The sequence below is a fragment of the Streptomyces sp. NPDC007907 genome (assembly GCF_042959365.1).
Classification (GTDB): Bacteria; Actinomycetota; Actinomycetes; order Streptomycetales; family Streptomycetaceae; genus Streptomyces; species Streptomyces indiaensis.
The window spans coordinates 1-57,671 of the sequence record NZ_JBIBKR010000001.1; the positions used below are offsets into that span (position 1 = coordinate 1).

Here is a 57,671-nt window from a genome sequence, read left to right on the forward strand (position 1 = left end):
CCGTCGTCGCCTTGGTGAGCCACTACCTCACCAACAAGCTGATAGGCCGCGGGCTCATCCTGCACCGCCGGAGCTTTCGACCACCGAGGATGCCCCCAGTGGTCAGTATCCGGTATTAGACCCCGTTTCCAGGGCTTGTCCCAGAGTGCAGGGCAGATTGCCCACGTGTTACTCACCCGTTCGCCACTAATCCACCCCGAAGGGCTTCATCGTTCGACTTGCATGTGTTAAGCACGCCGCCAGCGTTCGTCCTGAGCCAGGATCAAACTCTCCGTGAATGTTTTCCCGTAATCGGGATGAACACCACGAGAGCGGAACAGTCAGGCGGAATAGGCCCGACCGTTCACAGCGTCCTCGCTGTGTTATTTCAAAGGAACCTCGTCCCAGCGAATGCTGGAGACGGGGTATCAACATATCTGGCGTTGACTTTTGGCACGCTGTTGAGTTCTCAAGGAACGGTCGCTTCCTTTGTACTCACCCTCTCGGGCTTTCCTCCGGGCGCTTCCCTTCGGTCTTGCGTTTCCGACTCTATCAGATCCTTTTCGATCCGATTTCCTCGGTGCTTTCCAGGTTCCCGCTTCCGCGTTTCCCTTTCCGGCGCTCCCGACTTTATCAGAAGTTCTGAGTCGGAATTTCCTTCCCGGCCGGGCGTGGTCACCGTGCCTGAGTTGGCCCGGGTGCCCCGTCGGGAGGAGTTGTAAACCTACTGGAGCGGGGCGCCTCGATGCAAATCGAGGCGCCCCGCTCCCAGTTGGCGCGAGCTCAGGCCCGACGGGCCGTCAGACCTCCACCACCACGGGCAGGATCATCGGCCGGCGCCGGTAGGTGTCCGAGACCCACTTGCCCAGCGTGCGGCGCACGAGCTGCTGGAGCTGGTGGGGTTCGACCACTCCGTCCTGGGCGGAGCGTTCGAGCACCTCCGTGATCCGCGGGGCCACGTCCCCGAAGGCGGAGTCCTCGATGCCGGAGCCGCGGGCCTGGATGTGCGGGCCACCGGTGATCTTGCCGGTGGACGAGTCGATGACCACGAAGACCGAGATGATGCCCTCGTCGCCGAGGATCTTGCGGTCCTTGAGGGCCGGCTCGCCCACGTCACCGACCGAGAGGCCGTCTACGTAGACGTATCCCGCCTGGACCTTGCCGGAGATCTTCGCCTTGCCCTCGATGAGGTCGACGGCGACGCCGTCCTCGGCGATGACGATGCGGTCGTGCGGGACGCCGGTCAGGGCGCCCAGCTCGGCGTTGGCCCGCAGGTGGCGCCATTCGCCGTGCACCGGCATCAGGTTCTTCGGGCGGCAGATGTTGTAGAAGTACAGCAGCTCGCCCGCCGAGGCGTGCCCGGAGACGTGGACCTTGGCGTTGCCCTTGTGGACCACGTTGGCGCCCCAGCGGGTGAGGCCGTTGATCACGCGGTAGACCGCGTTCTCGTTGCCGGGGATCAGGGACGACGCCAGGATCACTGTGTCGCCCTGGACGATGCGGATCTGGTGGTCGCGGTTGGCCATGCGGGACAGGGCCGCCATCGGCTCGCCCTGGGAACCCGTGCAGACCAGGACCACCTCGCTGTCCGGAAGATCGTCGAGCGTCTTGACGTCCACGACGAGGCCCGGCGGGACCCGCAGATAGCCCAGGTCCCGTGCGATGCCCATGTTGCGGACCATGGATCGGCCGACGAAGGCGACGCGGCGGCCGTACTCGTGTGCCGCGTCCAGGATCTGCTGGATGCGGTGCACGTGGCTGGCGAAGCTCGCGACGATGATGCGCTTGCGGGCGCCGGCGAAGACCTGCCGCAGGACGTTGGAGATCTCCCGCTCGGGCGGGACGAAGCCCGGCACCTCGGCGTTGGTCGAGTCCGAGAGGAGGAGGTCGATGCCCTCTTCGCTCAGGCGTGCGAACGCGTGGAGGTCCGTGAGGCGGCTGTCCAGCGGGAGCTGGTCCATCTTGAAGTCGCCGGTGTGGACGGCCATGCCCGCAGGGGTGCGGATGGCCACGGCCAGCGCGTCCGGGATGGAGTGGTTGACCGCGATGAACTCGCAGTCGAAGGGGCCGATGCGCTCGCGCTGCCCCTCCGCCACCTCGAGGGTGTAGGGGCGGATGCGGTGCTCCTGGAGCTTGGCCTCGATGAGGGCGAGGGTCAGCTTGGAGCCGATCAGCGGGATGTCCGGCTTCTCGCGCAGGAGGAAGGGGACACCGCCGATGTGGTCCTCGTGCCCGTGCGTGAGCACGATGCCCTCGATGTCGTCGAGGCGGTCCCTGATGGACGAGAAGTCCGGCAGGATCAGGTCGATTCCGGGCTGCTCCTCCTCGGGGAAGAGCACTCCGCAGTCGACGATCAGCAGGCGGCCGCCGAATTCGAAGACCGTCATGTTCCGGCCGATCTCGCCGAGGCCGCCGAGCGGGGTGACACGCAGGCCGCCTTCGGGGAGCGGCGGGGGCGTGCGGAGTTCGGGATGCGGATGACTCAAAAGACTCTCCTCACCACGCACGCCACGTACCGGTGGGGCACGTGGCGCGCGTGACGTTCGTGCAGAAGCAGTTGTCTGTGTGGGGTGCGCGGGCACCGGTGGCCCGCTTATTCAGTTGTGAAGCAGGTGCGCGGGGGTCCGCGCGAAGTCTGATGTCAGAGCTGTACCCCGCCGGCAGCAAGATCGATCTTGAGTTGCTCGATCTCCTCGGGCGCGCACTCGACCATGGGCGCGCGCAGGGGGCCGGCGGGCAGTCCCTTGAGGGCGAGCGCCGCCTTGGTCGTCATCACGCCCTGGGTGCGGAACATGCCCGTGTAGACGGCGAGCAGCTTCTGGTGGATCTCGGTGGCCTTCTGGACGTCGCCCGAGGTGTACGCCTCGACCAGGGCGCGCAGCTCGGGGGTGACGACGTGGCCGACGACCGAGACGAAGCCGACCGCGCCGACCGAGAGCAAGGGCAGGTTCAGCATGTCGTCGCCGGAGTACCAGGCGAGGCCGGAGCGGGCGATGGCCCAGCTGGCGCGGCCGAGGTCGCCCTTGGCGTCCTTGTTGGCGACGATCCGGGGGTGCTCGGCGAGGCGGACGAGCGTCTCGGTGCTGATCGGGACGCCGCTGCGGCCGGGGATGTCGTAGAGCATCACCGGGAGGCCGGTGGTGTCGGCGACGGCCGTGAAGTGCCGGTAGAGGCCTTCCTGCGGCGGCTTGTTGTAGTACGGGGTCACGACGAGCAGGCCGTGCGCGCCGGTGCGCTCCGCCGCCCGGGCGAGTTCCATGCTGTGGTGGGTGTCGTTGGTGCCGACTCCGGCCACCACGTGGGCGCGGTCGCCGACCGCCTCCAGGACCGCCCGTACGAGATCCGCTTTCTCCGCGTCGCTGGTGGTCGGGGACTCGCCGGTGGTGCCGTTGATGACCAGGCCGTCGTTGCCTGCGTCCACCAGGTGGGCGGCGAGCCGCTGCGCGCCGTCGAGGTCGAGTGCGCCGTCCGCCGTGAAGGGCGTGACCATGGCGGTGAGGACCCGCCCGAAGGGGGTCTGCGGAGTCGAGGTCGGAGCCATGGGTTACACGCTACTCGTTGCTCAGGACCGGGTCTGCCGCCGGGGCAGGCGACAAGTGGCGACAGAGGTGGAGCCCGGCACTGCCTGCTCGGGGGTTCAAGCAGTGCCGGACCCGTTTGATCAGGCTAGATGAACTTCTCCAAATGCCGCAATACGGACACTTCGCGCGGCTGAACCGTACATCTGTACCTGATCAGGGAACCGGGGCGCGTTACGGCGCCACGCGTCCGTTCGCGTTGAAGGCGGCGTAGGTGAGCGGCATGAGCCGGGCCCACTCGGCCTCCATCTTCTCGCCGACCATCTCGATCTCGCGCTGCGGGAAGGACGGCACCTTCGCCAGCTCGTGCTGGGTGCGCAGGCCGAGGAAGTGCATCAGCGAGCGGGCGTTGCAGGTGGCGTACATCGACGAGTACAGGCCGACGGGGAGGACGGCCCGGGCCACCTCGCGGGCGACGCCGGCGGCGAGCATTTCCTGGTACGCCTCGTACGCCTGCCGGTACGAGTCCTCCATGACGCGGCCGACCAGCTCCTGCTGGGCCTGGGTGCCCTCGACGAAGACGTACTTGCCCGGGCGGCCCTCCTGGACGAGCTTGCGGGACTCGTCGGGGACGTAGAAGACGGGCTCGAGCTCGCGGTAGCGGCCGCTCTCCTCGTTGTACGACCAGCCGACGCGGTGCCGCATGAACTCGCGGAAGACGAAGATCGGGGCGCTGATGAGGAAGGTCATCGAGTTGTGCTCGAAGGGGCTGCCGTGCCGGTCCCGCATCAGGTAGTTGATCAGGCCCTTGGAACGCTCGGGGTCCTTCTTCAGCTCGTCCAGGGACTGCTCGCCCAGGGTCGAGACCCGGGCCGCGAAGAGGACGTCCGCGTCGGACGCGGTGTGCTTGACCAGCTCGACGGTGACGTCGCTGCGGTAGCTGGGTTTGAGGTCGTCGGCGGGGGTGTCGGTCACGGTTGGCAGGGCCTTCCCATCTCGTCGTGTGGCGACGCCACTCTACGGCCCGGCCGATTCGGCGCGATCGGTGCCGTGCCGCAATGAAGTCGGTGAAACAGGGCACCTCTGAGGGAGTTCTTTCGTCTCTACAGACGAAAGTGATCCGTTCCACCTTTGAAGGAGACGTACCCCTGATGTTCGGTCGGCGTGAACCCGTACCGTTTGCCTTCGTCGCCGAGGCCGACAGGTTCCGCAGCAATGTCACTCCGCCGCCGCGCGAGCGGTCGTCGCTCGGTCAGATGGCCGGGCGTTGGCTGCTGGGGCTCACCATCGTGGCGGGGCTCGCGGGGTCCCTGGTCATCGGGACACCCGCGCTGACGCCCGACAAGGCGGCTGATCAGCCTCAGCAGTCCCAGGCGTCCGAGAGGCGCTGAATCGCACCGCACCGGCGGTGACTCCATCCGGCCCCCCACCGGTGGTGACCGGGGACACAGATCGGTAGCCTCACCGGGCACAGCCCACGCATGGATCGAGTGAGGACCAGCCGTGCCCCTGCCCTTCCTGACGGCCGACCGCGTTTTCGAGGCGGCGGACGACGCTCCGTTGCCCTACGAGGACCGTGACCGCTGGCGGCGTCCGTACCGGCCCGGGCCGTGGCGCATCATGGTGGCCGCGCTCGCGCTGCTGCTCGCCTCGTTCGTGCTGTTCGCGGCGGTCATCATCGCCGCGACGGCTCAACTGGCGTCGGCGGCCGTGGTGTTCGGCCTCGCACTGCTCGTCATCGTCGCGGCGCTCCGGCTGCTGCGCATGGGCGTGTGGGTCAGCGCGCGGGGGCTGCGCCACGTCGGTTTCCTCACCACGCGTACGGCGTCCTGGGAGCAGGTCGGCTCCGTGCGGACGGTGCAGCAGCCGGTGCGCTGGCTGAACCTGCCCCGGACGGTGCAGGGACAGGCGCTGCTGTTCGGACGCCGGGGCCGGGACGACACGGGGCCGGTGTCGCTCATGACGACGCACAACGCGGACTTCCTGGGCCGCGCGGAGGCCTTCGACCGGGCGGCTGACTCGGTGGAGGCGTGGGCCGAGGAGTACGGCCCGCGCTGACGCCGTCCTGGTTCCTCATGCCGGTGGGGCCGGACCGTTCACCACGGTCCGGCCCCACCGGCATGAAGGGGTGCGGCTCAGGCCGCTTCGGACTGCTTCCCGTCGTGCAGGGCGATCGCGCGCTGCATCGCCTTGCGGGCGCGGGGGGTGTCACGAGCGTCGTGGTAGGCGACGGCGAGACGGAACCAGGCGCGCCAGTCGTCGGGGGCGTCCTCGGTCTCGGCCTTGCGGCGGGCGAAGACCTCGTCGGCCGAGTCGCGGTCGATGCGCCCGCTGGGGGTGCGCCGCAGTTCGTCGACGGGCAGACCGCCCTCGGCGTCGAGTTCGGCGGCCAGTTGACCGGCTTTGCGGGCGAACTGCGTGTTCTTCCACAGGAACCACAGGCCGATGACCGGCAGGATCAGCACGGCCACACCGAAGGTGACGGTGAGGGGCGTGCCGATCTCGATGAGCAGGACGCCGCGGCTGCCGACCAGGACGAAGTAGACGACCAGGACGGCGGCGGTGAGGGCGTAGGTGAGCTTCGCGCGCATGACGGTCAGGGGCTCAGTTCAGATCCAGGAAGTGTTCGAGGCCGAACGTCAGGCCCGGGGTGCTCACCACGCGGCGGGCGCCGAGCAGGATGCCCGGCATGAAGCTGCTGTGGTGGAGCGAGTCGTGCCGGATGGTCAGCGTCTCGCCCTCGCCGCCCAGCAGGACCTCCTGGTGGGCCAGCAGGCCGCGCAGGCGGACGGAGTGCACGGGAACACCGTCGACGTCCGCGCCTCGCGCGCCGTCCAGGGCCGTCTCCGTGGCGTCCGGTGCCGGGGCAGCACCGGCCTCGGCGCGAGCCGACGCGATGAGCTGGGCGGTGCGCGTGGCGGTGCCCGAGGGCGCGTCGACCTTCTTCGGGTGGTGGAGCTCGACGACCTCCACCGACTCGAAGTACGGTGCCGCGATCTGCGCGAACTTCATGTTCAGTACGGCCCCGATGGAGAAGTTCGGCGCGATGAGCACGCCCGTCTCCGGGGAGGCGGAGAGCCAGCCGTTCAGCTGCGCGAGGCGCTCGTCGGTCCAGCCGGTGGTACCGACGACCGCGTGGATGCCGTGGCCGACGCAGAACTCGAGGTTGGCCATGACCGAGTCGGGCGTGGTCAGTTCGACCGCGACCTGGGCGCCGGTCTCGGTCAGCGTCTTCAGCTCGTCGCCCCGGCCGAGGGCGGCGACGAGTTCCATGTCGTCGGCGGCTTCGACGGCTCGTACGGCTTCCGAGCCGATCCGGCCCTTGGCGCCGAGGACCGCCACGCGCAGCTTGCTCATCTCTTGTGCTTCCTTCAACCAGGGGATCGTCAGGCGACGGCGTCGTTGAGGCGGGTCGCCTGTTTGTCCTTCAGCGGGCCGATGACCGACAGGGAGGGCCGCCGTCCCAGGATCTCGCGGGCGACCTCGCGGACGTCGTCCGGGGTGACCGACGCGATCCGCGACAGCATGTCGTCGACGGACATCTGCTCGCCCCAGCACAGCTCGCTCTTGCCGATGCGGTTCATCAGCGCGCCGGTGTCCTCCAGGCCGAGGACCGTGGACCCCTGGAGCTGGCCGATCGCACGCCCGATCTCGTCGTCCGAGAGACCGTGCTGCGCGACCTGGTCGAGCTCGTCGCGGCAGATCTTCAGCACGTCGTGCACCTGCGAGGGCCGGCAGCCGGCGTAGACGCCGAACAGGCCGCAGTCGGCGAAGCCCGAGGTGTACGAGTACACGCTGTAGGCCAGGCCGCGCTTCTCGCGGACCTCCTGGAAGAGGCGCGAGGACATGCCTCCGCCGAGGGCCGTGTTCAGCACGCCGAGGGCCCAGCGGCGCTCGTCGGTGCGGGACAGGCCGGGCATGCCGAGCACGACGTGCGCCTGCTCGGTCTTGCGGTCGATCAGCTCGACGCGGCCGGCGGTGCGCAGGGCGCGCGTGCCGCTGCGCGGGGCGACCGGGTCCGCGGCCGGGTCCTTGAAGGCGCCCGCCTTCTCGAAGGCGGCGCGGACCTGCCGTACGACCTTGGCGTGGTCGATGTTGCCGGCGCAGGCGACGACCAGGTGGGTCGGGTCGTAGTGCTTCTTGTAGAAGCGGCGGATGCGGTCGGCGGTCAGGGCGTTGACCGTGTCGACCGTGCCGAGGACCGGGCGGCCGAGGGGGTTGTCGCCGAACATCGTGTGCGCGAACAGGTCGTGCACGCAGTCGCCCGGGTCGTCCTCGGTCATGGCGATCTCTTCGAGGATCGCGCCCCGCTCGACGTCGACGTCGTCCTCGCGGATGAGCGAGCCGGTCAGCATGTCGCAGACGACGTCGATGGCCAGCGGCAGGTCGTTGTCGAGCACGCGTGCGTAGTAGCACGTGTACTCCTTCGCCGTGAACGCGTTCATCTCGCCGCCGACCGCGTCGAGCGCGGCGGAGATGTCCAGGGCCGACCTGCGGCTGGTGCCCTTGAAGAGCAGGTGCTCCAGGTAGTGGGTGGCGCCGTTCAGGGCCGGGGTCTCGTCGCGGGAGCCGACGTGCGCCCAGATGCCGAAGGTCGCGGAGCGGACCGAGGGCTGGGTCTCGGTGACGATGCGCAGGCCGCCGGGGAGGGTGGTCTTGCGGACCGTGCCGATGCCGTTCTCGCCCCTGATGAGGGTTTGGGTACGGGCGACGGCCCGCGCCTCCGAGGAGGTGCGGGCCGTCGCCTGGAAGCCACGGGACGTCACTTGTCGCCGTCGTCCTTCTTCTCGTCGCCGTCTTCGCCCTCGATGACCGGGATCAGGGAGAGCTTGCCGCGGGAGTCGATCTCGGCGATCTCGACCTGGACCTTCTGGCCCACACCGAGGACGTCCTCGACGTTCTCCACGCGCTTGCCGCCGGCGAGCTTGCGGATCTGCGAGATGTGCAGCAGACCGTCCTTGCCGGGGAGCAGGGAGACGAAGGCGCCGAAGGTGGTCGTCTTCACGACCGTGCCCAGGTAGCGCTCGCCGACCTCGGGCATCGTCGGGTTGGCGATGCCGTTGATCGTGGCGCGGGCGGCCTCGGCGGCCGGGCCGTCGGCGGCACCGATGTAGATGGTGCCGTCGTCCTCGATCGTGATCTCGGCGCCGGTGTCCTCCTGGATCTGGTTGATCATCTTGCCCTTGGGGCCGATGACCTCGCCGATCTTGTCCACGGGGATCTTGACGGTGATGATCCGCGGGGCGTTCGGGGACATCTCGTCCGGGGTGTCGATCGCTTCCATCATCACGTCGAGGATGTGGAGGCGGGCGTCGCGGGCCTGCTTGAGGGCCGCGGCCAGGACGGAGGCCGGGATGCCGTCCAGCTTGGTGTCCAGCTGGAGGGCGGTCACGAAGTCCTTGGTGCCGGCGACCTTGAAGTCCATGTCGCCGAAGGCGTCCTCCGCACCGAGGATGTCGGTGAGGGTGACGTAGTGCGTCTCGCCCTCGATCTCCTGGGAGATCAGGCCCATGGCGATACCGGCGACGGGGGCCTTCAGCGGCACACCGGCGTTCAGCAGCGACATGGTGGAGGCGCACACCGAGCCCATGGACGTCGAGCCGTTGGAGCTCAGCGCCTCGGAGACCTGGCGGATCGCGTAGGGGAACTCCTCGCGGGTCGGCAGGACCGGGACCAGGGCGCGCTCGGCGAGGGCGCCGTGGCCGATCTCGCGGCGCTTCGGGGAGCCGACGCGGCCGGTCTCGCCGGTGGAGTACGGCGGGAAGTTGTAGTTGTGCATGTAGCGCTTGCGGGTCACCGGGGAGAGGGTGTCCAGCTGCTGCTCCATGCGGAGCATGTTCAGGGTGGTGACGCCCAGGATCTGGGTCTCGCCACGCTCGAACACGGCGGAGCCGTGGACCCGCGGGATGGCCTCGACCTCGGCGGCCAGGGTGCGGATGTCGGTGACACCGCGGCCGTCGATGCGCTTCTTCTCCTTGATGACGCGCTCACGGACCAGGGTCTTGGTCAGCGAGCGGTACGCGGCGGAGATCTCCTTCTCGCGGCCCTCGAACTCCGGCAGGAGCTTCTCGGCGGCGAGCGCCTTGACGCGGTCCAGCTCGGCCTCGCGCTCCTGCTTGCCGGCGATGGTCAGCGCGGAGGCGAGCTCCGGGCGGACGGCGGCGGTGAGCGCCTCCAGGACGTCGTCCTGGTAGTCGAGGAAGATCGGGAACTCGCCGGTGGGCTTGGCGGCCTTGGCGGCGAGGTCCGACTGGGCCTTGCAGAGGACCTTGATGAAGGGCTTCGCGGCTTCCAGACCGGCGGCGACGACCTCCTCGGTCGGCGCCTCGGCGCCGCCCTCGACCAGCTTGATGGTCTTCTCGGTGGCCTCGGCCTCGACCATCATGATCGCGACGTCGCCGTCCTCCAGGACGCGACCCGCGACGACCATATCGAACGCGGCGTCCTCGAGCTCGGTGTGCGTCGGGAAGGCCACCCACTGGCCGCGGATCAGCGCGACGCGGACGCCGCCGATCGGGCCGGAGAAGGGCAGGCCGGCCAGCTGCGTGGACGCGGACGCGGCGTTGATCGCGACGACGTCGTACAGGTGGTCGGGGTTGAGCGCCATGATCGTGGCGACGACCTGGATCTCGTTGCGCAGGCCCTTCTTGAAGGAGGGGCGCAGCGGGCGGTCGATCAGGCGGCAGGTGAGGATGGCGTCCTCGGAGGGACGGCCCTCACGGCGGAAGAAGCTGCCGGGGATCTTGCCGGCGGCGTACATCCGCTCCTCGACGTCCACCGTCAGGGGGAAGAAGTCGAGCTGGTCCTTGGGGTTCTTGGAGGCGGTGGTGGCCGACAGCACCATGGTGTCGTCGTCCAGGTACGCCACGGCGGAGCCGGCGGCCTGCTTGGCCAGGCGGCCCGTCTCGAAGCGGATGGTGCGGGTGCCGAAGGCGCCGTTGTCGATGACGGCCTCGGCGTAGTGGGTCTCGTTCTCCACTAGCGTTTTCTCCTCGTCCTCGTCTGCGCTGCCCGTGTGGCAGGGAGACGGTTGCGGAGAAGCGCGCCGTGCTGTGCGGGCCGGTCTTCGATCGAAGCTCCCGGGGCGCGTTCTCCCGGGGGCCACTACCGAGGACCGGCGGCGACCAGGTGCGCCTCTCCTCTTCTTGTTGTGCTGTGTCGTCCGTATTGCGTTGTGCTACCACACTACAAAGCAGTGGTGACACTCCGCACGTACAGCAAAGGGAGCGGCCCCGATTCTTCGGGAACCGCTCCCCTCACGGCGTCTTACTTGGCGCCCGCCGCACCACGGCGGATGCCGAGGCGGTCGACCAGCGCGCGGAAGCGCTGGATGTCCTTCTTCGCCAGGTACTGGAGAAGGCGGCGACGCTGACCCACGAGGATCAGCAGGCCACGGCGGGAGTGGTGGTCGTGCTTGTGGGTCTTGAGGTGCTCGGTCAGGTCGGAGATCCGACGGGACAGCAGAGCGACCTGGACCTCGGGGGAGCCGGTGTCGCCCTCCTTGGTACCGAACTCGGACATGATCTGCTTCTTCGTAGCGGCGTCGAGCGACACGCGTACTCCTCATGGTCTGTGATGGCCACCGAGTGCCCCCGGTCTGCATCTCGGGGGAGCTTCCATGACTCGGAAGGCGAGATCCGCTGGGCGCGGCCTCCAGAGCGGTGAGCTCCGGGGGTGCGTACACAAACGGCCGTCGACCAGAGTACCAGGCCACCGGGGCCCCTTTTGCCCTGGTCCGCCGAACCTCCCGGCCGGAGCGCGGGGGGCCACTAGGGTGAGCGGACTCGGATCGTTCGTACGTCGGGAAGGGGTCGCTGCGGCATGGCGGAGACGGCTGAGGAGATCAAGGCACGCAAGGAACGGGAGCGGGACGAGCTCTACGCCCTCGACATCTCCGGGGTCGAGTGGCACGGCGCACCGGGCACCGAGGCGCACGAGGAGCGGGTCGAGATCGCCTACCTGCCCGAGGGGGCCGTGGCGATGCGGTCGTCGCTCGACCCGGACACGGTGCTGCGCTACACGGAGGCGGAGTGGCGTGCGTTCGTACTGGGGGCGCGCGACGGGGAGTTCGATCTTGAGCAGGGGGCGCGCGGCGGGGGGCCCGAAGCCGGGCGGTAGACAACGCGTGCACCAAGAGGGGTGAGCCGGTGAACGGCCGCCCCTCTTCGCATGTCCCCCCGGCCGCAAGGCGACTGCGTTGCGGTGACCTCAATACGGCTGCGGTGCAAGGTGGTTCACAACCCTTCACGCTTGTCGCCCTTTTTCTTCACCAACGTGGGTGCCGTATACGTCACTTCCGGGCACCTTCTGGGCAGGTTGTGACGCTGCGGACAGCTGGTCGGGGACGGACGGGCCTGCCGGGGCGGGGCTTGTGGTGATTAGGCTGGGACGGGGCGCGCCGTCAGAACCCGTGGTAGGCGTCGGCGTCCCAAGGGGGGAAGGCGGGGGAGCCTGTGGAGCGGACGACCTCGGACGACCTCGGTACGCCTCAAACGACTTCGCACGATGTCGGACGACAAGCAAGGGTCGCCCCAGCACGGCATGAGGGTGCTCGACCACACCAGGAGGAACACTGTGAGCAGCGATCGGGACGGGATCCGCGGGGGCTGGGCGACACCCGGCGATGACCAGCCCGACGCGGAGTCCGCAGCGGAGATGACCGGCGAGTTCACCATCGACTACGCGCCGCCCGCCTGGTACACGCAGAACGCCTCGGGGAGTTCGGGCACGAACTCGGGGGGTTCGGGGGCCGGGGCGGCGTCCGGGGAGTCGGGGGCTTCGGGGGGCTCTGGCGTCTCCGGGGGTGCCTCTGGGGGTGCTGCCGCCGGTGGGGGTGCAGGTACGGGGTCCGGTTCGGCTGCGGGTTCGGGTTCCGGTACTGGCGCGGGTGCGGGTTCCGCCGGTGCGCCGAGTGGGCCGGTTCCGCCGCTGCCCGGTCTGACTCCGCCGCCGCACGCGAATCCCTCCGGGGGCGGCTACGCGTATCCGCCTGCTCCTTCCAGCGGTCCGTCCTCTTCGTACGTTCCGGGGCCGGCTCCGGCGCCCGGGGCGCCGTTCACGCCTCCCGCGCCGGCTCCCGCTCCGGGCGCCCCGTACACGCCTCCCGCGCCCGCGCCGAGGGCGCCCTTCACGCCGCCCGCACCGCCCGCGCCCGCTTCGGGGGGTCCTTCGGCCGTCCCCAAGCTTCCGATGGGCAGCGGGTTCGAGCCGCAGGGTTCGCCGCACGGGGACCGGCCTTCGGGACCGTCCGAGACACCTGCGGGGGACGCGGCCTCTCCTACGGCTGGGCCGAACATCCCCGTCGGCGGGTACCCGTCGCCGTGGACGCCGTCGGCTCCAGCGCAGGCTCCGGCCGTTCCCGAGCCCCCGGCGACTCCGCCCGCCGTTGCGGAGGCTCCGGCCGGCCCCGAGTCTTCGGCGGCTCCCGAGGCTCCGGCGGCCCTCGAGACTCCGGCTCCGGCGGCCCCCGAGGTTTCGGCCCCGGCGGCTCCCGTCGATGCCGTCGAGCCGGAGAACGGTGATCTGGAGAGCGGTGCCACGATGCGCTTCTCCGCCGTCGCCCTGAAGCGGGAGATCGAGGAGCGGGCCGCCGCAGAGTCGATTGCCACCTCTGAGTCTCCGGAAGCTCCCGACGCACCCGAGGCCGCTGAGGCCTCTGAGGCTCCTGAGGTGGTGGAGGTCGACAGCAGCGCCGGCGCCGATGAGACGGAGGACTACGGCCTCGGCGTGGAGGCCGGCGACTCCGTCCCGGCTTCGGAGTACGCGCTGGACGCGGACGCCTTCACCGACGTGCCGCCGGCCGAGGGGACCGAGCCGGAGGACATCCGGCCGGAGCCGGAGAACATGCGGCCCGAGGACGTGCGGCCCGAGGACGTGGCTCCCGAGGACGTGGCTCCCGAGATCCCCCAGCCGGAGGTCGCCGCGCCGGAGGCCAGCGAAGCCGAGGACGCCGGTCCGGAAGGCGACGAGCCTCAAGACGTCGAGCGTGAAGACGTCGAGCCGGAAGCTGTCGAGTCCAAGGACGCAGGGGCCGACGACACCGAGGACGACACCGAGTCCGAGCAGGCCGAGCCCGAGGACGCCCGGCCCGAGGTCGCGCAGCTCGAAGAGGCGCAGCCCGAGGACGCCCAGCTCGAAGACGCCCAGCCCGAATCAGCGGTGCCCGACTCCGTCGAGCCTGCGGAGGCGGTGCCGGCCGGGCCCGGACACGAGGGCGAGGAACCGGCGGCGTCTGCGGCCGAGCCGGCTGACGCGCCCCCCGCCGACACGCCCTTTGCCGACGGCGCGCCCGCGCAGAGCGAGCCGGAGGACGCCGTGCCGGCCTCCCCCCAGGCCCCGCAGAGCGCGCCGGCCGACTCCACTCCCCCGCCCCCGCAGGGCGTGCCGCCGCTCCCGCCGTCGTACCAGCCGGCCGCTCCGGCACCAGCGAGCGAGTGGCCCGCCCAGCCGCAGCAGCAGCCGCATTCCCCGGCGCAGCCCTCGGACCCGAACGCCGCACCCGCTCAGCCGCAGCCGCAACCGCAGCCGACGGCCGTACAGGGGCAGCCCCCGGTGCCGCCGCAGCCCCAGATGCCGTCGCAGCAGCCGCCGTTCCAGCCGCAGGCGCCGCAGCCCGCGCCCGCCGCGTGGAACCAGCCCGCCGCACCGACGCCGCCCCATCAGCCGCCCGCCCAGCCCGCACCGCAGCCCAGCGGCTACGGCTTCCCGCAGCAGGACAATGCGCCCGCTGCCCCGCCGGCCCCCCAAGGCGGCTACGCGTACCCGCACACCGGAGCCCCCACCCCGAACGCCCAGCAGCCGCAGAGCCCGCCCGCTCCCACGCCCTCCGCGCAGGGCGGCTACGGCTTCCCTCAGCAAAGCAACGCGCCTGCCCCGCAGGCCGGTTACGGTTTCCCCCAGCCGGGTGCTCCGGCCCCGGACGCCCAGCAGCCTCCGGTTCAGCCTCCCGCTCAGCAGCCCCAGAGCGCCCCGGCCCCCGCGCCCGAAGCAGACGGCGGCTACGGCTTCCCCCGGCAGGGCACTCCGCCCGCCCCGCAGGGCGCCTACGGCTTCCCGCACCCCGGCGCCCAGCCGCCGCACCAGCACGTCCAGCCGCAGCCGCACATCCCGCCGCAGGCACAGCCCCACCCCGGGGGCCAGTCCCCGCAGCCCGACCCGTCGGGGCAGCCGCAGCCGGGGCAACAGCCGCAGCAGCCCGTCGACCCCCGTACCGGTGCCGCCTGGCCGCAGCCCATCCAGCACGACCAGCGGCAGCCGACCAACCCCGGTGCCGCGCCGCTCGGTTACACCGCCGCGGTGGAGCTGTCGTCGGACCGGCTGCTCAACAGCAAGAAGCAGAAGGCCAAGAGCAGCCGTCCGGCGGCCGGTGGCGGGCGGTTCAAGATCGGCGGGAAGAAGGAGGAGGCCGAGCGGCAGCGCAAGCTGGACCTGATCCGCACTCCCGTGCTCTCCTGCTACCGGATCGCGGTGATCAGCCTCAAGGGCGGTGTCGGCAAGACGACCACGACCACCGCACTGGGCTCCACGCTCGCCACGGAGCGGCAGGACAAGATCCTCGCGATCGACGCCAACCCGGACGCGGGCACCCTCGGGCGCCGCGTGCGGCGCGAGACCGGGGCCACCATCCGTGACCTCGTCCAGGCGATCCCGTACCTCAACTCGTACATGGACATCAGGCGGTTCACGTCGCAGGCGTCCTCCGGCCTGGAGATCATCGCCAACGACGTCGACCCGGCCGTGTCCACGACGTTCAACGACGAGGACTACCGGCGCGCGATCGACGTGCTCGGCAAGCAGTACCCGGTGATCCTCACCGACTCCGGTACCGGTCTGCTCTACAGCGCCATGCGCGGTGTGCTGGACCTCGCCGACCAGCTCATCATCATCTCGACGCCGTCGGTGGACGGGGCGAGCAGTGCGAGCACGACGCTGGACTGGCTGTCCGCGCACGGCTACGCCGACCTCGTCTCGCGGTCCCTCACCGTCATCTCAGGTGTCCGCGAGACCGGCAAGATGATCAAGGTCGAGGACATCGTGTCGCACTTCGAGACGCGTTGCCGTGGGGTCGTCGTCGTGCCCTTCGACGAGCACCTCGCCGCCGGTGCCGAGGTCGACCTCGACATGATGCGGCCCAAGGTGCGGGAGGCGTACTTCAACCTGGCCGCGATGGTCGCCGAGGACTTCGTCCGGCACCAGCAGTCGCACGGGCTGTGGACCTCCGACGGCAACCCGCCGCCGGTCGCCGCCCCGCCGATGCCGGGCCAGGCCATGCCGGGCCAGCCGTACGCCCAACCGGGCCAGCCCGCACCCGGCCAGCCGTACGCCCAGCCCGGCCAGCCCGCGCCCGGGCAGCCATACGCCCAGCCCGGCCAGCCCGTACCGGGTCAGCCCTACGCCCAGCCGGGCGGGCCCGTACCGGGCCAGCCTCCGTACCCCGGCCGGCAGCAGCCGGTTCCCGGCGAGCCGGGCGCGTACCCGCACCAGCCCCATCAGCCGCAGCCCGGTCAGCCGTATGCCCAGCCCGGTCAGCCCCCGGCCCAGCCCGGGCAGCCGTACCCGCAGGCCGCGGGGCAGCCGTACCCGCAGCCGGGTCAGCCGGTGGCCCAACCCGGCCAGCCGTACCCCCAGCCCGGCCAGCCCCCGGCCGCTCCCCCGCAGCCGGGCTACGGCTACCCGCAGCCCGGCCGGCAGGGCGGGCCGGACGGGCCCCAGCCGGACGGGCAAACCCCGCCGCCCGTGCCTCCGACGCAGTAATCGCCTCACCCGATCGGCCCCTTCTCAGGGGCCGATCCCCCGCCCGGCCCGCGCCGTTCCGACTCGGCGCGGGCCTCGGTGCGTTCAGGGACGAATTCCGTTGCCAGGCCCTGGCCAGGAGCGCGTCAGTGGTCTCGACCAATGAGTGCGAAAAGCTCGCCAATTCGTTATTTCCGCAGGCCACAAGGGGTGAATGCGCCGTTGACGGGTGGAGACGGCCGCTGGTACACACACATCACGCATCTGACAGCTGATCAACCCGTCCTTCCCGTCCGAGCGATGACGCGAGGTCCGACCATGGGCACGAACGATCAGAAACGCAGCCTCCCGCACGGCCTCCGGCTCGTCGCCCTGGCCGGGGCCGCCGCGCTCACCCTCACCGCCGGTCTCGCGACGCCGCTCGACCCGGCATCCCGGCAGGCCCGGGCGGCCGACGACGGCAAGAAGGTGCTGACCGTCGCCGTGGCGCAGAGCGTGGACTCGCTCAGCCCGTTCCTGGCGGTCCGGCTGCTCAGCACGAGCATCCACCGGCTCATGTACGAGTACCTGACCAACTACGACCCCAAGGACAACCACGCCATCCCGGGCCTGGCGACCAAGTGGGAGCCGTCCACGGACAAGCTGACGTGGACGTACACGATCCGCGACAACTCCACCTGGTCGGACGGCGAGCAGGCCACCGCCGAGGACGCGGCGTGGACGTTCAACAAGATGATGACCGACACCGGCGCGGCCACCGCCAACGGCAGCTACGTCGGGAATTTCAGGAAGGTGACCGCGCCCAGCCCCACCAAGCTGGTCATCGAGCTGAAGAAGCCGCAGGCCACGATGGCCGCGCTGGACGTGCCGATCGTGCCGAAGCACGTGTGGGAGAAGGTCTCGGACTTCTCCGAGTTCAACAACGACAAGACCTTTCCCGTGGTGGGGAACGGGCCGTTCGTGCTGAGCGGCTACAAGGCCGACAGCTATGTCCGGCTCAAGGCCAACAAGAGCTTCTGGCGGGGTTCACCGAAGTTCGACGAGCTGGTCTTCCGCTACTACAAGGACCAGGACGCGGCCGTGTCGGCTCTGCGCAAGGGCGAGGTGTCCTTCGTCGCCGGGTCGCCGTCCCTGACGCCCGCTCAGGCGGAGTCGCTGAAGGGCGTGGACGACATCCAGGTCAACGACGCCCCCGGCCGCCGCTTCTACGCCCTGGCCACCAACCCGGGCGCGAGGGCGAAGAACGGTGAGAAGTTCGGCGACGGCCACCCCTCCCTGCTCGACCAGCGGGTGCGCAACGCGCTGTTCCGGGCCGTGGACCGCGAGGCCATCATCGACAAGGTGTTCCGGGGCCACGCCGTCGAGGGCGAGGGCTACATCCCGCCGCGTTTCCAGGACTACTTCTGGAAGCCCTCGGCGGAGCGGAAGCTGGCGTACGACCCGGCCGCGGCGGCCCGGCTGCTCGACCAGGCGGGGTACAAGAAGAACGGTGACGGCAAACGCGTCGGCAAGGACGGCAAGCCGATCACCTACCGCGTGCTGTGCCACGCCACCGACCCGAACGACAAGGCGGTCGGCAAGTACCTCCAGGAGTGGTGGGGCGACCTCGGCATCGGCGTCCAGCTCAACTGCCTGGACAACGTGACCGACCCCTGGCTGGCCGGCAAGTACGACCTGGCGTTCGACGGCTGGTCGGTCAACCCGGACCCGGACTTCGTGCTGTCGATCCACACCTGCGGCGCGCTCCCGGCGACCCCGAAGGACACCGGCGCGACGGACAACTTCATCTGCGACAAGAAGTACGACGAGCTCTACGCCCGGCAGCTCACCGAGTACGACCCCGCCAAACGGGCGGACATCGTCAAGCAGATGGAGTCGCGGCTGTACGACCTCGGGTACATGAACGTCATGGCGTACCCGAACGCGGTCGAGGCCTTCCGGACGGACCAGATCAAGTCGATCACGACCATGCCAGCGAAGGCGGGCAACATCTACGGGCAGGACGGCTACTGGAGCTGGTGGTCGGCGGTCCCGGCGGACTCCGGCGGCTCCTCGGACAACGCGTCGTCCACGGGGGTCGTGGTCGGCATCGTCGCGGGTGTGGTGATCCTCGGCGGGCTCGGCGCCTTCGCGGCGATGCGGCGGCGGGCCACCGCCGAGGAACGCGAGTAGGCGGCGAGCGGGCACCCATGACCGCTGACGCGACTCCCGCGCTCGTCGAGGACAAGCAGCGGACGGCGGCCGGGCCGCGGGTACGCAAGGGCTCGGCGTACCCGCGGTACCTGGCGGGCAAGCTGGCCGGGGCCGCCGTATCGCTGCTGGCCGTCCTCGTGACCAGCTTCTTCCTCTTCCGGCTGATCCCCGGCGACCCGGTGAAGACCATGACGGGCGGCCGACAGGTGTCGGCGGAGCAACTGGCCGCCTACCGTGAGGAGTTCGGGCTCGGCCTGCCGCTGTGGCGGCAGTTCACCGACTACTGCGGCAAGGCGCTCACGGGCGACTTCGGGACGTCGTACCAGTTCCGGGCCCCCGTCGTCGACAAGATCACCGAGGCGCTGCCGAACACCCTGCTGCTCACCGGGACGGCGTTCGTCCTCTACACGGCGCTTGGCATCTTCCTCGGCACCCGGTCGGCGTGGCGGCACGGCAGGCTGGGCGACCGTTTCCACACGGGCCTCGCGCTGACGCTGTACTCCATCCCGTCCTTCTGGCTGGGACTGCTGCTGATCATCGTGCTGTCGGTGGGCATCGGACCGCTGCCCGGCATGTTCCCGACCGGTGGCATGGAGTCGGGCGGCGAGGAGGGCTTCGCCCACGTCCTCGACGTGGCGCACCACCTGGTGCTGCCGGTGGTGACGCTGGTGGCCGTGGAGTACGGGCAGACGCTGCTGGTCACACGGTCGGCGCTGCTGGACGAGATGGGCAGCGACTATCTGACGACCGCGCGGGCCAAGGGGCTGCGCGACGACCTCGTGCGCCGCCGGCACGCCGTGCCGAACGCGCTGCTGCCGACCGTGACGCTGATCTTCATCAACCTCGGCCGGACGGTGGCGGGCGTGATCCTCGTGGAGACGGTGTTCTCCTGGCCCGGCCTCGGCGGGTTGTTCTACCAGGCGCTGAGCGTGCCCGACCTGCCGCTCGTGCAGGGGCTGTTCTTCGTGTTCGCCACCGCGGTGATCCTTATGAACACCCTCGCCGACCTGGTCTATCCGCTGCTGGACCCCCGGGTGGCCCGATGACGACGACGACCGGAACGGTCCCGAGCCCGCGCGCCCTGGCCCGGCAGCGCCGCCGGGCGTCCGTCGCCCGCTTCTGGCGGCAGTACCGCGCCGAGCGGGCGGGGCTGTACGGCCTGGCCGTGCTCGCCCTGTGCGCGCTGCTGGCGCTGTTCGCACCGCTGTTCGTCGGGTCCGACGTGAGCAGCGTGACCGACGCGCCGGGGCGTCCGATGCAGAGCCCGAGCGCCGAGTTCCCGCTCGGCACCGACCAGTTCGGACGGGACCTGCTCGGCCTGGTGGTCTGGGGCTCGCGGGTGTCGCTGCTGGTCGGGCTGCTCGCCGCCGTGCTGTCGGTGGCGATCGGCACCCTGATCGGGGTGACGGCGGGGCACTTCAAGGGCTGGTACGCGACGGTGATGATGCGGATCACCGACTGGTTCCTGGTCATGCCGACGCTGGTGCTGGCGATCGCTCTGGCGACCGTGATGTCCCGGTCGCTGACCACGACCGTCGTCGCGATCGGCGTGACCACCTGGCCGACCACGGCCCGGCTGGTGCGCGCGCAGACCCTCGCGGTGGAGACCCGGCCGTACATCGAGCGGGCGCAGGCGCTCGGCGGCGGGCACTGGCACATCATGTCCCGGCACGTGCTGCCCAATGTGATGCCGCTGGTGCTGGCCCAGACGACCCTGATCATCTCCTCGGCCATCCTCGCCGAGGCGACCCTCGCCTTCCTCGGGCTGGGCGACCCGACGGTCGTCTCGTGGGGCGGGCTGCTCCAGGACGCGCGGGAGGCGGGCGCGGTCAGTGCCGGGGACTGGTGGTACCTGGTGCCGCCGGGCATCGCCATCGCCGTGGTGGCGCTGGCGTTCACGCTGTGCGGGCGGGCCGTGGAGTCCGTCCTCAACCCCAGGCTGGGGGTGTCGCGTTGACTCTGCTCGACGTCAGGAACCTGACCGTGACGTACGCGGGCGGGGCGGCCGCGGTGCGCGGGGTGGATCTGCGCCTGGACGCGGGCCGGAAGCTCGGTCTCGCCGGGGAGTCCGGCTGCGGCAAGTCCACGCTGGCGCTGGCCCTGCTGCGGCTGCTGCCGGCGGGCACCCGGATCACCGGGGAGGTGCTCCTCGACGGCGAGGACGTGCTCGCCATGAAGTGGGGCCGGGTCCGGGCGGTCCGCTGGGCCGGGGCCTCCGTCGTCTTCCAGGGCGCGATGCACTCCCTCAACGCCGTGCACCGCATCGGCGACCAGATCGCCGAGCCGATCCTGCTGCACCGCAAGGCGACCGCCGCCGGGGCCAAGAGGAAGACCGGGGAGCTGCTGGAGCAGGTCGGTCTGCCGGCCGCCCGCGCGGACGCCTACCCGCACGAACTGTCCGGCGGCCAGCGCCAGCGCGTCATGATCGCCATGGCCCTTGCCTGCGATCCGCGGCTGATCATCGCCGACGAGCCGACCACCGCGCTCGACGTGATGATCCAGGCCCAGATCCTCCGGCTCATCGAGCAGCTGGTCGCGGACCAGGACCTCGGTCTGGTCATGATCAGCCATGACCTGGCGGTCCTCGCCGACACCTGCGACCGGCTGGCGGTGATGTACGCGGGCCGGGTGGTCGAGGAGGGGCCGGCCCGACAGGTGTACGAGGACGCCCGGCACCCCTACGCCCGGGCCCTGGCGGCGGCGTTCCCGCGCATCGGCGACGCGGCGTCCCGGTTCGCCCCGCGGGGACTGGCGGGCGACCCGCCGGACCCGGCGGCGCTGCCGTCGGGCTGCACGTTCCACCCGCGCTGCCCGGTGGCGCTGGAGTCGTGCCCCGAGGAGGATCCGGTGCTGCGGGCGGCGGGGCCGGAGCGGCGGGCGGCGTGTGTGCTGGTCGGGCAGCCGGGAGCGGAGGCCGGTGCGAGGCGGGCCGCGGCGGACCCGGAGCCCCGTGAGAAGGGTTCGGCCGGGACGCCGGGAGCCCTGGAAAAGCGGCCGGCCGGGACGCGGGGAGCCGGGGAGCAGTGGCCGGCCGGGGAACCGGAAACGCTGGAGGAAGCGAGGCCGAGTACGCCATGACCACGTCCCCCACGTCCCCCACGGCCCCCGAGGTCACCACGGCGGCGCTGCTGAGCGCCCAGGGCCTGCACGTCACCTTCCCCGGACGGCACGGCGGCCCCCGGGCCCGGGCCGTGGACGGGGTCGACCTCGACATCCGTCCGGGCGAGATCGTCGCGCTGGTCGGCGAGTCCGGGTGCGGCAAGACGACCCTGGCGCGCAGTCTGCTCGGTCTGGTCGAACCGACGGCGGGCCGGGTCACCTTCGACGGCCGCCCGCTGGATTACTCCGGCCGGTCCCTCAAGGCCTACCGCAAGCGCGTCCAGTTGGTCCTCCAGGACCCGAGCGGCTCCCTCAACCCGCGGCACACGGTGTACGACGCGGTCGCCGAGGGCCTGCGCATCCACGGCCACGGCGGAGACGAACGCACCGCGGTCGCCGATGCCCTGTCCCGGGCCGGTCTGCGCCCCCCGGAGCGCTTCTTCCTGCGCTACCCGCACGAACTGTCCGGCGGGCAGCGCCAGCGGGTGGTCATCGCGGGTGCCCTGGTCCTGGAACCCGAACTCCTCGTCGCGGACGAGCCGGTGGCGTCCCTGGACGCCTCGGTACGCGGCGAGATCCTCGCCCTGCTGCTCCGGCTGCGCACCGAACTGGGCCTGTCCGCCCTGGTCGTCACGCACGACCTGGGCCTGGCGTGGAACATCGCGGACCGGGTCGCCGTGATGTATCTGGGCCGGATCGTGGAGACGGGCGCGGTGGAGCAGGTACTGACGGCACCCCGGCACCCCTACACCCAGGCACTGCTGTCCGTACTCCCGGAGGCGCCGGGCACCCCGGTGGTCCTCACGGGCGAGCCCCCGGACCCGTCCAGCGTCCCGTCAGGCTGCCGCTTCCACGTCCGCTGCCAGGTCCTGGCCAGTGGAGAGGCGGAGGCAGCGGGCGTGGCGAACGCGTGCAGAGGCCAGGACTTGCCGGTGCTGAACGGGAGCGGGGACTCGCAGGTGGCCTGCCACTGGGCAGTCGCAGACGCACCTGAAAGGGGCGGGGGGAACTGCGCGACAAGCCACAATCCACCCGCGGACGGCCCACAAGGAGACTAGGCAGCCCCCTCGGCCGCCAGCAACTCCCTGCACTTCTCGACGTCCTGCCCCATCTGAACCAACAGCGCGTCCAGCGTCTCGAACTTCGCCTGCCCCCGCACGAACGCCAGGAAGTCGACCGCGACATGCAGCCCGTACAGATCGAGTCCGACTCGGTCGATGGCGTACGCCTCCACCGTCCGCTCGGTCCCGTCGAACTGCGGGTTCGTACCGACGGAGATCGCCGCCGGCATGGCCTCGCCCTGGGCGTGCAGCCAGCCGGCGTACACACCGTCGGCCGGGATGGCCGTGTGCGGCAGCGTCTCCACGTTCGCCGTGGGGAAACCGAGTTCGCGGCCGCGCTGCGCGCCCCGGACGACGACGCCCTCCACCCGGTGCGGACGCCCCAGGATCTCCGCGGCGCCCCGGACGTCGCCCTCGGCGACCAGCCGCCGGGTCAGCGTGGAGGAGAACGGCTCGCCGCCGCCCGCCTCGCCCGTCACGTACAGGTCGACGACCTCGACCTCGAAGTCGTAGGTCTTGCCCTGTGTGGAGAGGAACTCCACGTTGCCGGCGGCCTTGTGGCCGAAGCGGAAGTTGGGGCCCTCGACGACGGCCTTGGCGTGCAGCTTGTCGACCAGGACCTTGACGACGAAGTCGGCCGGGGACAGCTTCGAGAACTCGTTGGTGAAGGGGAGGATGAGCACGGCGTCCACGCCGAGGTCCGCCATGAGTTCGGCGCGGCGGTGGTGCGCGGCGAGCAGCGGCGGGTGGCTGCCGGGGCGGACGACCTCGCTGGGGTGCGGGTCGAAGGTGACGACGACGGCGGGCACGCCCAGTTCCCGGGCGCGGTCCACGGCATGCCGGATGATCAGCTGGTGTCCGCGGTGGACTCCGTCGTAGGAGCCGATGGTGACGACGCTGCGCCCCCAGTCCTGGGGGATGTCCTCCAAGCCACGCCAGCGCTGCACTGTGCCTGCTCCTTGTCGAAAGCTCGTCGAACCCGTGTCCGGTCGGTTGTCCGTGGTGCCTCGTACGCAGGTCTAAGGGTGCCATGCCGGGTGCTTCCGGCCCGCATCGGCATGGTGGCTGTGACAGGGCGCACGACAGCGCCCCGGCCCGGGCCCCCGGGCCGGGGCGGTGCGGCCCCGCGGATGGGCGGGCGGCACGGGCCCGGTCACCCCGGTCCCGCACGGCCGGTCACGCGGGGACGCCCGCGCCCGCCAGGTTCTCGATCGTCCGGTGGGAGCTGGGCCCGACCAGTGCCGCCCACTCCCTGGGCGCGTCGGCCAGCCAGGCGGCGGCGCGGGCGGCGAAGCCGGGCACGTGCCGGCTCAGGTCGACCAGGGCGCGGTCGAAGCGGGTGGCGCCCTGAGGGGTGCGCACGAGGAGCAGTCCGATGCGGTGGACGAGGTCGCGCAGGTCGTCGCCGCCGTTGCGGGCGGCGGCGTTGAGCAGCGCGTCCAGGACGTCGGTGTCGTGCTCGCGGGCCAGGAGAGCCTCGCGCAGTTCGCGGCGGAGCGGACGCGAGGCGGGGACGCCGGGTGGGGTGAGGACCGTGGCGAGGGCGCAGCGCAGCCGCACGTCACCGTCCTCCAGCAGGCCGGTGACCAGCGGCAGGAGCACGGGCCGGGCGGTGGGTCCCTGGTCGAGCCGCTGGTCCGCGTACGCCGCCACCTGCCCCGCGAGTTCCGGCCGCTCGCGTGCCGCCCGGCACAGCAGTGCGGCGATCCGCCGGGCCAGGCCCGGCGGGGTCGCGTCGGCGAGCGCCCGCAGCGCCTCCTCCGCGTCGGGCTGCTCCAGCCGGGCCGCGAAGGCCCCGAGAACCGGCTCGGGGTCGCTCAGCAGGGCTCCGGCCAGGGCGTCCGGCGAGAACCGGGGGTCGCCCGCCGCGAAGTGCTCCAGTGCCCGTGCGAGGTAGCGGGCCCGGGTGTGGGGGTCCTGGACGAGGAGGGCGAGTGCGCCGCCGTGCAGGGCGCGGTCGGCGGGGCGGGCGAGCAGGGTGAGGGCCGCGTAGCGCAGCAGGGCGCGGTCGCCTGCCGTGCCGACGTGCGGCGCGACGCGCAGTGCGTGTGCCACCGCGGCGCTCCGCCGTGCGGGGCGTTCGTCGCGCGCCCACCGGTCGGCGGCCCGGCACAGCGCCGACGGCTCCTCCTCGGCGAGCACCGCGAGCAGTTCGTCGGCCCGTGGGTGTGCGCGGTCGACGAGCACGTCCGTCAGCTCGTCCAGGGCGCGGTGGCGGTGGGTGTGCAGCAGGACTTGCGCGGCCGTGGCCACGGTGGCGTGCGGGGTGGCGGGCAGCGGCTGCTCGTCGTCGAACCAGCGGGCGAGCTGGGGCTGCACGGCGGTGGGGTCGGCGGCGAGGAGTTCGGCGACGGCGTCCAGGAACCTGGGGCCGGCCTCGCACGGCGGCCCGTCGGCGTGGACGAGGCGCCGCAGCAGTGCGCAGCGCGTCTCCAGCGGGAGCCGTACGCCGGTCCAGAAGGAGGGCCCGACCTCCTTCGGCACGGGTCGCTCCTGCCGCCGCCAGGCCACGATCCGGTCGGCGAGCAGCCGCAGCACCTCGGTGTACGGCGCCGCGTCGGGCAGGGCCGTCAGCGTCCCGGCGAGCAGCCGGGCGGCCCACCAGGAGCGTGGATCGGCGTCCAGGGCGTGCACCAGGTCGGCCAGGCGGGAGGCCAGAGGGCCGGTGCCGTGCTGGCGGCCGAGGTACAGCAGGGCCTGGACGACCGGTCCGATGCGGTGGTGCGGCACGGGGTCGGCGGGGGTCTCGGCGTCGCGGTGGACGAGGGCGTGCAGGGCTTCGTCGAGGTCGAGGTGCATGCCGTGGAGCCAGTCGGCGAGCCCTTCGTGTGCGAAGCGGTAGCCGGGTCCGGCGGGCACGAGCAGGCCCTCGGCGAGCACGGCCGATGCCCAGCCCGAGCAGCCGCCGAGCCGCTCCGGGGCGGCCCCCCAGGGGAACACCGCGGCGAACGCCTCGCGGTCCAGGTCTCCGGAACCCGGGAGGCCGCGCCGGGCTGCCTCGTGCACCTGCCCCGCGGCCTTGGCCGCCAGCCGTCGTACGGCCGTGCCGCGCAGCCCGCTGTCGGCGGCCAGCCGGGTGGCGATGCGCAGCGCCATCAGGTCCAGGTAGGCGGAGAAGACCGCGTCCCGGTCGAGGGGGCCGTCGAGCAGGAACGGCGTTTCGGAGCCGTCCATGAGCTCGTCCCGGATCTCGCCCAGGAGGCGCAGGGTGAGGGGGTGCCGGGCGTCGGCTCCGGCGAGGGCGCCCTCGCCGATGCCGTGCCGCGATCCGGCCTCGCGGGCCTCGTCCTCGGTGAGGTCGCCGAGTCGTACGCATCCGGGACGGTGCAGCAGGTCCGTCATCTCCTCCCAGTACTCCGGCCGGCAGGCCACCACCAGCCGCGCTCCCGTCTCGCCGAGCCACCGCACGGTCGCGTCCGTCCAGTCGGACAGGCGGCGGGCCGCCCCGGGCGGCATCTCCTCGGGGCCGTCCAGCAGGAGCAGCAGGGGTCGGCCGAGGGCCCCGGTGAGGCGGGCGAGGCACTCGGGGGTCATGTCCCCCGGGTCGGCTGTGGCGGACGGGAAGAGCGGGGAGAGCGGCGAGGAGGCCCGCGCGGCGGCCACGACGGGGGCGGCCCGGGTCAGTGCCCTGCGGACCGCGTCCGCCACCGACGTGTCGTCGTCCCGCAGGTCGCAGCCGCGCAGCCAGAGGGTGGGGTGTCCGCCGCGGCCACGGCGCTCGGCGAGTGCGGCGAGTTCCGTCGTACGACCGCTGCCGGGCGCCCCGACGAGACCGAGGACGGCCGCCCCGCCTGCCGCGAAGGCGTCGAACTCGGCGGCCACACCGGCCCGTTCGACCGGTTCCGGGACGCCGGTCCCGCCGGGTGGGCCGTCCAGATCCCGCGATGTGCCGGTCAGTTCCAGCACTCCGGCGAGATTCAGATCGGCTCCGTAGGCGGGGACCGTCGCGGCGTTCTCGGCGAGCAGCCCGGCGAGGGGGCCCGCCGCTCCTGCGATCCGGGCCCGCAGCGGTACGGCGAACCCGACGTCGCGGTGGTCGGAGCTGAGCGCGGTGCCGAGGACTCCGACGACGGCGCCGGTCCCGGCGTCGAGCACGGGGCCGCCGGCCGCTCCGCCGCCCAGCCGCAGCGCGTCCCGCCCCGCCGTGCCGACCGCCAGCTCCAGGACGTCGTCGAGACGGTGGAAGCGGTCCGTGGCCGCGTACGTCACCGAGGCAGGGCCCAGCACCCGGGCCTCGCGCCAGCCGCCGGCGGCGATCCGCACATACGTGCCGGTCCCGGCCCCGTCCCGCACGGTGACGGGCAGCGGCGGCACGCCGAGCCCCTCGGTCCGTACGAGAGCCAGATCCAGCGCGGGCAGCGGGGTGACCGCGTCGGCGGCCACGACCCGGCGGCGGTCACCGGCCCCGTGCAGCACGAGCCGGGGCAGGCCGTCGACGGCCTCGTGGCTGGTGATCAGTGTTCCGTGGTGGTCGGCCAGGAAGCCGGTGCCGCGGGGGCGGCCGGCCAGATCGTGGATACGCACGAGACAGTCGCCGGGCACCGCCCCGGCCTCGCCCCCGGCCACCCCGGGGCCCTGGACCGTCCCTGCCTCCTGCCCGGCCGTCCCGGGGCCGACGACCGCCCGGCTCCGGTGCCCGGCGGTCACGGGGCCAGGGACCGCCTTGCCCTCTTGCCCGGCCGTCACGGGGCCAGGAACCGCCCGGCCCCTCCGCTCCGCCGTCCCGGGGTCAGGGACCGCCCCGCCCTCCTGCCCGGCCGTCACGGGGCCAGGGACCGCCCTGTCCTGCTGCCCCGCCCTGCCGGGGCGGTCCGGGGAGTCCTGTGTGCTGCCGCCCGTCTCCCGGGACCGGTTCCGCGACGCCATCGTCGAGCCTCCCCGCCGTACACCCGTGCCCTTGTGTTCGACGGTAGGGGCGAGATGATCAGCGGGACAGATCGCTGCGCGAAAGCGCCCCCTTCCGCTCCCCCCGTTCACTCCGAGCGCCCGCACGGACGGGTGAAGGAACGGGGGCGGCTGGATAGACCCTAGAGGTGGGGGAACCGAGGGGGGACCGTGGAGCGGCGGAAGTGGAGGTACCCCGTGGCCGCCGCTCCACGGGCGGACACCCGCCCCGGGTCGTCAGGCGAAGACGGCGAGACTCTTGGCCTTGCCCCGCTGCTCCTCGACGAGAGCGAGGAAGCGCCCCTCCGGGTCGAAGACGGCGACGGGGCCGGAGCCCGCGTACGACTCGGGCATCTCCAGCCGGACGCCGTTGGTGAGCAGCTTGGCCCGCCGGGCGTCGACGTCCCACCGGGGGAACGCGGCCGCGGCGGCCTCGGCCATCGGCATCACGGTCAGCTCCTGCTGGTGCTGGTCCAGCGTGCGGGCCGTGTCCAGCTTGTAGGGGCCGACGCGGGTGCGGCGCAGCGCGGTGAGGTGTCCGCCCACACCGAGGCCGGCGCCGAGGTCGCGGGCCAGGGCCCGGATGTAGGTGCCGGAGGAGCAGACGACCGAGACGACCAGGTCGAGCACGGCCGTGCCGTCGTCGGCGACGGCGTCCCGGACGTCGTACACGTCGAAGGACGAGACCGTGACGGGCCGGGCCGGAATCTCGAACTCCTCGCCCTCCCGGGCCCGCTTGTAGGACCGCACGCCCTTGATCTTGATGGCGCTGACCTTGGACGGCACCTGCATGATGTCGCCGGTCAGCTCGGCGATGCCGGCGTCGATCGCGTCACGGGTGACCTTGGAGGCGTCGGTGGAGGAGGTGATCTCCCCCTCGGCGTCGTCCGTGAGGGTGTTCTGCCCGAGCCGGATGGTGCCCAGGTACTCCTTCTCGGTCAGCGCGAGGTGCCCGAGGAGCTTGGTGGCCTTCTCGACGCCGAGGACGAGGACGCCCGTCGCCATGGGGTCGAGGGTGCCGGCGTGCCCGACGCGTCGCGTTCTGGCGATGCCGCGCATCTTGGCGACCACGTCGTGCGAAGTGAAGCCCGACGGCTTGTCGACGATGACAAGGCCGTCGGGCGTGGTGTGCTTCTGGGTCATTCGGCGCCGTCGTCCGTCTCGTCGTCCTCGTCGGGCTTGCGGTACGGGTCGGCGTCGCCGGCGTACTTCGCGCCCGCGGACGCCTCGCGCACCTTCTCGTCGGACTGGCGCGCCTTGTCGAGGAGGTCCTCGATGGTGCGGGCGTTGTCCGGGAGGGCGTCCATGACGAAGGTCAGAGTCGGAGTGAACTTCACACCGGCCGCGCGGCCCACCTCGGAGCGCAGGACTCCCTTGGCGCTCTCCAGGCCGGTGGCGGCCGCAGCGCGCTCCTCGTCGTCCCCGTAGACCGTGTAGAAGACGGTCGCCTCCCTGAGGTCACCCGTGACCCGGGTGTCCGTGATGGTGACGTGGGAGCCGAGCCGCGGGTCCTTGATCCCCCGCTGCAGCTTCTGGGCCACCACCTCTCGGATGAGGTCCGCCAGCCTTTTAGCCCGCGCGTTGTCGGCCACTGGTCCGTCTCCTTAAGTGCTTACTTGTTGCTTCAGTCTTCGTCGCTGTGGAGCCTGCGTCGAACCGAGAGCAGTTCGACTTCGGGACGGCCGGCGACAAGCCGCTCACAGCGGTCCAGGACGTCGGTGAGGTGTCCCGTCTCACCCGAGACCACCGCGAGCCCGATCTCGGCCCTGCGGTGGAGGTCCTGGTGACCCGTCTCGGCCGCGCTCACCCCGTACTTGCGCTGGAGTTCGGCCACGATCGGGCGGACGAGAGAGCGTTTCTCCTTGAGCGAGTGGACATCACCGAGGAGCAGGTCGAAGGACAGAGTCCCCACATACATGTGTGTATCCGGATGTCCCGCCGGTTCGGGGTACGGGCGCCACGCTTCGACGCCGATACGGGAACCGTACACGCAACGGCCGGGGCCGATCGACGGAATAAGTCCCGCCGACCGGCCCCGATCGTGACTTAGGTCAGACGCGCGGCTTCTCGCGCATCTCGTACGTCGCGATGACGTCGTCGACCTTGATGTCGTTGAAGTTGCCGAGGTTGATACCGCCCTCGAACCCTTCGCGGATCTCGGTGACGTCGTCCTTGAAGCGACGCAGGCCCTCGATGTTGAGGTTCTCCGCGACCACCTTGCCGTCGCGGATGAGGCGCGCCTTGGTGTTGCGCTTGACCTCGCCGGAGCGGATGAGAACACCCGCGATGTTGCCCAGCTTGGACGACTTGAAGACCTCGCGGATCTCCGCCGTGCCGAGCTCGACCTCTTCGTACTCCGGCTTGAGCATGCCCTTGAGGGCCGCCTCGATCTCCTCGATCGCCTGGTAGATGACCGAGTAGTACCGGACGTCGACACCCTCACGCTCGGCCATCTGCTGCGCACGGCCGGCTGCCCGGACGTTGAAGCCGATGACGATCGCGTCGGAGCCCATGGCCAGGTCGATGTCGGACTCCGTGACCGCACCGACACCGCGGTGCAGGACGCGGATGTCGACCTCTTCGCCGACGTCCAGCTGGAGCAGCGAGGACTCGAGCGCCTCGACGGATCCGGAAGCGTCACCCTTGATGATCAGGTTCAGCTGCTGGACCTCGCCGGCCTTCAGCACCTTGTCCAGGTCCTCCAGCGACACGCGGCGCGTGCGCTTGGCGAACGCGGCGTTGCGCTCACGGGCGGCGCGCTTCTCGGCGATCTGACGGGCCGTACGGTCCTCGTCCACCACCAGGAAGTTGTCGCCCGCACCCGGGACGTTGGTCAGGCCGAGGACCTGGACCGGCGTCGAGGGACCGGCCTCGGCCACGCTGTTGCCGTTGTCGTCGTGCATCGCCCGGACGCGGCCGTACGCGTCGCCGACGACCATGGTGTCGCCGACCCGCAGCGTGCCTCGCTGGACGAGGACCGTCGACACGGCACCGCGGCCGCGGTCGAGACGGGACTCGATCGAGATGCCCTGCGCGTCCTGGTTCGGGTTGGCCCGCAGGTCGAGCGAGGCGTCGGCGGTGAGGATCACGGCCTCCAGCAGGGAGTCGATGTGCAGACCCTGCTTGGCGGAGATGTCGACGAACATCGTGTCGCCGCCGTACTCCTCGGCCACCAGGCCGTACTCGGTCAGCTGGCCGCGCACCTTGGTCGGGTCCGCGCCCTCGACGTCGATCTTGTTGACCGCGACGACGATCGGGACGTCGGCCGCCTTGGCGTGGTTGAGCGCCTCGACCGTCTGCGGCATGACGCCGTCGTTGGCCGCGACGACCAGGATCGCGATGTCGGTCGACCGGGCACCACGGGCACGCATGGCGGTGAACGCCTCGTGACCCGGGGTGTCGATGAAGGTGATCTTGCGCTCTTCGTCGTTGACCTCGGTCGCGACCTGGTAGGCACCGATGTGCTGGGTGATGCCGCCGGCCTCGCCCGCGATGACGTTCGTCTTGCGGATGGCGTCGAGGAGCCGGGTCTTACCGTGGTCGACGTGACCCATGACGGTGACGACCGGCGGGCGGACCATCAGGTCCTCCTCGTCGCCCTCGTCCTCGCCGAACTCGATGTCGAAGGACTCGAGGAGCTCGCGGTCCTCCTCCTCCGGGCTGACGATCTGAACCGTGTAGTTCATCTCGTCGGCGAGGAGCTGCAGCGTCTCGTCGGAGACGGACTGCGTGGCCGTGACCATCTCGCCGAGGTTCATCATGACCGCGACGAGCGACGCCGGGTTGGCGTTGATCTTCTCCGCGAAGTCGGTGAGCGAGGCACCGCGCGACAGGCGAACGGTCTCGCCGTTGCCGCGAGGCAGCATCACACCGCCGACCGACGGGGCCTGCATGGCCTCGTACTCCTGGCGCCTCTGCCGCTTCGACTTGCGCCCACGACGCGCCGGACCGCCGGGACGGCCGAACGCACCCTGCGTGCCACCACGGCCACCGGGACCGCCGGGACGACCACCGAAGCCGGGACGGCCACCGCCGCCACCGGGACCACCGGGACGGCCGGCGAAACCGCCACCGCCGCCACCGGGACCACCGGGACGGCCGGCGAAACCGCCACCGCCGCCACCGGGACGACCGGCGAAACCGCCGCCCGGACGACCGCCGCCGCCACCGGGACGACCGCCGCCACCGGGACCGCGGCCGCCGGGGCCGCCGCCACCGGGACGCGGGCCGGCAGCCGGACGCTGCGGCATCATGCCGGGGTTCGGACGGGGACCGCCGCCGGGACGGGGACCGCCGCCCTGCGGACGGGGCATGCCGCCCGGGGTCGGACGCGCGCCGCCCGGAGCCTGCGGACGAGGACCGCCGCCGGCGCCCTGCGGACGGGGACCGCCCTGGCCGCCCTGGCCCTGCGGACGCGGAGCACCACCGGGCGCACCGGGGCCGCCCGGACGCGGGGCACCACCCGGACGGGGCGCCTGCGGGCGCGCCATGCCGGTGGAACCGCCGGAGGTGAAGGGGTTGTTGCCCGGACGGGGACCCGCCGGACGGGCACCGGGACGCGGGGCGCCGCCACCCGGACGCGGGGCGCCGGGACGGTCGCCGCGCTCACCACGGCCCTGGCCCCCCTGGCCGGGGCCACCCGGACGCGGGGCGCCGGGACGCGGGGCCTGGCCGGCCGGACGCGGGGCGCCCGGACGCGGGCCGGAGCCCTGACCCTGGCCCTGCGAGGGAGCCGGTGCGGAGGGAGCCGACGGGGGTGCGGTGAACTCGGGCGCCGTCGGAGCCGGGGACGCCGGGGCGGGCCGCGGCGCGGGCTTCGGGCCCGGGGTGGGACGGGGGCCGGGAGTGGCCGGCGCGGCGGGGGCCGCGGGCTTCTCGGCGGCCGGCTTGGGGGCCGGCGGGCGCGGGGCGGCCGGACGGGCGGCCTGCGCGGGAGAGGGGGCACCCGGCTTCGCCGGGGCAGCCTTGCGGGCGGGGGCGGGCTTGCTGCCACCGCTGCCCTGCTGGAGGGCGTCCGTCAGCTTGCGTACAACGGGCGCTTCGATCGTCGAAGACGCCGAACGGACGAATTCACCGAGTTCCTGGAGCTTGGCCATGACGACCTTGCTCTCGACGCCGAACTCCTTGGCGAGTTCGTAGACCCGGACCTTAGCCACTTCGCTCCTTTGAGGTCCGGGTTGCGTCCGGACCGTCGCTAGTTCATGGGCGTACTCATCGCGTACTCATCGAGTGCTCATCGCAATCTCGACCTGCTTTCGACTCGCGAGGTACCTAGCCGCACGGGGTTCCGTACGGCACGTCTTACCGTGTTGCCTGCTCGGCAACTGTCGTCTGCTCGACGTGATGGCGCAACGCCTTTGTGTCGAGCGGTCCCGGGACGCGCAGTGCCCTCGGGAACGCCCGGCGGCGTACCGCCTGGTCGAGACAGACCGGTGCGGGGTGCACGTAAGCACCCCGGCCGGGCAGCGTACCGCGTGGATCAGGGACACACGCGCCCTTGATCGCTACGATCCGCAACAGTTCGGCCTTGGCCGCTCGCTCCCGACACCCCACACAGGTGCGTTCAGGGCATGCGCGGGCGCGCGTCCGGCCAGACACCGTTAAGTCTACCTCCCCGTAGGCGCCTCACCCCTTTGGGGCAGGATTCGAACAGTTGCCGCGCACGAACCTGTCGTGATCTGAACGGCGCGCGGCTTGGATCTATTCCCCGGAACCGTTCCCGGCCGGTTCGGTGTCCGGGCGGATGTCGATCCGCCAGCCGGTCAGCCGGGCCGCGAGGCGGGCGTTCTGCCCCTCCTTGCCGATGGCCAGGGACAGCTGGTAGTCGGGCACGGTCACCCGGGCCGACCGGGTCGCCATGTCCACGATCTCCACCTTGGAGACCCGGGCCGGGGACAGCGCGTTCGCCACCATCTCCCCCGGGTCCTCGGACCAGTCGACGATGTCGATCTTCTCACCGTTCAGCTCGCCCATGACGTTGCGCACGCGGCCGCCCATGGGGCCGATGCAGGCGCCCTTGGCGTTCAGGCCGGAGCGGGTGGAGCGGACGGCGATCTTCGTGCGGTGACCGGCCTCGCGGGCGATCGCGGCGATCTCCACCGAACCGTCGGCGATCTCCGGCACCTCCAGGGCGAAGAGCTTCTTCACCAGGCTGGGGTGCGTGCGCGAGAGGGTGACGGAGGGGCCGCGGACGCCCTTGGCCACCCGGACGACGTACGAGCGCAGGCGCATGCCGTGCTGGTAGGTCTCCCCCGGCACCTGCTCCTGCACGGGCAGGATCGCCTCGAGCTTGCCGATGTCGACGAGCACGTTCTTCGGGTCGCGGCCCTGCTGGACCACACCGGTGACGATGTCGCCCTCACGGCCGGCGTACTCGCCGAGCGTCGCGTCGTCCTCGGCGTCGCGCAGGCGCTGCAGGATGACCTGCTTGGCCGTGGTGGCGGCGATACGGCCGAAACCGGACGGGGTGTCGTCGAACTCGCGGGCCTCCTGGCCCTCCTCGAGGTCGTCGGGGTCCTCCTTCGCCCACACGGTCACATGGCCGGTCTCCCGGTTGAGCTCCACGCGCGCGTGACGGCGGCTTCCCTCGGTGCGGTGGTAGGCGATGAGGAGGGCCGACTCGATCGCCTCGACCAGCAGGTCGAAGGAGATCTCCTTCTCCCGAACCAAGCCCCGCAGGGCGCTCATGTCGATGTCCACGGCTACGCCTCCTCTTCCTTCTTGTCCTTGCGGCTGAATTCGACCTGGACACGCGCCCGGACGATGTCGTCGAAGGCGAGTCGGCGCGCGGTGGCCTTGCGGCCCTTCACTCCGGGTACCTCGGTGTCGACACCCTCGTCGTCGACCTTCAGGATCCTGGCGACCAGCTCACCGCCCTCGGCCAGCTGGAACTTCACCAGCCGGTCCGTGGCGCGGACGTAGTGCCGGTGTTCCGTGAGGGGGCGCTCCGCGCCGGGGGTGCCGACCTCGAGGGTGTACTCGCCCTCGCCCATCGCGTCCGTCTCGTCGAGCTTCGCCGAGAGCGCGCGGCTCACATCGGCGATCTGGTCCAGGTCGGCGCCCGTGTCCGAGTCGACGACGACGCGCAGCACACGCTTGCGCCCGACGGAGTCCACCTCGATCTCCTCGAGATCCAGGCCCTGGGAGCTGACGAGCGGTTCCAGTAGCTCTCGCAGCCTCTCGCTCTGGGTGGTGCTCATCCGGGTGACTCCTCGGCCGCGTGTGCTGTTGTGGGATGGGTCGCGTGTCTGGTCAAAGGGTATCCGGTCGCGGGGAGTGTTGCCGTCCACCCGGTCACGAACGGTGCCGCTGAGTGATGCGGGGCGGGGGCCCGGGTACCGTGATCACGAGCGTGCGGCCCTCGCAGTGCCTGTTTTCTCGAACACCCCTCGCACGCCTCTCGACCTGTGTTCGTCAACTCCCCATCATTCGAGTCACCCGCGAATGTTTCCCGCACGAGCCCCGAGGACGTCTGACGTGCCGTTCCCGCCATCGCCGCGCGCCCGCTCGGGGCCGCGCAGAAGGAGTCTGCTCGCCGTCGCCCCGGCGGCCCTCGCCCTCACGGGCTGCACCGGCGGGGACTCCGGTGGCCCTTCGGGGGACGATCCGTCGGCCGCCGACCGGCTGCGCGCGCGTGCGGCCCGGGACAGCGAGCGGCTGGCGGAGCGCTACGACGCGGTGATCGCCGCCCGGCCGGGGCTCGCGGGCCGGCTGCGGCCGCTGCGCGAGGAGGTCGTACGGCACGCGCGGGCGTTCGGCGGTGGCCGGAAAGCATCGCCTTCGCCGTCCGTCTCGGATTCGTCCTCCGCGTCCGCCTCGGCGTCCGGGGCGGCGTCGGACTCGCCGTCGCCGGCCGCGACGGTGCCGGGGAACGACAAGGACGCCCTCGCCGGGCTCGCCGCGGCGGAGCGGGAGCTCGCCGACCGGCGGGTCAAGGCGCTGGGCGGGGTCCCGGGTGAGCTGGCGCGGCTGCTGGCGTCGGTGGCGGCTGCCGGGGCCGCGCACGTGTATCTGCTGACGGAGGGTGCCGCGTGAGCCAGGAGAAGGACCGGGAGCTGCGGGCCGTGCAGGCCGCGCTGGCGGCCGAGCACGCGGCGGTCTACGGCTACGGCGTCGTCGGCGGGAAGATCGGCGACGGGAAGCGTGCCGAGGCCCTCACGGCGTACGACGCGCACCGGGCGCGCAGGGACGCGCTGGTTCGTGCGGTGAAGGACCTGGGGGGCCGGCCGGTGGCCGCGTCCGCCGGTTACGCGCTGCCCTTCCAGGTGCCGGACTCGGCGGCGGCCGTACGGCTCGCCGCCGAGCTGGAGGACCGGGTGGCCGGGGTGTACGCCGATCTGGTGCGCGCCGCGGGCGGCGGGCGCCGGGCCCTGGCCGTCGAGGCGCTGCGGGAGGCGGCGGTGCGGGCGGTGCGCTGGCGCGGCGAGAGCGTAGCCTTCCCTGGGCTCGCCGAGCGGGCCGACACGGCCCCGCCCTCGGCGGCGCCAACGGCGTGACCCACGCAGGGCGCGCACCGCGGACAGCAGGAAGGGAACGACTCGCGCATGGTTTTCGAACCGCCGCAGCGTCTGGTCAGGGCGCTCGGTGAGACGGCGCCGGACGGTGACGACTGGCTGGAGAAGCTGCCCGAGGCGGCGCAGCGGGCCGTCGCACTACGCGAGTTGACCGTGGAGCGGGTGCAGGTGCCCGGCGGGCGCAGCAGCCTGGTGCTGCTGGTGCGGGCGGCCGACGGGACACCCGCCGTGCTCAAGCTGGCGCCGGGCCGGGCCCGCCCGGAGGCGGAGCGGGCCGCGCTCGCGCACTGGGCCGGGCGGGGTGCCGTACAGCTGCTCGAACCCTCGTCGGCCGAGGGCGTGCTGCTGCTGGAGCGGCTGCATCCGGACGTGTCGGTGCGGTCCCTGCCGGAGGCGAAGGCGTTGCTGGAGGCGGCGGGGACGCTGCGGCGGCTGTGGGTGGAGCCGCCCGCCGGGTTCCCCTTCGAGACCGTTGCCGAGCGGACCGGGCGGCAGGCCGAGGCGATGCGCGCCCGGGCCCAGGCCGAGCCCGAGGTGGCCCCGCTGGTCGACCTGGCGCTCGCGGCCCGCGAGGAGCTGCTGGCCGCGCCGCCGGAGCACCGGCTGCTGCACGGCACGTTCCGGCAGAGCAAGGTGCTCGCCGGGGAGCGGATGCCGTGGCTGGCCGTGGGGCCCGACCCGGTGGTCGGCGAGTGCGCCTTCGATCTGGCCCGGCTGGTCCGGGACCGGGTGGAGGACCTGATCGCCCAGCCGTCCGGCGCGGCGACGACCCGGCGCCGGGTGAAGCGGCTCGCCGAGTCACTGGACGTGGACCAGGAGCGGCTGCGGGGCTGGACGCTGTTCCGGGCCGTGGAGTCGGGCGTGCGGGCGGGGCGGGTCGGACGGCCGCGCGACGCGGAGCTGTTGCTGGAGTTCGCGGCCTGGCTGTGAGCGCCCCGCCCACGGAGCGCTCACAGCGGCGCCGATGCGGGCCGCGGGCCGTTGCCGCGTGGCAACGGCCCTCTCCTCGCTACGCCGTGAGGCGGGCGACGGCCTCCTCGACCGTCAGTTCCTCGCGCTCGCCGGTGCGGCGGTCCTTCAGCTCCACCACGCCGTCGGCCGCGCGCCGGCCCGCCACCAGGATCTGCGGTACGCCGATCAGCTCGGAGTCGGTGAACTTGACGCCCGGGGAGACGCCGGGGCGGTCGTCGACCAGGACACGGACGCCGGCGGCGGCCAGCTTCTGGGAGATGTCCAGGGCCAGTTCGGTCTGGAGGGCCTTGCCGGCGGCGACCACGTGGACGTCGGCCGGGGCGACCTCGGCGGGCCAGCACAGGCCCTTGTCGTCGGCGGTCTGCTCGGCCAGGGCGGCCACCGCGCGGGAGACGCCGATGCCGTAGGAGCCCATGGTGACGCGGACCGGCTTGCCGTTCTGGCCGAGGACGTCGAGCTTGAGGGCGTCGGCGTACTTGCGGCCCAGCTGGAAGATGTGGCCGATCTCGATGGCCCGGTCGAGGACGAGGCCGGTGCCGCACTTGGGGCAGGGGTCGCCCTCCTGGACGACCACGACGTCGACGTACTGGTCGACCTCGAAGTCGCGGCCCGCGACGACGTTCTTCGTGTGCGTGCCGGCCTTGTTGGCGCCGGTGATCCAGGCCGTGCCCGGGGCGACGCGCGGGTCGGCGAGGTAGGTGACCTTGTCCAGGCCCTGCGGTCCCACGTAGCCGCGGACCAGGTCGGGACGGGCGACGAAGTCCGTCTCGGTGACCAGTTCGACGGTGGCCGGGGCGAAATGCGCCTCGACCTTGTCCATGTCGACCTCGCGGTCCCCGGGGACGCCGACGGCGACGATCTCGCCGTCGACCTTCACGAGGAGGTTCTTCAGCGTGGCCGAGGCCGGGACGCCGAGGTGGGCGGCGAGGGTCTCGATGGTGGGGGTGTCGGGGGTGGGGATGTCCTCGGCGGCGGGCACGTCCGAGCCGTCGACGGGCTTCAGCTCGTACGTGATCGCCTCGGTGTTGGCGGCGAAGTCGCAGTTCGGGCAGTCGGCGAAGGTGTCCTCGCCGGCCTCGGCCGGGGCGAGGAACTCCTCGGACTTGGAGCCGCCCATCGCGCCGGCCGTGGCGGCGCAGATGCGGTAGTCGAGGCCGAGGCGCGCGAAGATCTTCTGGTAGGCCTCGCGGTGCAGGGCGTAGGACCGGGCGAGGCCCTCGTCCTCGGTGTCGAACGAGTAGGAGTCCTTCATCAGGAACTCGCGGCCGCGCAGGATGCCGGCGCGGGGGCGGGCCTCGTCGCGGTACTTGTTCTGGATCTGGTAGAGGATGACCGGCAGGTCCTTGTACGAGGACGCCTGGTCCTTCACCAGGAGGGTGAAGATCTCCTCGTGGGTGGGGCCGAGGAGGTAGTCGCCGCCCCGGCGGTCCTGGAGGCGGAACAGCTCGGGGCCGTACTCCTCCCAGCGGCCGGTGGCCTCGTAGGGCTCACGCGGCAGGATGGCGGGGAGCAGGACCTCCTGGGCGCCGACGGCGTCCATCTCCTCGCGGACGATCCGCTCGACGTTGGCCAGCACCTTCTTGCCGAGGGGCAGCCAGCTCCAGATGCCGGCGGCGGTGCGGCGGACGTAGCCGGCGCGGACGAGGAGCTTGTGGCTGAGGACCTCGGCGTCGGCCGGGTCGTCGCGCAACGTCTTCGCCAACAACTGGGACATGCGCTGGACCGGTGCGTTTGCCATGGTTCCTCTGCTCCTGCTGCGTGTGGGTGATGCCAGGAGGTTATCCGGGGGGTGCACGGCGGTGGAAATCGGTTAACGGCGCAGGAGCGGGAGCGGGGCTCCCATCACGGCGTACGGCTTCGGGGCGCTGGGGAAGAGGACGCGGCGGGCGAGGTCCTGGTAACCGAGGGAGCGGTAGAGGGCGCGGGCGGGGCTCTCGGTGTCGATCGCGGAGAGGATCGAGCGGGGTTCGGCGGCGCCGTCGGTGATCGTGGTGATCAGGGAGCGTCCGAGGCCGCGGTTCTGGTACGCGGGGTGGACGTGCAGTTCGGTGATCACGAAGGAGTCGTCGAGCCACTGGTCGTTGTGCTGGGCGCGGAGATAGGGCTCCACGACGGTGGACCACCAATGGGTGCGGTCGTTGGGCATGCCGTAGACGAAACCGACGAGCCTGCCGTCGGCCGTGGCGCCGAGTGCGCGGGCGCCCGGGTAGGTCATGTGACGGAGGACGATCTGGCGGCGGACGGCGACTTCGTCGGGGCCGAGCCCGAAGGCCACGGCTTGGACGGCCAGGGCCTCGTCTACATGGGCGGACAGGTCGAGGGGGCCGATCACCAGGTCCATGGCGGGGAGCCTACAGGGGGGTTGCCGTTCCTGGCCGGGTGCGGGTGTGGATGTGGCTGGTCGCGCGCACGCGGCGGAGCCGCAGATCTGTACGGTCCCGCGCCCCTATGGGGGGCGCTTCAGAACAGGACGCTCATGAAGGCTCCCACTTCCTGGAAGCCCACCTTCTGGTAGGCCCGCCTGGCCGGTGTGTTGAAGTCGTTGACGTACAGGCTGACGACCGGGGCGACGTCGGCGAGGGCGTAGCGCAGGACGGCCGCCATGCCGGGGGCCGCCATGCCGGTGCCGCGGTACTCGGGGGCCACCCACACGCCCTGGATCTGGCAGGCGCGGTCCGTCGCAGCGCCGATCTCGGCCTTGAAGACGACCTTGCCGTCGGAGTCGAAGCGGGCGAAGGCGCGGCCGGAGCCGACGAGTTCGGCGACGCGGGCCTGGTAGAGCAGGCCGCCGTCGCCGGCCAGCGGGGAGACGCCGACCTCCTCGGTGAACATCGCCACGCACGCCGGCATGATCGTCTCCATCTCGTCCTTGCGGACGCGACGGACGTAGGGGTCCGGGGTGACGCCGTCCGGGAGCCGGTCGGTGACCATGAGCGGCTGGTGGCGGCGGACGTCGCGGGCCGGGCCCCACTGGGGTTCCAGGAGCCGCCACAGGTCGGAGGTGGGGCCGGAGGGGCCGACGATGGAGGAGCAGCGGCGACCGGCCCGGCGGGCGCGGTCGGCGAAGGCGCGGACGGCGCGCGGGCCGGCGCAGATCGGGACGAGGTTGGCGCCGGCGTAGCAGAGGGAGGTGAGTATGCCGTCCTCGTACCAGCCCCACATCTCACCGCCGAGCCGCCACGGGTCGAGTCCGGCGACCTGTACGCGGGACGTCACGAAGGCGTTCACGACGGGCTCGCGGTCGAGGACGGCGAGCGCGGCATCCAGGTCGCTCGGTTCGAGGACCCGTGAGGTGGTCTGGGTCAACACGTGCGGGGGCCTCACACACTGGGGGCGGCTGGTCCCCGCACTGTACCTGGCGGAGCTGGGCGGTGCCGCCGCGCCGTCGGCCGGGGCCCGCCCGGGCCCGGTCCCACCGCTCGTCGAGTCGCTTCCTGAGCCGGTCCACCTCGTCCTGGAGGCCGCTCACCATGCGGTACAGCGCCTGCACGGCGACGCCGGAGACGCCGTTGACGTCGATGGGGTGGACGGTCTTGTCGTCAGCCCCCGGACCGCTGCTGCTCCGGCAGCTGGTGCCGTTCCTCGGCCTCCGGTGAGCGTTGCGCGGCGGGAGGCGTCGCGTCTGTCGCTCTTCACGACGTAACTCCGCGACCCTGACGGCTGATCGCGTACACAGGGCCCGTCGCCGGTGACCGGGGCGCTTCGGCCTGTGGCCGGGAGGACGGTGCGAGTCCTTCCGGCCAGGGCCCTCGCCATGCGGTCAGCCGGCGACCGCCACCGAGGGTTCGCCCGAGGTCACGCCGTCCTTCTCCATCTGCTCGGCCAGCTTCATGGCCTCCTCGATGAGGGTCTCCACGATCTTGGACTCGGGGACGGTCTTGATGACCTCACCCTTGACGAAGATCTGGCCCTTGCCGTTGCCGGAGGCGACGCCGAGGTCGGCCTCGCGGGCCTCGCCGGGGCCGTTGACGACGCAGCCCATGACGGCGACGCGCAGGGGAACGTCCATGCCGGTGAGGCCGGCGGTGACCTCTTCGGCGAGCTTGTAGACGTCGACCTGGGCGCGGCCGCAGGACGGGCAGGAGACGATCTCCAGGCCGCGCTCCTTGAGGTTCAGGGACTCCAGGATCTGGAGACCGACCTTGACCTCCTCGGCGGGGGGCGCCGAGAGCGAGACGCGGATGGTGTCGCCGATGCCCTGGGAGAGGAGCGCGCCGAACGCGACCGCCGACTTGATGGTGCCCTGGAAGGCCGGGCCCGCCTCGGTGACGCCGAGGTGCAGCGGGTAGTCGCACTGGGCGGCGAGCTGCTTGTAGGCCTCGATCATGACGACCGGGTCGTTGTGCTTGACGGAGATCTTGATGTCGCGGAAGTCGTGCTCCTCGAAGAGGGACGCCTCCCACAGGGCCGATTCGACGAGGGCCTCGGGGGTGGCCTTGCCGTACTTCTGGAGCAGGCGGCGGTCGAGGGAGCCGGCGTTGACGCCGATGCGGATGGGGGTGCCGTGGTCGCGGGCCGCCTTGGCGATCTCCTTGACCTTGTCGTCGAACTGCTTGATGTTGCCCGGGTTGACGCGGACCGCCGCGCAGCCGGCCTCGATCGCGGCGAACACGTACTTCGGCTGGAAGTGGATGTCGGCGATGACCGGGATCTGCGACTTGCGGGCGATGGTCGCCAGCGCGTCGGCGTCGTCCTGGGTCGGGCAGGCGACGCGGACGATCTGGCAGCCGGAGGCGGTGAGTTCGGCGATCTGCTGGAGGGTCGCGCCGATGTCCGACGTGCGCGTCGTGGTCATCGACTGCACCGACACGGGGGCGTCCCCGCCGACGGCCACGGACCCGACCTGGATCTGGCGGCTCTTCCGGCGCTCGGCGAGCTTGGTCGGAACGGACGGCATGCCGAGAGAAATCGCAGTCATCTGCTGTGCAACCCCAAGTCGTGGATCAAGGTCCGGTCCCGTGAGCAGCGGGCTCCGAGCTTCGAGATTACGGCACGTGCCTCGGCGCGGGCACATCCCACCCGCTGTGCCACCCGATGGGAGGCGGCCCGGCGCAAAGCGTGCCGGGCCGCCGTGAACGCCGTATGGCTAGGAGATTTTCACCGGGTTCACCACGTCGGCGATCAGGACCAGGATCGTGAAGCAGATGAAGATCCCGGCGACGACGTAGGCGACCGGCATGAGCTTCGCCACGTCGAAGGGGCCCGGGTCGGGCCGGCGCAGCACCTTGGCGATGTTGCGGCGCAGCGACTCCCAGAGGGCGCCCGCGATGTGGCCGCCGTCGAGCGGCAGCAGCGGGAGCATGTTGAACAGGAACAGGGAGAGGTTGAAGCCGGCGACCAGCATGAGGGCCATGGCCAGCTGCTGGGTGGGCGGGATGTCGAGGGTGAAGATCTCACCGCCGACACGGGCCGCTCCGACCACGCCCATCGGGGAGTCGGCCTCGCGCTCGGCGCCGTCGAAGGCCGCGTTCCACAGGGCCGGGATCTTGCCGGGGAGGGCGGCGAGGGAGTCGACGGCCTCGCCGATGCGGTCGCCCATCCAGGTCACGGAGTCGCCGAAGTCCTGCTTGACCACGCCGGTGGCGGCGCTGAAGCCGAGGAATCCGGCCTGGACGTACTGTCCCTCGACGATCTGGCCGCCGGAGTCCTTCTTGGCGACCTGGTTGGTGGCGATCTTCGCGTGCAGGGTGACGTCCTTGCCGTCCCGCTCGACGACGATCGGCACCTCCTTGCCGGGGGTGGCGCGGATCAGGTCGGACAGCTTGTTCCAGTCGTCGGTCTTCACCCCGTCGAAGGAGACGATCTTGTCGCCCGCCTTGAGGCCCGCCGCGGCGGCGGGGGCGGCCGGGTCGCCCTTCTCGCACTTCTCGCGGTTCTCGCTCTGCGCGATGACGCACTGGGAGACCGAGCTGACCGTGGTGGTCTGCTGGGTGATGCCGAAGCCCATCAGGACGGTGAGGAACAGCGCCACCGCCAGGATGAGGTTCATGAAGGGGCCCGCGAACATCACGATCACGCGCTTCCAGGGGGCGCGCGTGTAGAACATGCGGTTCTCGTCGCCCGGCTTGAGCTCCTCGTACGCGGCGGTGCGGGCGTCCTCGATCATGCCGCGCCACGGGGAGGTGGAGCGGGCCTCCATCCGGCCGTCGGGGCCGGGCGGGAACATGCCGATCATGCGGATGTAGCCGCCGAACGGGATGGCCTTGATGCCGTACTCCGTCTCACCCTTCCTGCGCGAGAAGATCGTGGGGCCGAAGCCGACCATGTACTGCGGCACGCGGATGCCGAAGAGCTTGGCGGTGGAGAGGTGCCCCAGCTCGTGCCACGCGATCGAGACGAGCAGGCCGACCGCGAAGAGGACTATGCCGAGGATGAACATCAGGGTCGTCATGCACGGGCCTCCGCCGTCTGTGCCGCCAGTTCCCGGGCCCGGGTCCGCGCCCAGGTCTCCGCTTCGAGGACGTCCGACACGGTGAGCGAGGTTCCCGTACGCGGGGTGCCGTGCTCCTCGACGACCCGGGTGACGGTGTCGATGATCCCGTCGAAGGGCAGCGCGCCCTGACGGAACGCCTCCACGCACTCCTCGTTGGCCGCGTTGAACACCGCAGGGGCGGTGCCCGCGAGCTCGCCCACGTGCCGGGCGAGGTTCACCGCGGGGAAGGCCTCGTTGTCGAGCGGGAAGAACTCCCAGGTCGAGGCCTTGCTCCAGTCGAAGGTGGGGGCGGCGTCGGGCACGCGCTCGGGCCAGCCGAGGCCGATGGCGATGGGCCCGCGCATGTCGGGCGGGGTCGCCTGGGCCAGTGTCGATCCATCCGTGAACTCAACCATCGAGTGGACATACGACTGGGGATGCACGACGACCTCAATGCGGTCGAAGGGAATGTCGTAGAGGAGGTGCGCCTCGATGACCTCCAGGCCCTTGTTGACGAGGGTCGCGGAGTTGATCGTGATGACCGGGCCCATGGCCCAGGTGGGGTGCGCGAGGGCGTCCTCGACGGTGACGCGCGCGAGGTCGGCCTTCGTACGGCCGCGGAAGGGGCCGCCGGAGGCGGTGACGACCAGCTTGCGGACGTCGGCGCGGGTGCCGGCGGCCAGGGCCTGGAAGAGGGCGGCGTGCTCGGAGTCGACCGGGATGATCTGCCCGGGCTTGGCGAGGGCCTTGACCAGGGGGCCGCCGACGATGAGCGACTCCTTGTTGGCGAGCGCGAGGGTGCGGCCCGCCTCCAGGGCGGCCAGGGTCGGGGCGAGGCCGATGGAGCCGGTGATGCCGTTCAGGACGGTGTGGCAGTCGGACGCCGCCAGGTGGGTGGCCGCGTCCGGGCCGGCGAGGATGTCAGGGAGCGGCTCGCCCGTGCCGTACTGCGCGGTGAGTGCGTCGCGCAGGGCCGGTACGACGTCCTCGCGGGCGACCGCGACGGTCCGCACCCGCAGCCGGTACGCCTGCTCGGCCAGGAGGGCGACCCGGCCGCCGTTGGCCGACAGCCCGGTGACCCGGAACCGGTCGGGGTTGCGCAGCACCAGGTCGATGGCCTGGGTGCCGATGGACCCGGTGGAGCCGAGGATCACCACGTCCTTGGGGCCGTCGCCCGCGACTGGGTCGTAGACGAGGTGCGGGTCGGCGAGGGGGGCTGGACTGTCGCTCATTGCTCCATTGTTGCCGTAAGGCCGGGGTGTGAGGACAGCGCATCCCCTTCCTGGGGGCGCGCGCCTGGCTGCGCACGCCCCCAGGAGGGCGTCGGCTACCGGATCGGCCGGTGGACGTTCTCCTTCTGCGACGGTCCCGGTGTCGCGTCCGCGATCCAGGGGCCCTCGCCGGAGGGGTCGACGATGCCCTGCTCCAGCCACTCGTACGTGCCGGACAGGACGCCCTTGACGACCTTGCGGTCGAGGTCGTCGGTGTTGGTCCACAGGCGGGTGAAGAGCTCCTCGATGCGGATGCGGGCCTGGCGGCAGAAGACGTCGGCGAGCTGGTAGGCCTCGCGGCCGTGGTCGCCCTGGCTGCGCAGCAGCTCGGCCCGCACACAGGACGCGCTCATGGCGAACAGCTCGGCGCCGATGTCGACGATCCGGCCGAGGAAGCCCTGCTTGGACTCCATCCGGCCCTGCCAGCGGGACATGGCGTAGAAGGTCGAGCGGGCGAGCTTGCGGGCGGTGCGCTCGACGTAGCGCAGGTGGCCGGAGAGGTCCACACCGTGCTTGAACTCGCCGTAGGAGGCCGGGAGCTGCCCGGGTCCGGCGACCAGCTTCGGCAGCCACTTGGCGTAGAAGACGCCCGCGTTCGCGCCCGCCCTGGCCTTGTCGCCCAGGGACTTCTCGGGGTCGATGAGGTCGCCGGCGACCGAGAGGTGGGCGTCGACGGCCTCGCGCGCGATCAGCAGGTGCATGATCTCGGTGGAGCCCTCGAAGATGCGGTTGATGCGCAGGTCGCGCAGCAGCTGCTCGGCGGGGACGCCGCGCTCGCCGCGGGCCCGCAGGGAGTCGGCCGTCTCGAAGCCGCGGCCGCCGCGGATCTGGACGAGTTCGTCGGCCATCGTCCAGGCCATCTCGGAGGCGTACAGCTTGGCGAGGGCGCCTTCGATGCGGATGTCGTTGCGGTCCTCGTCGGCCATCTGCGAGGCCAGGTCCGTCACGGCCTCCAGGGCGAAGGTGGTGGCCGCGATGAAGGAGATCTTGGAGCCGACCGCCTCGTGGTGCGCGACGGGCTTGCCCCACTGCTCGCGGGCCGCCGACCACTCCCGGGCGATCTTCAGGCACCACTTGCCGGCCGCGACGCAGGACGCGGGCAGGGACAGCCGCCCGGTGTTGAGGGTGGTCAGGGCGATCTTCAGGCCCTGGCCCTCCGCACCGACGCGGTTGGCGGCGGGGACGCGCACTTGGTGGAAGCGGGTGACGCCGTTCTCGATGCCGCGCAGGCCCATGAAGGCGTTGCGGTTCTCGACGGTGACGCCCGGCGAGTTCGTCTCCACGACGAAGGCCGTGATGCCGCCGCGGTGGTCCTCGCTCTTCGGCACCCGGGCCATGACGACCAGCAGGTCGGCGACGACGCCGTTGGTGGTCCACAGCTTGACGCCGTCGAGGACGTAGTCGTCGCCGTCCGGGATCGCCGTGGTGGCGAGGCGGGCCGGGTCGGAGCCGACGTCGGGCTCGGTGAGCAGGAAGGCGCTGATGTCCGTGCGGGCGCAGCGCGGCAGGAAGCGCTCCCGCTGCTCCTGGGTGCCGAACAGTTTGAGGGGCTGGGGCACACCGATCGACTGGTGCGCGGAGAGCAGGACGCCGATCGCGGGGCTCGCGGAGCCGACCAGGGCGAGTGCCTTGTTGTAGTACACCTGCCCGAGCCCGAGACCGCCGTACTTGGTGTCGATCTTCATGCCGAAGGCGCCGAGCTCCTTCAGGCCGTCGATCACCTCGTCGGGGATCCTGGCCTCGCGTTCGATGAGGGCCCCGTCGACCTTCGTCTCGACGAAGTCGCGGAGCTTGGCGAGGAACTCCTCGCCGCGCTGGACCGCCTCATCGGCCGGGAGGGGGTGGGGGTGGATGAGGTCGAGCCGGAAGCGACCGAGGAACAGCTCCTTGGCGAAGCTGGGCTTGCGCCAGTGCTGTTCCCGGGCGGCCTCCGCCACCTCACGGGCCTCCCGCTCGGTGACAGCGGGACGGGAAGAAGGGGTGGTGGAAGCGGACATGAGGGGCACCTCGCCGCAACTAGAAGATGGAGGACCGTTTCGTTACCGACCAGTGCTACTGGATCGTTGGTACCCGAATCCGGACGCTCCCACCAGTCCTCGCGCGTCCGTTCAGCCGAAGGGGGCGGAGCGCCCCCGGCACTTGTCGCGCGCCTGACGAGGGTGTTGCATCGAGGTGCCCTGGCCGATGGTGGTCCCGCTCCTGAGAGCGCCCAGGGAAAGCCGCATCGAAGCGCTTCGACACCTTTGGACACCCACTCCTGCACCGACCCACGACGTGCGTCTCGGACTGCGCGGCCCGCTGCGGCTCGCGCACGTCGGCTTCTCCGGTTGAGGGTCCGGGGAAAGCCGGCACGAAGAAGGGGCCCGGCACCGGAAGGCAGCGGTGCCGGGCCCCTTCAGGAACCCTATATGAAAATGGTTTCCACGAACTAGAGGTTGATGCCGGTCAGGACCAGCACGCGCTCGTAGGTGTAGTCGTCCATGGCGAACCGCACGCCCTCGCGGCCCACGCCGGACTGCTTGACACCGCCGTAGGGCATCTGGTCGGCCCGGTAGGACGGCACGTCGCCGATGACCACGCCGCCGACCTCCAGCGCCCGGTGGGCGCGGAAGGCGGTCTGCAGGTCGTGGGTGAACACGCCCGCCTGGAGGCCGTACTTGGAGTCGTTGACGGCGGCGAAGGCCGCGGCCTCGCCGTCCGCCTTCTGCACCGTGAGGACCGGTCCGAAGACCTCCTCGCAGGAGATCGTGACGTCGGCCGGGACCTCCGCCAGGACGGTCGGCGCGTAGGAGGCGCCGTCGCGCTTGCCGCCGGTGAGCAGCTGCGCCCCGGCGTCCACGGCCTCCTGGACCCACGTCTCGACCCGCTGGGCGGCGTCCTCGCTGACCAGCGGGCCGACGTCGGTCTTGTCGTCGCTCGGGTCGCCCGTGACCTGGGCCTCGACGGCGGCGACGATGCGCGGCAGCAGCCGGTCGTACACCGAGGCGTCGGCGATGACCCGCTGCACGGAGATGCAGGACTGGCCGCCCTGGTAGTTGGAGAAGGTGGCGATGCGGTTCGCCGCCCACTCCAGGTCCTCGTCGCTCGCCCAGTCGGCGAGGACGACGGCCGCGCCGTTGCCGCCCAGCTCCAGGGTGCAGTGCTTGCGCGGCACCGAGTCCATGATCGCGTAGCCGACCTTCTCGGAGCCCGTGAAGGAGATGACGGGCAGGCGCTCGTCCTGCACCAGTGCCGGCATCTTGTCGTTGGCGACCGGCAGGATGCTCCAGGAGCCCGCGGGCAGCTCGGTCTCGGCCAGCAGATCACCGATGATCAGGCCGGACAGCGGGGTGGCCGGCGCCGGCTTCAGGATGATCGGGGCGCCGGCGGCGATGGCCGGGGCGATCTTGTGGGCGCAGAGGTTCAGCGGGAAGTTGAAGGGCGCGATGCCGAGCACGACACCCTTCGGGAAGCGGCGGGTGAGGGCGAGCCGGCCCTGACCGCCGAGGTCGGTGTCGAGGCGCTGCGCCTCGCCGCCGTTGAACCGCCGGGCCTCCTCGGCCGCGAAGCGGAACACGGACACGGCCCGGCCGACCTCGCCGCGCGCCCACTTCATGGGCTTGCCGTTCTCGGCGGAGATCAGCTGGGCGATCTCCTCGGTGCGCTCGGCCAGGCGCTTGCTGACGTGGTCGAGGGCGGCGGCCCGGACGTGCGCGGGGGTGGCGGCGAACTCGTCCAGCACGGCGTGCGCGGCGGCAACGGCCTCCTCGACCTGCGCGTCCGTCGGCACGCTCACGGTGCCGACGAGCCGTCCGTCCCACGGGGAGGTGACGCCGAAGGTGTCCTCGCCGGTGGCCTGGCGGCCGGCGAGCCAGAAGGCGTGGGTGGAGGTCATGTGGGTTCCGGCCCTTCGGCGTTGGGGGTGATCTGGTCGTACGGCACCACGGTAGGCGCGAGGTGGCCGAAGGGCGTTTGTCCGGGCCGTAGCAGTGGCGGAGTCGGTTACTACGGTTTGGCTATTCGCTGGAGGCCGCCTTCAGGGCCAGCCACAGCTCCATCCGGACGTCCGGGTCGTCCAGGGACCGGCCGAGGATCTCCTCGACCCGGCGCATGCGGTAGCGCAGGGTGTGCCGGTGGACGCCGAGCTCGGCCGCCGCCGCGTCCCACTGGCCGTGCTTGGACAGCCAGGCGTGCAGGGAGGAGACGAGGTCGCCGCGGCCCGTGGCGTCGTGCTCGTACAGCGGCCGCAGCATGCCGTCGGCGAAGGCCCGTACCGCGTCGTCGGCCAGCAGCGGCAGCACCGAACCGGCCGCCATCTGCTCGTGCTCCACGAGGACGCGCCCGCGCCGCCTCGCCACCGACAGCGCCTGCTCGGCCTGCTTGTAGGCGGCGGACGCGGCGATGGGCCCGGCCGGTGCCGACAGGCCGACGACCAGTTCGTCGTCCTCGCCGCCGGGCACCTTCTCGCGTATGCCGGCCCGGGCCGTCTCCAGCGCGGCCGCGTACTCCCCGCAGGCCGCGGCGGCGGCGCCGCGGTCCGCGGCCAGCACCACCAGCCGCTCCCCCTCCGGCACGACCAGCACGGCCTCTCCGGCTCGGGCCGCGGCGGACTCCACGACGTCGGCGAGGGCCGCGAGGGGGTCGCCGGCGGTGTCGGCCGCGGCGAGCGCGGCGGCCGAGGGCCGGTCGACGGGCGGAGCGCCCTTGGGCGCCTCGGCACGGGCCAGCGCGGCCGACGCGGACACCGGCACCCGCTCCGCGACCAACATCCGGAACGGCGCGTCCAGCAGCTCGCCGTACAGGTCCCCGGCGACCGCGCGGGCGTGGTCCGGCTCCCCGGCCAGCAGCATGCGCAGCACCGCCGCGCCCACACGCTGCTCGGCCGCCTGGAGGGACCGGGAGCGTTCCGTGGTCAGGGTCAGCAGCGCGATGGCCGAGTGGACGGCGTAGCGCTCGGCGGTGCCCGGCGCGGCGGCGGTGCCCACGGCGAGGGCGGCCCGGGGACGGCGGCCGGTGCCGATGGTGTGCAGCTCGACCCGGTCCTCGTTCTCCGGCCCGCCGACCACGGACGAGGCGGGCGCGGCGCGGTCCCGCAGCTTCTGCACGTCGCCGGTGAGCCGCGCCGCGCGCCGCCCCGCCCACTCCGGTGCCGTGGCGACGACCGCGCCCGAGGCGTCGTACAGCGCCGCCCAGCCGTCGACCTGTGAGGCCAGCGCGGCCAGCAGCCCTTCCGGGCCGCCGGTCTGGGCCTGCCGGGTCAGCTCGCGCTGGGCGGCGAACCCGGCGGTGACGGCCCGGTACTGGTCGGCGGCGATCGCGGCGGACACGGCCTTGCTGATGGCGAGGAACGGCGTGCGGCGCGGCACCTCCAGCAGCGGCAGGCCCTCCTGCTCGGCCGCGTCGACGAGGGCCTTGGGGATCTCGTCGTAGTTGACGCCGACCGCGAAGCCGAGCCCGACCACTCCGGCCCCGGCCAGCCGCCGGACGTAGCGGAGCATGGCCTCCGGGTCCTCGGCGTCCAGCTTGAGCGCGGTGATCAGCAGCAGTTCCCCGCCCTCCATGTAGGGGACGGGGTCGGCGAGCTCGCTGACGTGCGCCCAGCGGACCGGCACGTCGAGGCGGTCTTCGCCCGCCCGCACGGTCAGCTTCAGCGCGGAGTGGTGGACGAGCGAGGCGAGCGTCGGGGGCATGAGGCCTTCTGCGTCAGGACTGTGTGATCTCTGTGGTCTTTTGGCCGCCGCGTATGAACGACCTGTGACGATTCTGCCTCACCGTACGATGCCCGCGCGCCCGTAGGGGTGGGAAGGGGTCAGCTCCGCAGGTCGACCAGCAACGGTGGCGCGTGCTCGCCCTTGACGTCGGTCAGCGACAGCACCGCGTGACCCGCCGGCACGGCGTGCGCCAGCTCGGAGGCGGACCAGCGTTCCCGCTCGACCTGCCGGACGGTCACCGCCCGCGCGGTCGGCGCCTTGCCGGTGATCACCCTTCGCAGCATGTGCACGGCCTTGCCCGCCGGGGTCTCCGCGATGATCTGCCGGTCGGTGACGTCCCGGGCCTCGGTCCACTCCTTGCCCCACACCTCGGCGAAGTCCTGTCCGTCCCAGGGCGTGAGCCCCGACAGCGCCATCCGGCAGCCGGTGGCTCCGAGCAGCGGCCCGCGCAGCGGCCGGGCCACGTCGTCCAGGGTCCGCAGGGTGAGCACCACCCCGGCGTTGCCGGAGCGCAACCGCTGGATGCCGCGCACGGCCTCCGGCGTCACCACGCCGGTCGCGTCGTCCAGCAGCAGGCAGGCGAACAGCGACCGGTCCTCGCGTACGGCGACACTCGCCGTGAACTGCGCGAGCACGAGCCGGGCCAGCATCCTGGAGGCGTCGGCGTGCCCGCGCTGGGGAAGGTCGATGCGCACCCGCACCGGGTGGTCGAGGGCCTTGAGCGTGAAGGGCCGGGACTGCCCGGAGGTGTCGAAGAACCCGGCGAAGGCTGGCCGGTCGAGCAGCGCGACACGATCGCCCAGCACGCCGCCGACGTCACCGGGCTGCCCCATCTGCCGCTCCCGGGCGTCGAGTTCCCGCAACAGCGAGTCCTGCCCGGCCTCCTGGAGTCCCTGCCGCAGCGCGGCGAACGGCCCCGGCGCCCCGTCCAGCAGCTGCCGCAGCTCCGGTACGGAGGGGAAACGCCCGTGCACGGCCCGGAACGGCCCGAGCAGCTGGGCGAGGACGGTGGTGGAGCGGCGGCTGTCACTGCCGGGGTGCGGGTCGGCGAGATCCCCGACGAGCGCCTCGGCCAGCACGGCGGCGGCCTCGTCCGGGTCGCTGGTGCCGCCGTACAGGTCGAGGTCGTACTCGGAGTCCTGGTTCCCGATCCGTACGACCACGTCGTACGCGTCGGCCGGCCCGAGCCCCGCGCCGGCCGCCCCGACGACGACCACGGCGGCCCGCCCGGCGAGCGCGTGCAGGCAGAGCGACTCGGCGAGCGGCCGCACGACGGTCCCGGTCTTGCCGGATCCGGCGGGGCCGACGGCGACGAGCGAGGTGCCGAGCAGGTCGGGCCCCAGGGCCAGCCCCGTGCCGCGGTAGGTGTAGGGGTTGCGGACGTCGTCCACGGTGGTGCCGAGCCGCACCTGCCCGGTGACGAGGTCGTGCCTCGCGAGCCGGGCGGGCAGGTCGCGCTCGCCGGAGGGGTGCAGGCAGGCGGCGGCGCCGTCCTTGAGCACGGCGCCGCTGAAGGTGGCCAGGCTGTGCCGCCCGGTGCGCACGCCCTGCCAGGCGCGCATGATCCGGGCGTGGTCGACGTCCCGCATCAGCCCGGAGCGGGCCTCGGCGGCGAGCCGCTCGGCGGCGTCGACGGCTCCGGCGGCACGCAGCTCGTTCCACTGGGCCGGGTCGTCCTCGGGAGTCGTGCGGGCCTCCTGGGGCTCCGTCCGGCGGAAGCGGGGGGTGACGAAGCGGCGCCACACCTCGCCCCAGCGGCCGAGCCGCGCCGCCCCGACCATGATCACCAGGGCGACGAGCAGCTCGTACCCCTGGTAGACGATGAACGTCCCGGTCTCCCCGAGGTCGCTGTCGCCGCCGCGCCAGGCGTCGGGGACGATCAGGTCGAACGGCACCCACCACCAGGTGCCGACGTAGCCGTTCTGAAGCAGCGACCAGATCAGCCAACCCACCAGGAAGGCGATCAGCGCCCCGCTGAGCAGCTGCCGGGTGGGGATCTCCTCGGGTTCCTCCGCGGGCCGCGGCCGGTGCCCGAACCGCCACACGCCCGGGGCGGCCTCGGGGCGCGGCGCCCGCAGCCAGCCGAGGAACGCGGACCCGTCCGGGGATGGCGGCATCCCCGGAGCCCGGGGCGGCAGGGGAGGCATCGCCGGCACCTCCGGCGGCCCCGCCGGGCGCGGCACGGGGCTCGCATGGGTACCCCGCACCTCGTGCGTCCCGTCGCTGTCCATCGCCCTTGCCCCCTGACCAGCCGCTCCGTCCACCATCAGCGAGCCAATCTAACGCCCTGCCCTGGGGAGTTCACCGCTTACACGGCCGGGTCGTGGGCACCGGTCCACGAGACTGCCATGTCCACCCCGGACAAGGCGCTGCGCCGACAACGCCCACATGGAGCATGCCCACCCCTCCTCCCCCGCCCTAGCCTGCGAGAAAAGAATCCCGAGCGTCCGCAAAGACCATCCGCACCACCCCAGGAGCCCCGCATGACCGCACTTCCGCAGGAGCGCCGCGTCGTCACCGCCATCCCCGGCCCGAAGTCGCAGGAGCTGCAGGCCCGCCGTACCGCCGCGGTCGCGCAGGGCGTGGGGTCCGTGCTGCCCGTGTTCACGGCCCGTGCCGGTGGCGGGATCGTCGAGGACGTCGACGGCAACCGGCTGATCGACTTCGGTTCGGGCATCGCCGTGACGTCCGTGGGCGCATCCGCCGAGGCCGTCGTACGCCGGGCGTCGGCGCAGCTCGCCGACTTCACCCACACCTGTTTCATGGTCACGCCCTACGAGGGGTACGTCGAAGTCGCCGAGGCCCTCGCCGAACTGACCCCCGGTGACCACGCCAAGAAGAGCGCCCTGTTCAACTCCGGCGCCGAGGCCGTCGAGAACGCCGTCAAGATCGCCCGCGCGTACACCAAGCGCCAGGCCGTCGTGGTGTTCGACCACGGCTACCACGGCCGCACCAACCTGACGATGGCGCTGACGGCGAAGAACATGCCGTACAAGCACGGCTTCGGCCCGTTCGCGCCCGAGGTGTACCGCGTGCCGGTGGCGTACGGCTACCGCTGGCCGACCGGGCCCGAGAACGCCGGCCCGGAGGCCGCCGCGCAGGCCATCGACCAGATCAGCAAGCAGGTCGGCGCCGAGAACGTCGCCGCGATCATCATCGAGCCGGTGCTCGGCGAGGGCGGCTTCATCGAGCCGGCCAAGGGCTTCCTGCCGGCGATCAGCAAGTTCGCCCAGGACAACGGCATCGTCTTCGTCGCCGACGAGATCCAGTCCGGCTTCTGCCGTACGGGCCAGTGGTTCGCCTGTGAGGACGAGGGCATCGTCCCGGACCTCATCACCACGGCCAAGGGCATCGCGGGCGGTCTGCCGCTCGCGGCCGTCACCGGGCGCGCCGAGATCATGGACGCCGCGCACGCCGGCGGCCTGGGCGGCACCTACGGCGGCAACCCGGTCGCCTGCGCCGGTGCGCTCGGCTCGATCGAGACGATGAAGGAGCTGGACCTCAACGCCAAGGCGAAGAACATCGAGGCGATCATGAAGGCCCGCCTCGGTGCCATGGCCGAGAAGTTCGACGTCATCGGCGACATCCGCGGCCGGGGCGCCATGATCGCCATCGAGCTGGTCAAGGACCGCACCACCAAGGAGCCGAACCCGGAGGCGACCGCCGCGCTCGCCAAGGCGTGCCACGCCGAGGGCCTGCTGGTCCTGACCTGTGGCACCTACGGCAACGTGCTCCGCTTCCTGCCCCCGCTGGTGATCGGCGATGACCTGCTCAACGAGGGCCTCGACATCATCGAGCAGGCGTTCTCCCGCATCTGAGCCCTCGGCACGCGTGTCCGGGCCGCCGTCCGGGCAGCCGCGCCGCCCCGGTTCCGCTACCGGGGCGGTCGGCGGCAGAGCGTGTGAAGAAGGTGTGCGAGGTGCATGGCAGGCGGCCCAACGGTCTGTCCTGCGCCCCGCCCCTGCCGTAGGTTCTACCCAGATGAGAGATACACCCCGCCCGCAGGGGACTGTGGGTGACATCAGGCCGGGGCCTCCCCAGCTTCGACCTGGTCGTGCCCTCGCGCACACAACCGGAGCCTGAGGCTCTGGATCTCCTCACCGATCGGACGGTCGCCGCCCCAAACCCCCCGGGGCGCGCGACGTTCCGGTCCTGACGGCCGCCCCGGAACTCCCCCCCTGTTCCGGGGCGGCCGTCTTCCCCCCTTCGCTCGCCCCCCTGGCCCGGGGCCGCCGTCTTCCCCCTTCACTCGCCCCCGTGGTCCGGGGCCGCCGTCTTCCCCTTTGCTTCCCCCTGAGCGACACCGCGCGTGCGGTTCACGTGATCCCCCCGAGGGGCCGCGAGCGGATGAGCGTGCTCGTGCCAGGCTGTGCCCCATGCCGATCTCCGCGAACCGGGGCCGCGCCGACCTCCCGGGCCCCGTCGCACTCCTGCTCGCCGTTCCGGCTGTCCTGTTCGGCCTGATCACCTGGCAGGTCGCAGCCGACGGTCCGCTGGTCGGGCTCGACGAACGCCTCAGCCGCGTCCTGGTGAACCCGGACCGCTGCTCCGAGCTCCTCGCCGATCTGGGCAACGTCCAGGCCGCGGTCCCGCTCCTCGCCCTCGCACTCGGGTACGTCGCCGTTCGCCGCCGGCGCGCCGGCACGGACCGCTGGTGGCTGCCCGTCGTCGCCGCGGCCCTGCTCATGGTCCTGGTCCCGGCGCTGATCGTCCCCCTGAAGGCGCTCATGGCCCGCCCGGGCACCCCGGCCGAACCGCCCGGCACCGGCTACTACCCCTCGGGCCACACCGCCACCGCCGCCGTCGCCTACGGCTCCGCGACCCTGCTCCTGCTGCCTTGGCTCCGCACCCCCCTGGCCCGCCGCACCCTGATCACCCTCTGCGCCGCCCTGGTCCTCGCCGCGAGCTACGGCCTGGTCCGCCGCGGCTACCACTGGCCGCTGGACGTGGCGGGCAGCTGGTGCCTGTGCACGGTGCTGCTCACGTCGCTGTGGCTGTTCCTCCGGCGCGACAGCGGCGGAGCGCCCCGGGCGCCAGACGCCCGCCAGCTCCCGTAGTGAGGCCATCGCCGGGTTCCTGGCCAGTGCCGGACAGTGGCGTTCGAGATACTCCGCACCATCGGTGATGAATGCCAACCCTGGCCCGGAACCAGCCGCATCCCCCCGCCCCGGACCCACTCCCTCACCCCCCGCCCCCCGTCGCCAGCCCCGCCGCTGCCTCGTGCATCGCCAGTTCCAGCAGGGCCGGGTCCGTCAGCGTGCCCGTGCCGTCCGGGGGGACCAGCCAGCGGACGCCGCCGGGTGAGGAGCGGCCCGGGTACGGTACGACGATCCAGGTCCCCGCGCCCGCCGTGCGGATGCCCGTGCCGAGCCAGCGGGCCGCGGTGCCCGGCGGCACGAAGAACCCCATGCGGGCGTCGCCGAAGTCGACGAGCACGGGGCCCGGCCGGTCGAGGACACGGGTGAGCACGTCGAGCGTGGCGTAGCCGAGTTCGCCGGGCAGGATCAGCACGTCCCAGGCACGGCCGGCCGGCAGCAGCGCGACGCCGAGCGGATTGCGCTCCCACTCCCAGCGGCAGGCCTCGGGATCGGGTGCGACGGATGCGAGCCACTCGACCGCCGTCTTCGCACCGGTCATCGTCAAAGACCCCCTTCTCTCTCGCGGACCTCACGGGGCGCGCGGGGCGTCCGTGAGGGCATCACGAGGGAGAAGGGGGTGTCCCCCCGGCCATTACGCGGGTTTCGGCACCTCGTTGGAGTGAACCGGATCACACCCGGTCGGTCAGCTGTCGAATCCCAGCCCCAACCGGTCCATCGTGCGCAGCCACAGGTTGCGGCGGCCGCCCTGGGCGTCCGCGCGGGCCAGGGACCACTTGGTGAGGGCGATGCCCGTCCAGGCGAACGGCTCGGGCGGGAACGGCAGGGGCTTCTTGCGGACCATCTCCAGTTCCGTGCGTTCGGTGCGTTCGCCGGACAGCAGGTCCAGCATCACGTCGGCGCCGAACCGGGTGGCCCCGACCCCGAGCCCCGTGTACCCGGCCGCGTAGGCCACCTTGCCCTGGTGGGCGGTGCCGAAGAACGCCGAGAAGCGGGAGCAGGTGTCGATCGCGCCGCCCCACGCGTGGCTGAAGCGGACGCCCTCCAACTGCGGGAAGCAGGTGAAGAAGTGACCGGCGAGCTTGGCGTAGGTCTCGGGCCGGTCGTCGTACTCGGCGCGGACGCGGCCGCCGTAGGGGTAGATCGCGTCGTAGCCGCCCCACAGGATCCGGTTGTCGGCGGACAGCCGGAAGTAGTGGAACTGATTGGCGCTGTCGCCGAGGCCCTGGCGGTTCTTCCAGCCGATCGAGCCGAGCTGCTCGGGCGTGAGCGGCTCCGTCATCAGGGCGTAGTCGTAGACCGGGACGGTGTACGAGCGGACGCGTCTGACCAGGTTCGGGAAGATGTTGGTGCCGAGGGCGACCTGGCGGGCGCGGATCCGGCCGTAGGGGGTGCGCACGGCCATACCCGCGCCGAAGGGCTTCAGGGTCAGGGCGGGGGTGTTCTCGTAGACGCGCACGCCCAGTTCGAGGCAGGCCCGCTTCAGGCCCCAGGCGAGCTTGGCGGGGTGCAGCATGGCGACGCCCCTGCGGTCCCACAGCCCGGCCTGGAACGTGGGTGAGTCCACCTGCTCCCGTACGGCGTCGGCGTCCAGGAACTCGACGCCGTCGGCCAGCCCCCGGCGGGAGATCTCCTCGTGCCACTCGCGCAGTTCGCGCGCCTGGTACGGCTCGGTGGCGACGTCGATCTCGCCGGTGCGCTCGAAGTCGCAGTCGAGGGAGTGCCGGGCGACGGCGGCCTCGATGGCGTCGAGGTTGCGCTCGCCCAGCTGCTGCAGGGTGTGGATCTCGTCGGGCCAGCGGGCGAGGCCGTTGGGCAGGCCGTGGGTGAGGGAGGCGGCACAGAAGCCGCCGTTGCGTCCGGAGGCGGCCCAGCCGACCTCGCGGCCCTCCACCAGCACCACGTCCCGCTGCGGATCGCGTTCCTTGGCGATCAGCGCCGTCCACAGCCCGCTGTAGCCGCCCCCGACGACCAGCAGGTCGCAGGTCTCGGAGGTGGTGAGGGCGGGCTGGGGGCGGGGCCGGCCGGGGTCGTCCAGCCAGTACGGGACCGGCTGGACGTCGGAAAGCGAACGGGTCCACTGATTCATGGCGCTCGGGGCCATGATGTCAACTCCCTACGGTTATGCCTTTTGTCTGGTGCGACGATTTCCGACGATCATGGAAACCAGCACGAACAGTACGGCGACGACGAACATGGTCGTGCCGATGACATTGATCTGAACGGGCGTTCCGCGCTGCGCCGACCCCCA

General features: G+C 71.9%; 44 protein-coding genes, 1 rRNA gene and 2 pseudogenes (1 of these 47 running past the window's edge). 16 read left to right on the plus strand and 31 right to left on the minus strand.

Features of this window, described 5'->3' with window-relative positions:
- The 4 genes from ACFZDI_RS00005 to thyX all read right to left on the minus strand — a co-directional run.
- Nucleotides 1-278, minus strand: a 16S ribosomal RNA gene (locus ACFZDI_RS00005); the annotation flags it as partial.
- A gap of 501 nt (nt 279-779) precedes the next feature.
- A complete protein-coding gene (locus ACFZDI_RS00010; RefSeq protein ID WP_234850552.1) occupies nt 780-2,465 on the minus strand; it encodes a ribonuclease J in 1,686 nt (561 codons plus the stop codon).
- A gap of 155 nt (nt 2,466-2,620) precedes the next feature.
- Entirely contained in the window at nt 2,621-3,520 is a 900-nt protein-coding gene (dapA, locus tag ACFZDI_RS00015; RefSeq protein WP_234850553.1) for a 4-hydroxy-tetrahydrodipicolinate synthase, read from the minus strand.
- 211 nt (nt 3,521-3,731) lie between these two features.
- The gene (thyX, locus tag ACFZDI_RS00020) at nt 3,732-4,472 is read right to left on the minus strand and encodes an FAD-dependent thymidylate synthase (protein ID WP_391246741.1); all 741 of its coding nucleotides are present in this window, start codon (nt 4,470-4,472) and stop codon (nt 3,732-3,734) included.
- Nucleotides 4,473-4,648: 176 nt separating this feature from the next.
- On the opposite strand from thyX, the gene ACFZDI_RS00025 reads away from it, so the two are divergent.
- Nucleotides 4,649-4,888 carry a hypothetical protein gene (locus tag ACFZDI_RS00025; RefSeq protein WP_234850561.1) on the plus strand — a complete coding sequence of 80 codons (240 nt, stop codon included), beginning with the start codon at nt 4,649-4,651 and terminating at the stop codon, nt 4,886-4,888.
- A 112-nt stretch (nt 4,889-5,000) separates the two neighbouring features.
- Complete coding sequence (locus tag ACFZDI_RS00030; RefSeq protein ID WP_234850555.1) at nt 5,001-5,555, plus strand: hypothetical protein; 555 nt, start codon at nt 5,001-5,003, stop codon at nt 5,553-5,555.
- Nucleotides 5,556-5,632: 77 nt separating this feature from the next.
- Here ACFZDI_RS00030 and ACFZDI_RS00035 read toward each other — a convergent pair whose 3' ends face one another.
- The 5 genes from ACFZDI_RS00035 to rpsO all read right to left on the minus strand — a co-directional run bounded on the left by ACFZDI_RS00035 (nt 5,633) and on the right by rpsO (nt 11,051).
- Nucleotides 5,633-6,088 carry a tetratricopeptide repeat protein gene (locus ACFZDI_RS00035; protein WP_234850556.1) on the minus strand — a complete coding sequence of 152 codons (456 nt, stop codon included), beginning with the start codon at nt 6,086-6,088 and terminating at the stop codon, nt 5,633-5,635.
- A gap of 13 nt (nt 6,089-6,101) precedes the next feature.
- Nucleotides 6,102-6,854 (minus strand): 4-hydroxy-tetrahydrodipicolinate reductase, encoded by a 753-nt coding sequence (dapB, locus tag ACFZDI_RS00040; RefSeq protein ID WP_391246744.1) that lies wholly within the window; start codon nt 6,852-6,854, stop codon nt 6,102-6,104.
- A gap of 29 nt (nt 6,855-6,883) precedes the next feature.
- Nucleotides 6,884-8,263, minus strand: a complete 1,380-nt coding sequence (locus ACFZDI_RS00045; protein WP_234850558.1) for a pitrilysin family protein — start codon at nt 8,261-8,263, stop codon at nt 6,884-6,886.
- On the minus strand, nt 8,260-10,476 hold the full coding sequence (locus tag ACFZDI_RS00050) for a polyribonucleotide nucleotidyltransferase (protein WP_234850559.1): 2,217 nt from the start codon (nt 10,474-10,476) through the stop codon (nt 8,260-8,262). The genes ACFZDI_RS00045 and ACFZDI_RS00050 overlap by 4 nt, the downstream gene beginning before the upstream one ends.
- A gap of 287 nt (nt 10,477-10,763) precedes the next feature.
- Entirely contained in the window at nt 10,764-11,051 is a 288-nt protein-coding gene (gene rpsO, locus ACFZDI_RS00055; protein WP_010042739.1) for a 30S ribosomal protein S15, read from the minus strand.
- A gap of 267 nt (nt 11,052-11,318) precedes the next feature.
- On the opposite strand from rpsO, the gene ACFZDI_RS00060 reads away from it, so the two are divergent.
- From ACFZDI_RS00060 to ACFZDI_RS00095, 8 genes and pseudogenes are all read left to right on the plus strand, one after another.
- Nucleotides 11,319-11,615 carry a DUF397 domain-containing protein gene (locus ACFZDI_RS00060; protein ID WP_234850560.1) on the plus strand — a complete coding sequence of 99 codons (297 nt, stop codon included), beginning with the start codon at nt 11,319-11,321 and terminating at the stop codon, nt 11,613-11,615.
- A gap of 423 nt (nt 11,616-12,038) precedes the next feature.
- Nucleotides 12,039-12,152 (plus strand): annotated as a pseudogene (locus ACFZDI_RS00065) (hypothetical protein); the annotation flags it as partial.
- A 534-nt stretch (nt 12,153-12,686) separates the two neighbouring features.
- A complete protein-coding gene (locus ACFZDI_RS00070) occupies nt 12,687-16,250 on the plus strand; it encodes an AAA family ATPase (protein WP_391247984.1) in 3,564 nt (1,187 codons plus the stop codon).
- Nucleotides 16,251-16,547: 297 nt separating this feature from the next.
- Nucleotides 16,548-18,401 (plus strand): ABC transporter substrate-binding protein, encoded by a 1,854-nt coding sequence (locus ACFZDI_RS00075; protein WP_391246747.1) that lies wholly within the window; start codon nt 16,548-16,550, stop codon nt 18,399-18,401.
- A 17-nt stretch (nt 18,402-18,418) separates the two neighbouring features.
- On the plus strand, nt 18,419-19,468 hold the full coding sequence (locus ACFZDI_RS00080; protein ID WP_391246749.1) for an ABC transporter permease subunit: 1,050 nt from the start codon (nt 18,419-18,421) through the stop codon (nt 19,466-19,468).
- The gene (locus tag ACFZDI_RS00085; protein WP_391246751.1) at nt 19,465-20,379 is read left to right on the plus strand and encodes an ABC transporter permease subunit; all 915 of its coding nucleotides are present in this window, start codon (nt 19,465-19,467) and stop codon (nt 20,377-20,379) included. Before ACFZDI_RS00080 ends, ACFZDI_RS00085 begins: the two co-directional genes overlap by 4 nt.
- Nucleotides 20,376-21,500, plus strand: coding sequence for an oligopeptide/dipeptide ABC transporter ATP-binding protein (locus ACFZDI_RS00090; RefSeq protein WP_391246753.1), 1,125 nt, complete (start codon nt 20,376-20,378; stop codon nt 21,498-21,500). Before ACFZDI_RS00085 ends, ACFZDI_RS00090 begins: the two co-directional genes overlap by 4 nt.
- The gene (locus ACFZDI_RS00095) at nt 21,497-22,579 is read left to right on the plus strand and encodes an oligopeptide/dipeptide ABC transporter ATP-binding protein (protein WP_391246755.1); all 1,083 of its coding nucleotides are present in this window, start codon (nt 21,497-21,499) and stop codon (nt 22,577-22,579) included. The genes ACFZDI_RS00090 and ACFZDI_RS00095 overlap by 4 nt, the downstream gene beginning before the upstream one ends.
- On the opposite strand, the gene ACFZDI_RS00100 is transcribed toward ACFZDI_RS00095, so the two are convergent.
- From ACFZDI_RS00100 to rimP, 9 genes are all read right to left on the minus strand, one after another.
- Nucleotides 22,576-23,529: a bifunctional riboflavin kinase/FAD synthetase gene (locus ACFZDI_RS00100; protein ID WP_234850149.1), complete on the minus strand. Its 954-nt coding sequence runs from the start codon at nt 23,527-23,529 to the stop codon at nt 22,576-22,578. The two genes, ACFZDI_RS00095 and ACFZDI_RS00100, sit on opposite strands and share 4 nt — an antisense overlap.
- A gap of 229 nt (nt 23,530-23,758) precedes the next feature.
- Entirely contained in the window at nt 23,759-27,106 is a 3,348-nt protein-coding gene (locus ACFZDI_RS00105; protein ID WP_391247986.1) for a trypsin-like peptidase domain-containing protein, read from the minus strand.
- A 597-nt stretch (nt 27,107-27,703) separates the two neighbouring features.
- Nucleotides 27,704-28,609 carry a tRNA pseudouridine(55) synthase TruB gene (truB, locus tag ACFZDI_RS00110; protein WP_234850150.1) on the minus strand — a complete coding sequence of 302 codons (906 nt, stop codon included), beginning with the start codon at nt 28,607-28,609 and terminating at the stop codon, nt 27,704-27,706.
- Nucleotides 28,606-29,058 carry a 30S ribosome-binding factor RbfA gene (gene rbfA / locus ACFZDI_RS00115; protein WP_391246758.1) on the minus strand — a complete coding sequence of 151 codons (453 nt, stop codon included), beginning with the start codon at nt 29,056-29,058 and terminating at the stop codon, nt 28,606-28,608. The genes truB and rbfA overlap by 4 nt, the downstream gene beginning before the upstream one ends.
- A gap of 32 nt (nt 29,059-29,090) precedes the next feature.
- Nucleotides 29,091-29,384, minus strand: a complete 294-nt coding sequence (locus ACFZDI_RS00120; protein WP_062929379.1) for a DUF503 domain-containing protein — start codon at nt 29,382-29,384, stop codon at nt 29,091-29,093.
- Nucleotides 29,385-29,517: 133 nt separating this feature from the next.
- Nucleotides 29,518-32,622 (minus strand): translation initiation factor IF-2, encoded by a 3,105-nt coding sequence (infB, locus tag ACFZDI_RS00125; protein WP_391246760.1) that lies wholly within the window; start codon nt 32,620-32,622, stop codon nt 29,518-29,520.
- Nucleotides 32,623-32,767: 145 nt separating this feature from the next.
- Complete coding sequence (locus tag ACFZDI_RS00130; protein ID WP_234849927.1) at nt 32,768-33,064, minus strand: YlxR family protein; 297 nt, start codon at nt 33,062-33,064, stop codon at nt 32,768-32,770.
- 102 nt (nt 33,065-33,166) lie between these two features.
- The gene (gene nusA, locus ACFZDI_RS00135; protein WP_234849928.1) at nt 33,167-34,165 is read right to left on the minus strand and encodes a transcription termination factor NusA; all 999 of its coding nucleotides are present in this window, start codon (nt 34,163-34,165) and stop codon (nt 33,167-33,169) included.
- A 2-nt stretch (nt 34,166-34,167) separates the two neighbouring features.
- The gene (gene rimP, locus ACFZDI_RS00140; protein WP_234849929.1) at nt 34,168-34,665 is read right to left on the minus strand and encodes a ribosome maturation factor RimP; all 498 of its coding nucleotides are present in this window, start codon (nt 34,663-34,665) and stop codon (nt 34,168-34,170) included.
- Between the two features lie 277 nt (nt 34,666-34,942).
- On the opposite strand from rimP, the gene ACFZDI_RS00145 reads away from it, so the two are divergent.
- Genes ACFZDI_RS00145 through ACFZDI_RS00155 form a run of 3 tightly spaced genes read left to right on the plus strand, consistent with a single transcriptional unit; the run spans nt 34,943 to nt 36,909 of the window.
- A complete protein-coding gene (locus ACFZDI_RS00145; protein WP_234849930.1) occupies nt 34,943-35,500 on the plus strand; it encodes a hypothetical protein in 558 nt (185 codons plus the stop codon).
- On the plus strand, nt 35,497-35,961 hold the full coding sequence (locus tag ACFZDI_RS00150) for a ferritin-like domain-containing protein (RefSeq protein WP_234849931.1): 465 nt from the start codon (nt 35,497-35,499) through the stop codon (nt 35,959-35,961). The genes ACFZDI_RS00145 and ACFZDI_RS00150 overlap by 4 nt, the downstream gene beginning before the upstream one ends.
- Before the next feature lie 48 nt (nt 35,962-36,009).
- Complete coding sequence (locus ACFZDI_RS00155) at nt 36,010-36,909, plus strand: aminoglycoside phosphotransferase family protein (RefSeq protein ID WP_234849932.1); 900 nt, start codon at nt 36,010-36,012, stop codon at nt 36,907-36,909.
- A gap of 79 nt (nt 36,910-36,988) precedes the next feature.
- On the opposite strand, the gene ACFZDI_RS00160 is transcribed toward ACFZDI_RS00155, so the two are convergent.
- From ACFZDI_RS00160 to ACFZDI_RS00205, 10 genes are all read right to left on the minus strand, one after another.
- Nucleotides 36,989-38,689: a proline--tRNA ligase gene (locus ACFZDI_RS00160; RefSeq protein ID WP_234849933.1), complete on the minus strand. Its 1,701-nt coding sequence runs from the start codon at nt 38,687-38,689 to the stop codon at nt 36,989-36,991.
- A 72-nt stretch (nt 38,690-38,761) separates the two neighbouring features.
- Complete coding sequence (locus ACFZDI_RS00165) at nt 38,762-39,292, minus strand: GNAT family N-acetyltransferase (protein WP_234849934.1); 531 nt, start codon at nt 39,290-39,292, stop codon at nt 38,762-38,764.
- A 119-nt stretch (nt 39,293-39,411) separates the two neighbouring features.
- Complete coding sequence (locus ACFZDI_RS00170) at nt 39,412-40,260, minus strand: GNAT family N-acetyltransferase (RefSeq protein WP_234849935.1); 849 nt, start codon at nt 40,258-40,260, stop codon at nt 39,412-39,414.
- Nucleotides 40,261-40,711: 451 nt separating this feature from the next.
- Nucleotides 40,712-41,869 carry a flavodoxin-dependent (E)-4-hydroxy-3-methylbut-2-enyl-diphosphate synthase gene (ispG, locus tag ACFZDI_RS00175; protein ID WP_234849936.1) on the minus strand — a complete coding sequence of 386 codons (1,158 nt, stop codon included), beginning with the start codon at nt 41,867-41,869 and terminating at the stop codon, nt 40,712-40,714.
- A gap of 168 nt (nt 41,870-42,037) precedes the next feature.
- On the minus strand, nt 42,038-43,330 hold the full coding sequence (locus ACFZDI_RS00180; protein ID WP_391247988.1) for a site-2 protease family protein: 1,293 nt from the start codon (nt 43,328-43,330) through the stop codon (nt 42,038-42,040).
- Nucleotides 43,331-43,338: 8 nt separating this feature from the next.
- Nucleotides 43,339-44,595 carry a 1-deoxy-D-xylulose-5-phosphate reductoisomerase gene (gene dxr, locus ACFZDI_RS00185; protein ID WP_391246767.1) on the minus strand — a complete coding sequence of 419 codons (1,257 nt, stop codon included), beginning with the start codon at nt 44,593-44,595 and terminating at the stop codon, nt 43,339-43,341.
- A gap of 95 nt (nt 44,596-44,690) precedes the next feature.
- The gene (locus ACFZDI_RS00190; RefSeq protein WP_234849938.1) at nt 44,691-46,631 is read right to left on the minus strand and encodes an acyl-CoA dehydrogenase family protein; all 1,941 of its coding nucleotides are present in this window, start codon (nt 46,629-46,631) and stop codon (nt 44,691-44,693) included.
- Nucleotides 46,632-47,062: 431 nt separating this feature from the next.
- Nucleotides 47,063-48,508 (minus strand): aldehyde dehydrogenase family protein, encoded by a 1,446-nt coding sequence (locus tag ACFZDI_RS00195; RefSeq protein ID WP_391246770.1) that lies wholly within the window; start codon nt 48,506-48,508, stop codon nt 47,063-47,065.
- Nucleotides 48,509-48,629: 121 nt separating this feature from the next.
- Nucleotides 48,630-50,303: a PucR family transcriptional regulator ligand-binding domain-containing protein gene (locus ACFZDI_RS00200; protein WP_391246772.1), complete on the minus strand. Its 1,674-nt coding sequence runs from the start codon at nt 50,301-50,303 to the stop codon at nt 48,630-48,632.
- A 119-nt stretch (nt 50,304-50,422) separates the two neighbouring features.
- Nucleotides 50,423-52,555, minus strand: a complete 2,133-nt coding sequence (locus ACFZDI_RS00205) for an ATP-binding protein (RefSeq protein ID WP_234849941.1) — start codon at nt 52,553-52,555, stop codon at nt 50,423-50,425.
- Nucleotides 52,556-52,807: 252 nt separating this feature from the next.
- On the opposite strand from ACFZDI_RS00205, the gene gabT reads away from it, so the two are divergent.
- From gabT to ACFZDI_RS00220, 3 genes and pseudogenes are all read left to right on the plus strand, one after another.
- A complete protein-coding gene (gene gabT, locus ACFZDI_RS00210) occupies nt 52,808-54,142 on the plus strand; it encodes a 4-aminobutyrate--2-oxoglutarate transaminase (protein ID WP_391246774.1) in 1,335 nt (444 codons plus the stop codon).
- A 163-nt stretch (nt 54,143-54,305) separates the two neighbouring features.
- Nucleotides 54,306-54,565, plus strand: a pseudogene (locus tag ACFZDI_RS00215) (phosphoesterase); the annotation flags it as partial.
- Between the two features lie 135 nt (nt 54,566-54,700).
- Nucleotides 54,701-55,381, plus strand: coding sequence for a phosphatase PAP2 family protein (locus ACFZDI_RS00220; protein ID WP_391247989.1), 681 nt, complete (start codon nt 54,701-54,703; stop codon nt 55,379-55,381).
- A gap of 124 nt (nt 55,382-55,505) precedes the next feature.
- Here the strand turns inward: ACFZDI_RS00220 and ACFZDI_RS00225 are convergent, their stop codons facing one another.
- The 3 genes from ACFZDI_RS00225 to ACFZDI_RS00235 form a co-directional block, all read right to left on the minus strand.
- Nucleotides 55,506-55,961: a hypothetical protein gene (locus ACFZDI_RS00225; protein ID WP_391246776.1), complete on the minus strand. Its 456-nt coding sequence runs from the start codon at nt 55,959-55,961 to the stop codon at nt 55,506-55,508.
- Between the two features lie 144 nt (nt 55,962-56,105).
- Nucleotides 56,106-57,524, minus strand: coding sequence for an FAD-dependent oxidoreductase (locus tag ACFZDI_RS00230; RefSeq protein WP_391246778.1), 1,419 nt, complete (start codon nt 57,522-57,524; stop codon nt 56,106-56,108).
- A gap of 18 nt (nt 57,525-57,542) precedes the next feature.
- Nucleotides 57,543-57,671, minus strand: the end of a protein-coding gene (locus ACFZDI_RS00235) for an ABC transporter permease (RefSeq protein WP_234850796.1). The gene runs 672 nt beyond the window's last position; the window shows 129 of its 801 coding nt (coding positions 673-801); its start codon lies beyond the right edge, outside the window; the stop codon is at nt 57,543-57,545.

What these genes read in the sequence shown, in the direction of transcription:
- dapA (WP_234850553.1), bottom strand. Translation starts at nt 3,520, where the DNA reads ATGGCTCCGACCTCGACTCCGCAGACCCCCTTCGGGCGGGTCCTCACC.
- ACFZDI_RS00025 (WP_234850561.1), top strand. Translation starts at nt 4,649, where the DNA reads ATGTTCGGTCGGCGTGAACCCGTACCGTTTGCCTTCGTCGCCGAGGCC.
- ACFZDI_RS00035 (WP_234850556.1), bottom strand. Translation starts at nt 6,088, where the DNA reads ATGCGCGCGAAGCTCACCTACGCCCTCACCGCCGCCGTCCTGGTCGTC.
- dapB (WP_391246744.1), bottom strand. Translation starts at nt 6,854, where the DNA reads ATGAGCAAGCTGCGCGTGGCGGTCCTCGGCGCCAAGGGCCGGATCGGC.
- ACFZDI_RS00060 (WP_234850560.1), top strand. Translation starts at nt 11,319, where the DNA reads ATGGCGGAGACGGCTGAGGAGATCAAGGCACGCAAGGAACGGGAGCGG.
- ACFZDI_RS00070 (WP_391247984.1), top strand. Translation starts at nt 12,687, where the DNA reads ATGGGCAGCGGGTTCGAGCCGCAGGGTTCGCCGCACGGGGACCGGCCT.
- ACFZDI_RS00075 (WP_391246747.1), top strand. Translation starts at nt 16,548, where the DNA reads ATGGGCACGAACGATCAGAAACGCAGCCTCCCGCACGGCCTCCGGCTC.
- ACFZDI_RS00080 (WP_391246749.1), top strand. Translation starts at nt 18,419, where the DNA reads ATGACCGCTGACGCGACTCCCGCGCTCGTCGAGGACAAGCAGCGGACG.
- ACFZDI_RS00085 (WP_391246751.1), top strand. Translation starts at nt 19,465, where the DNA reads ATGACGACGACGACCGGAACGGTCCCGAGCCCGCGCGCCCTGGCCCGG.
- ACFZDI_RS00095 (WP_391246755.1), top strand. Translation starts at nt 21,497, where the DNA reads ATGACCACGTCCCCCACGTCCCCCACGGCCCCCGAGGTCACCACGGCG.
- truB (WP_234850150.1), bottom strand. Translation starts at nt 28,609, where the DNA reads ATGACCCAGAAGCACACCACGCCCGACGGCCTTGTCATCGTCGACAAG.
- ACFZDI_RS00120 (WP_062929379.1), bottom strand. Translation starts at nt 29,384, where the DNA reads ATGTATGTGGGGACTCTGTCCTTCGACCTGCTCCTCGGTGATGTCCAC.
- rimP (WP_234849929.1), bottom strand. Translation starts at nt 34,665, where the DNA reads ATGAGCACCACCCAGAGCGAGAGGCTGCGAGAGCTACTGGAACCGCTC.
- ACFZDI_RS00155 (WP_234849932.1), top strand. Translation starts at nt 36,010, where the DNA reads ATGGTTTTCGAACCGCCGCAGCGTCTGGTCAGGGCGCTCGGTGAGACG.
- ACFZDI_RS00160 (WP_234849933.1), bottom strand. Translation starts at nt 38,689, where the DNA reads ATGGCAAACGCACCGGTCCAGCGCATGTCCCAGTTGTTGGCGAAGACG.
- ACFZDI_RS00165 (WP_234849934.1), bottom strand. Translation starts at nt 39,292, where the DNA reads ATGGACCTGGTGATCGGCCCCCTCGACCTGTCCGCCCATGTAGACGAG.
- ispG (WP_234849936.1), bottom strand. Translation starts at nt 41,869, where the DNA reads ATGACTGCGATTTCTCTCGGCATGCCGTCCGTTCCGACCAAGCTCGCC.
- ACFZDI_RS00180 (WP_391247988.1), bottom strand. Translation starts at nt 43,330, where the DNA reads ATGTTCATCCTCGGCATAGTCCTCTTCGCGGTCGGCCTGCTCGTCTCG.
- dxr (WP_391246767.1), bottom strand. Translation starts at nt 44,595, where the DNA reads ATGAGCGACAGTCCAGCCCCCCTCGCCGACCCGCACCTCGTCTACGAC.
- ACFZDI_RS00190 (WP_234849938.1), bottom strand. Translation starts at nt 46,631, where the DNA reads ATGTCCGCTTCCACCACCCCTTCTTCCCGTCCCGCTGTCACCGAGCGG.
- ACFZDI_RS00195 (WP_391246770.1), bottom strand. Translation starts at nt 48,508, where the DNA reads ATGACCTCCACCCACGCCTTCTGGCTCGCCGGCCGCCAGGCCACCGGC.
- ACFZDI_RS00200 (WP_391246772.1), bottom strand. Translation starts at nt 50,303, where the DNA reads ATGCCCCCGACGCTCGCCTCGCTCGTCCACCACTCCGCGCTGAAGCTG.
- ACFZDI_RS00205 (WP_234849941.1), bottom strand. Translation starts at nt 52,555, where the DNA reads ATGGACAGCGACGGGACGCACGAGGTGCGGGGTACCCATGCGAGCCCC.
- gabT (WP_391246774.1), top strand. Translation starts at nt 52,808, where the DNA reads ATGACCGCACTTCCGCAGGAGCGCCGCGTCGTCACCGCCATCCCCGGC.
- ACFZDI_RS00220 (WP_391247989.1), top strand. Translation starts at nt 54,701, where the DNA reads ATGCCGATCTCCGCGAACCGGGGCCGCGCCGACCTCCCGGGCCCCGTC.
- ACFZDI_RS00225 (WP_391246776.1), bottom strand. Translation starts at nt 55,961, where the DNA reads ATGACCGGTGCGAAGACGGCGGTCGAGTGGCTCGCATCCGTCGCACCC.
- ACFZDI_RS00230 (WP_391246778.1), bottom strand. Translation starts at nt 57,524, where the DNA reads ATGGCCCCGAGCGCCATGAATCAGTGGACCCGTTCGCTTTCCGACGTC.